Below are 56,598 nucleotides of genomic sequence, written 5' to 3' on the forward strand. Positions count from 1 at the left end.
CGCGGCGAGCCGACCGCGCTGCTGGACGCGGTGGTCGCGCACTTCGGCACGGCCACCCTGGCCGAGGCGGTGGAGCGGCTGCACTTCGGCGAGGTCGAGTTCGACCCGAACGACCTGTGCCCGCTGCTGTTCGAGGTGGCGGCGGCCGGTGACCCGGCGGCGCGGTCGGTGGTGGACCGGCTGGTGGAGGAGGTCGTGCTGCTGGCGCGCGTGTCGCTCGCGCGGCTGGGGCTGTCGGCCGAGCCGGTGGACGTGGTGCTCGGCGGCGGCGTGCTGACCGGCGCCGGCGACGCGGTGGTCGACGCCGTGCGCGCGCGGCTGCCCGTGCCCGCCGACCGGGTGCGGGTGGTGGACGTGCCGCCGGTGGTCGGGGCCGCGCTGCTCGGGCTGGACGCGCTGGGCGCGGAACCGGCGGCCGAGCCGCGGTTGCGCACCGCCTACCGGGAGCCCGCGGCGCTGGTCGCGGGCGGCTGATGACGTCGGCGCGGGGGAGCAACCACGGCGGCGGCCCTCCCCCGCGCCGGCCCTTCACCGGGCCGAACCCCCTGGGCCGCCCTGCCCCTGGACCGCCCTGCCCCTGGACCGCCCTGCCCCTGGACCGCCCTGCCCCGAGGGGCGGCCGTCAGGGCGATCTGCGCCACACCCACGGGTCCCGAACGCGGTGAAACACCCCATGTCGACGGCGGCCGACACCGCTGGGTGACGCCTTCGTGACAGCGTCGCGAACCGACGGTGGCGTAGGTCCGGCGCCGCGTTGCATGCTGTCCTGCGCGGTCACGGGGGCGCCGCGCACAGGGGAGGGAACCATGCCTGGTCCGGACAGCTTCATCGCCTTGGGGGACAGCTTCACCGAGGGCCTGGACGACCCCGCGCCGGACGGCGGCTTCATCGGCTGGGCGGACCGGCTCGCCGCCCTGCTCTCCGCGGACCGGGGCGACTTCCGGTACGCCAACCTGGCGATCCGCGGCAAGGTGCTCCAGGAGATCGTCGACGAGCAGATCCCGCTGGCCGTGGCGCTCAAGCCCAGGCTGGTCTCGCTCTGCGGCGGCGGCAACGACATCCTGGTGCCCGGCAGCGACCCGGACGCCGTCGCCGAGGTGTACGAGATCGCGGTGGCCGACCTGCGCGCGGCGGGCTGCGAGGTGCTGGTCTTCACCGGGTTCGACCCGAAGCACACGCCGCTGCTGCGGTCGTTGCGCGGCAAGATCGCCATCTACAACAACCACCTGTGGTCGGTGGCCGAGCGCTACCACTGCGAGGTGGTCGACCTGTGGTCGATGACCGTGCTGAACGACCGGCGCGCCTGGTCGGAGGACCGGCTGCACCTGTCGGCCGAGGGGCACCGGCGGGTGGCGCTGCGCGCGGCCGAGGTGCTCGGGTGCCGGACGGGCGGCGACTGGAACACGCCGTGGCCGCCGCCGCCCGCGGACGAGGACTGGATGACCCAGCGCCGGCACGACCTGAAGTGGGCGCGGGAGCACGTGGTGCCGTGGATCGGCCGCCAGTTGCGGGGCGAGTCGATGGGTGACGGCCTGGCGCCCAAGCGGCCGGAGCTGCTGCCGGTCTGCTCGGACTGAGCGGGCTGCTCGGGCTGGCCGGCTGCGCGGGTCGAGCCGCCTGCTCGGGCTGCGCGGCGGGCAGCGGGCCGGCCGGGCAGCGGGCCGTCCGGCCGGCGCTCTCCCCCGAACGCCGGCCGGACGGGTTGGGTGGCTTCCCCCCTGGTCCCCCTCCAAGAGCCACCCGGCGCCGACCGCCGTGGAGGCTTGATCAGCGCCCATCAAACTTCCCACGACTTCGCCCGGTCGAGCTAAACGTCGGCTAAATCCCTGAGGTCAACGCTTCAAGGGCCGTTCGGACCAACATCGTCCGAGGTGAGCCGAGGCGTTCGAAGAGCCGCAACGACTCCGCCAGCTCGGCCTGCGCGGCCACCCGCTCGCCCCGTTCCGCCAGCACCTGGCCCAGCACCTGGCGGCCGAACGCCTCCTCGAACTGCATCGATCCGCCGCGGGCCAGTTCGACGCCCTGGCGGGCGTGCTCCTCCGCCTCGGGCAGCAGGCCCAGTTCGGCGTACAGCTCGGCGAGGTTGTTCACGGCCACCGCGTAGGCCCGCTCGTCGCCGATGCGGTGGTAGATCTCCATGGCCCGGTACTGGTGCTGCGCGGCGGTTTCGCGCTGCCCGAGCAGCTGCTCGGTCTGGGCCAGGTTGTTGAGCACGGTGGCCTCGCCGGTCGGGTCCACGTCGTACCGGGCGAGTTCGACGGCCTCGCGGTGGCGGTCCAGGGCCTCCACCGGCCGGCCCTCGGCGACCAGGGTCAGCGCGAGCTTGTCCAGCGTCATCGCCAGGTACCGCGTCTCACCCAGCTCGACGGCGATCCGGTGGGCCTGCTCGGCGCGCTCCAGGGTGCCGCGCAGGGAGCCGGTGCGGTTGTCGATGTCCTGCATGGCGTGCAGCACCAGCACCTCGCCGCGGCGGTCGCCGACCACCCGGGCGGAGGCCAGGCCGAACTCGGCGACGGCCTGCCACTCGCGGCGGACCAGCCTGGTGAGGCAGTAGGTGTGCACGAGCCGCACCAGCTGCCAGGTCTGCCGGTGCAGGCCCGCCTCGGCGGTGGCGTGCACCAGGGCGATGATGTTGGGCCACTCCTTGTCGAACCAGGACAGCGCCTGCTGCGCGGTGGCCGGCCGGGGTGCGGCGGAGTCGCCGGTGAAGTCCAGGCCGTCGGCCACCGGCCGGATGAGGCGCCGCGCGTGGTCGCACGCGACGAGGTAGTGCTCCGTCAGGTGGCGCAAGGCGCGGTCGGACGCGGCGTCGTCCACGACCTCCCGCGCGTACAGCCGCACGAGGTCGTGCAGCACGAACCCGCCGCGCCACTGCTCGACCACCAGGTGCGCGTCGGCGAGGTCGGCGAGCCTGCCCGCGGCCGTGCCGAGGTCGACGTCGCACACCGCGGCCACGGCGTGCGGGCTCACCCAGCGGCCGGGCACCACGCCGGCGGCGCGGAACGTCTCCGCCAGCTCGGGCGGCAGGTTGCGGTAGGACACGGCCAGCGCCCGCGCCACGCCGACGCCCGTGTCGGGCAGGTCCAGGGTGCGCAGCCGGGTGTCGTCGTCGGACAGCTGCGCCACCAGCGCCTCGACCGTCCACTCCGGACTGACCACCAGCTTGGCGGCGGCGATGCGCAGCGCCAGCGGCAGGTTCCCGCACAGCTCGGCCAGCATCCGCACGGCCGCGGGCTCCTGCTCGGACAGCGGTTTGCCGACCACCTCGTCCACCAGCCGGACCGACTCCTCGTCGGTCAGCGTGTCCAGCGTCAGCATCCGGGCGCCGTTGCTGACCACCAGCGACTCCAGGCGCTTGCGGCTGGTCACCAGCACCACCGAGCCCGCGCCGGGCGGCAGCAGCAGCCGCACGTGCCCGGGGTCGTAGGCGTCGTCCAGCACGACCAGCACCCGCCGCTTGGCCAGCACCGAGCGGTACAGGCCGACGCGGTCGTCCAGGTCGCGCGGCAGGCTGTCGGCGGGCACCCCCAGCGCCACCAGGAACCGGGCCAGCACCTCGGCGGGCTCCACCGGGTCCCGGTCGGGCGCGAAGCCGTGCAGCGGGCCGAACAGCAGCCCGTCGGGGAACTGCTCGGCGCGGCGGCGGCCCCAGGTGACGGCCAGCTCGCTCTTGCCGATGCCCGGCGCGCCGTTGACCACGACGATCGTGGTGGCGGTCCGGTCGCGCACGTCGCACAGCCGGTCCAGCCAGCCCAGCTCCTCCTCGCGACCGGTGAACCCGCCGGCCGCCGCGGGCAGCTGGGAGGGCACCACCACCCCGGGCCGGGGCGGCACCGTGACCGCCTCCGCCGGTCCCGCCGAGCTGAGCGCCGGGTCGTCGCGCAGCACCTGCTCGTGCAGCAGCCGCAGGCCGGGACCGGGGTCGATGCCCAGCTCGTCGACCACGCGGCGGTGGAACCGCTGGTAGGCCTCCAGCGCGTCGGCCCGCTGCCCCGACCGGTACAGCGCCCGCATCATCTGCCCGACCAGGCGCTCCCGGAACGGGTGCCCGGTCACCAGCTGCCGCAGCTCGCCGACCAGCTCCAGGTGCCTGCCCAGCTCCAGCTCCGCCTCGATCCGCTCCTCCAGGGCGGCCAGCCGCAGCTCCTCCAGGTCGGTGGTCACCGGGTCGCCGGGCACGTCGCCCAGCACCGGCCCGCGCCACAGCCCCAGCGACTCGCGCAGCAGCTGCGCCCGGGTGGCCGCGGGCTTGCCCCGGGCGGACGACACGAGCTGCCGGGCCCGGTGGAAGTCCAGCCGCCACGGGTCCACCGCGAGCTGGTAGCCGGGCGGGGTGGTCAGTATCCGCGCCGAACCGGCCGGGTCGGCCTGCTCCAGCACCCGGCGCAGCCTCGACACGTAGCCGTGCACGATGGTGCGGGCCGTGGCGGGCGGGTCGTCGCCCCACAGGCAGTCCACGATCTCGTCGATCGGCACCACCCGGTTGGCCTCCAGGACCAGCATGGCGAGCAGGCCGCGCATCCCCTTGCGACCGATCACGAGCTGCCGGCCGTCCGCGATCACCTGCAACGGTCCCAGGACACCGAACTCCAGCCCGCTCCTGCTCCGGTCGGTCATGCCCCTCCCCCCGCCTCGTGCTTCCCGTCCTGGCTCGCACGGTCCCTAGGTCTGCCCGGTCCTGGCCCACGTGGCCCCGGCCGTTCCCCCGCCCCCCCGGCCCGTCCCCTCGCCCCCCGGCGCGGGTGCCCGCGGTGGCGCCGCGCGCCCGTCGGCGTCGCGACGCGGTCACTGGATCAGGTGCGCCGGGTGACCCCCTGGATACCTGTCGGTAGTTGTTGTTTGCTCAACTAGGTGCGCCGACCTGACCGCGCGCCGCCGCGACGGCTAGGGTTTTGCACCCCGGCCGTCCACGTCGGGCTCAGGCGAACCAGGAGGGCGAGTGCCGCGCGAGCCGGTGAACGTGGTCGACCGTGGCGCCGCCTGCCTGCTGGGCGGTGCGCTGGGTGACGCCCTGGGCGCGCCCGTCCAGTACCTGGGGTGGGCGGACATCCAGCGCGACCACGGGCCGGAGGGCGTGCTGGAGCCGCCGCGACCGGCCCTCGTGACCGACGACACCCAGCTGACGCTGTTCACGGCGGACGGCTACCTGCGGGCGTGGGTGCGCGGGCGGACCACCGGCGAGTGGGACCCGGTCGACGTGGTCTGGCGGAGCTACCGGCGGTGGCTGGTGACCCAGCAGGTGGCCGCGCCGGAGGCGGGCGCGACCGGGCTGGTCTCGGACGAGCGGCTGTACTCCAGCCGGTCGCCCGGCCTGACGTGCCTGCGCGCGCTGGCCGCGGACAGCCCGCCCTCACCGGAGGAGCCGCACAACGAGTCGTCCGGCTGCAACGGCGTGACGCGCACCGCGCCCGCCGGGTTCGCGCCGAGCGCGGAGATCGCCTACGACCTGGGCTGCCGGTTCGCCGCGCTGACCCACGGCGGCACCGGGGGCTGGGTGTCCGGCGGGGCGTTCGCGCTGCTGATCCACCTGCTCGCGGTGCGCGGGCGGCCGTTCCGGGAGGCCGTGGACCAGGTCATCGGGCGGGTGCTGCGCAGCGACCCGTACACGGCGAACACGCTCAACCGGGCCGTGGTGTTCGCCGAGGAGCACCGGGCGCAGGGCTTCGAGTCGGTGCGGGTGGACCGGCTGGGCAGCGGGTGGACCGGGCCGGAGGCGCTGGCGATCGCCGTGCACGTGGTGCTGGTGTACCCGAAGCGGTCGCAGTTCGTGGACGCGATGCGGGCGGCGGCGAACCACTCCGGCGGCAGCGACGCCACGGCCGCGCTGACCGGCAACATCCTCGGCGCGCTGCACGGCACCGCGGCGCTGCCGCGCGACTGGCTGGCCGGGCTGGAGCTGGTGGACCTGCTCACGCGGCTGGGCAGCGACCTGGGCCGGTCGGTGACGGGGCAGGAGTTCGACCTCCACCGCTACGCGTGAGGGGTACTGGGCCGGCCTCGGCGCGCACGGTCCCGAATCCGTGCGACCGAGGCCGGCTCTCCACGTGGTCTGCGGCGGGGCACGCCCCGAGCGCGAATCCCGGCTGACCTGCCGTGGAGCGGGAAAACCCGTGCGGGCACGGTAGCAGAGCGCGAATGAGCGCTTACCGGCGGCCCCGCCCCGGCGGGGCGTGCGGCCACCGGACGGGTGGTGCGGCGGGGGAGCGCGGGCGCGCTCGCAGGGGGAACGGCCCGCGTGGCGCCGGACCCGGCGGACGGCTCAGCGCCCACCGGACCCGCCGGACCGCCCGCCGGACCGCTCAGCGCCCGTCGCCCGGTCGCCCGTCGTCCGGTTCGTCGCGTGGTTCGTCGTCCGGTCGTTCCGGGGGCGGGAAGGGCCACGGCTCTTCGGCGCCCAGGTCCGGCACCCCGTAGCGGTACCGGGCCTGGTGCGCGCGGTCGACCTCGTCGTGCCGTTCGAGCAGGTCGGCCAGTTGGCTGCCGAACAGGGCCCGGTCGTCGTCCGGCGCGGGCAGCAGGTCGTCGCACGGGACCGCTCCCCCGTTGGCGCCGGATCCGTTGACGCCCGACCCGTTGACGCCGAACGGGACCGGGGCGAACGGCTTGCCGTCGAGGGCGGTCCCGCCGGGGTGCTCGGGGAACCGCCCCACCTCGCGGTCCCCCGCCGCGGCCGACAACCGGGCGAGGGTGCCGATCAGGTCCACGGTCTCCCTGACCTCGTCGGTGTTGCGCGCCAACCACCACACCACCGCGCTGCCGGTGCTGGTCAGCACCTCCTCCCCGAGGTAGGCGCGGACGGCGCGCTCGGCGGCGACCTCCTGCTCCCACGCGTGCCGCCGCTTGCGCACCTCCGCCTCCCGGCGCAGGTGCTCGCGGTCCTCCGGCGCGACGTCCAGGCGGACGTCGGTGGCCCACGCGAGGACGTGCTGCCCCGGGTCGGCCTCCGGTTCGCCCAGCGCGGCCGCCACGGCGTGCACCGCGCCGTCGTCCTCCGGGTGGCACCGCGCGCTGATCGAACGGGCGCGCCGGATGACGGCGTCGGCGGCGACGGCGTCCGGCGCGGCGTGCCCGAAGCCGTGCGGGCGGGGGCTCCAGCGCACGACGCAGCCGAACGTGAACCGGTAGTCCGGCACCGCGCTGGGCAGGGTGACCGGCGTGATCTCCCACTCCTGCGGCTCGACCTCCGGCGGCGGGGGCGGCGCGGTCACCCGCTCCTCCCCCGGGTCGAGGTGCTCGGCGAGCAGGGCGCGCTGCCCGCGCCGGTACCGGCGCTGCCTGATCACCGCCGCGGTGGTCGCCAGCAGCGCGCACACCACCGCCACGACCACCCACACCGGCCAGCCCGCGGCGACCCCGACCAGCGCCGGCAGCACCAGGCAGGCCGTCGCGGCCGGCAGGACCTCGGTCGTGTCATCGCTCATCGGCCGTCCTCCACGTGCGTGATCCCCAATGCCAGGTCGATGTGCCGCCGCAGCCGCCGGGCGCGGACCACCCAGGACGCGAGGAGCTCCGCGTCCGGGGCGTCGCGCAGGTGCGCCAGCGCGGCCAGGTACAGGTCGTTGAGCAGGCGGACCCGGCCGGCGCAGGCGTCCACCGGCAGCGTGGGGTCCCGGTCGAGCAGGCGGCCCAGGACGTGCCCCGGCACGGCGCCGGCCCCGGCGGCCAGCACCTCGCCCCACACCGCGACCAGGTCGCGGCGGGCACGGCGGGCGCGCGCCACGGCGGGCGGGACGTCGAGGTCGTGGACGATGGCGTGGTCGGCCGGCCGCACCCCGTACTTGACGAGGCGGCGCAGCAGCCGGCGGTGGAGCCCTCGTCGGCGCACCAGGTCCAGCAGCGCCTCGCGGGCCTCGCCGCGCGTCGCGTCGTCGCGGTGCCGGGCGAGGTGGTGCAGCCGGACCAGCGCCTCGGTCGGCCGTTCCGGCGCGATCACGGCGACGCAGGCGGTGATCAGCACCTGGGCGTGCTGGGGCGTCAGGTCGGCGCTCTTCGACCGGCGGTAGACCTCCTCGCGGAAGGCCGCGCCGCACCCCGGGTGCGCCAGGCCCGTGGTGAGGACCTGGAGCGCCAGGTCCGGCCGGTGGCCGCCCCACCGGCGGGCCAGCGCCGTCAGGTGCTCGACGCGCCCGGTGGCCAGCACCTGGTCGGCGAACCTGGCCACGAGGTCCGCCGCGCTCCGGTCGTCCACCTCGCGCAGCCCCACCACGACCTCCACCCAGCCGGGCACCCGGTCGCGCAGCCGGGGGAAGTAGGTCCAGAAGTGGGTGCGGACCGCGGCGTCGAGCGCGAGGGACGTGAAGCCGACCCGGCGGGCGCCGCCGGTGCGCAGGCCGACCCGGGTCATCCGCTCGGCCAGGTAGGGGCCCTCGAACGGGTGGGTGTCGTCCTCGGGGAGCGCGACCAGCCCGCGGAGGTGCGCCTCGGCTCGCGCCAGCGCCTCCAGCGGCGCGCCGGAGAGGAAGGCGGCGGCCACGGCCAGCGCGCGGGTGGCGCCGTCGCGGTGCGCCCGGAACAGGTCGGCGGCCACCTCGTCGCGGCGGGTCTGCGCCTCCACCGCCGCGCGCAGCCACGCCGCGACGCCCGCGTGCGGCTCGGCGTCCCGCGCTTGGAGGGTCAGCCGCGCGAGGTCCGCCGCCTCACCCGGCGTCGCGCCGGACAGGTGCCGGTGGACCTCGTCGGGCGCCTGGAGGTCGTCGAACCCCAGGTGCGCCTTGAGCACGTCGATCGCCGGCGGCGGGTCCAGCCGGACGACCAGCGGGACGAGCGAGTCGCCCAGCAGGTCCTCCTGGTCCCGGCGCGCGACCACGGCGAGCCGCGCCCGCTTGGCGGCGACCGCGGCCCGCACGGCCTCCAGGTCCGGCCGCAGCCGGCCCACCCCCTCCCGGTCGAGCGCCGTGAGGTCGAGCAGCAGCCGGTCGTCCTCGTCGACGTCCTCGGGGTCGAGCGCCGGCTCCTCGGGGTCGTCCGCCCGGTCGGGCAGTTCCTTGAGGGCGGCGAGCCCGGTGGCGCCCATCGCGGTGAGCAGCATGAACGCCGCCGTGCGGCACCCCGTGCCGGGCGGGCCCGTCAGGACGACCGTGCCCGGTTCGGCGAACAGGTCCTCCGGGAACCGGCCGGGTCGGACGAACCGGCCGGCCAGGGACCGGATGTGGTCGTCGGCCACGGGTCGCGCCTCGCGGCGCTTGCGCCGGACGACGTCGTAGAAGTGGTTGATCTGGGTGCCGGGGCCGCTGTTGACGTTGTTGTCGCCGTGCGCGGTGTAGGTCGTGCGGTCGCCGTAGTGGTGGTCGCGGCTCTGCACGACGTCGCCGTGCACGTCCCGGACGCCGTTCGGGTGCGTCATGGCCGCTGTCGGCCGTAGTAGCGGACCCCGTCGCCGGTGAACTGGGTGCCGGAGCCGCTGTTGACGTTGTTGTCGCCGTGCGCGGTGTAGGTGGAGCGGTCGCCGTAGTGGTGGTCGCGGCTCTGCACGACGTCGCCGTGGACCACGCCGCTCACGTGGTTGCTCCAGGTGTCGCGGTCCGCGGGGGCGGGCGCGGGCGCGTCCACCGCGGCCGACGGCTCGAAGCCGCTGCGCAGCAGGTCGCCCGTCGGCAGCGGCACCCTCAGGTAGACGGTGCCGTCGAAGGACTTCACGCGCACGGGGACGCCGACGTACCGGTCCTCGCCGACGCCCGCGTACCCCGAGACCACGGCGTCCTCGAAGGCCCTGCTGGAGATCGCGGCCGCGACCCGGGTGGCCGGGCCGGACCGGGCGAGCAGGTCCTTGACCACGTCGGCGTCGAGGAGCCGGTGGTTCTCCACGCGGGCGTGGCCGCTGCCGGTGCTCACCCCGTCCGGGTTGGGGTCGGTGATCGGGCCGACCGCGACGCTCATCCGCATCCGCAGCCCGGGCAGGCCGTCGACCTGGGCGCGGAACTCCAGCTCCTCCTGCAACGCCCGCGGCAGCGGGTCGACCAGCAGCGGGAGCACGGCCGAGTCGAACGCGGCCGAGAGGCCGTCGCCGGTGCTCTGCGCGAAGCGGCGCCTCGCCCACTCGTCCACGGCGCCGACGCGCTCGAACGCCCCGTAGAGGATGTCCGGGATCGCGTCGGTCACCGCGGCGTGGTCGCGGCCGGGCAGGCCGCTGAAGTCCTTGACGTCCACCACCAGCAGCGAGCGGTACGGCGGCAGCGGCACCCACTTGCGCTCCACGCTTCCTCCTCGTCCCGGGTCTGGTGAGGAGGGTCGCGGCTCCGCGCCGGCGGGGTTGTCCGCCGACGGACAGAACGGAGGTGACGCGGATCACATGCCGGCGTGGCCCCGGAGCTTCTCCAGGTCCGCGACCACGAGGCGCGGTCCCGGCCGGAGCGCGCCGCTCTCCCGCAGCCGCTGGAGGTTCAGCGCCACCGTGCTGCGCGCGAGCCCCAGCCCGTCGGCGACCTCCTGCTGCGAGAACGGCACCCGCGGGCTGCCGTCGTCGGCCAGGGTCACCACCTCCAGCAGCAGGCGGGCGATCTTGCGCTCGGGCGTGAAGTGCACCAGCCGCACCTGGTACGGCACGGCCTGCGACAGCTTCGCGAAGCCGTAGTCGGTCAGCTGCCTGCGCGCCCGGCGCTCCTCCAGGAAGGCGTCGAACGCCGCCGCGACCACGACCCTCGCGACGCACCGGTCGATCGCGCGCACGGTGGCCGTCCGCGGCACCGACGACTGGACGGCGATCTCGCCCAGCAGGTCGCCCGGACCGCGCAGGGCGACCAGCAGCTGACCGCCTTCGGGCTCGGACCGGAGCACCTTCACCCGCCCCGAGACCAGCGCCAGCACCACCGTGCCGGGTTCGCCCTGCCGCAGCAGCGGTTCACCCCGCCGGTACTCGCGGGCCGCGCCCCGCTCCAGCAGCGCCCGCCACGTGCCCTCGTCGACCAGCGCCCGGAAGCCCCGCGGGGGTCGGGTTGTCGGCCCGCTCACCCCCCACTGTCTACCGCACCGGCGACCGGCAGGCCGGGGGTGCGGTGGACCCGCCCGGCCGCGTCGACGGCGTGGACCTCGCAGCCCGGCCGCGAGGCGGCCCACCCCACCCCGGCCGCGCCGAGGGCGAACGCCGCGGTGGCGGTGGCGTCGGCCTCGGTGAGCGTCGGCGCCACCACGGTCAGGCTCAGCAGTCCGGTGACCGGCGCGCCGGTGCGGGCGTCGACGACGTGGTCGCCGCGCTCGTACCGCCCGGAGGTGGCCACGGCCCGGTCGGTGACCTCCAGGACCGCGCAGAGCCGGTCGGGCCGCCCGGGGTGCCGGACACCCACCCGCCACGGGCCGCCCGCGGTGGCCACGTCGCCGCCCGCGTTGACCACGAGGCGGGTGGCGCCCGCCTCGACCAGCAGGTCGGCCGCCCGCTGCACGGCCCAGCCCTTGACCACCGCGCACGGGTCCAGGCCGCGACCCGGCACGCGGGCGCTGAACGCGCCCCCGGTGGCCCGCTCGTAGTGCGCGCACAGCTCCAGCACGTGCGCCAGGTCCGGGCTCACCCCCTCGCGTCCAGCGCGGCCTGGAGCGACTCGACGTACGCCTCGCTGGTCGTGGTCGCGCCCGACACCGCGTCCACGTCGGCGCTCTGCGCCACCAGGGCCTCCTCGACGAGCACGGGCAACGCCCGCCTGGTCGGCGCGCTGTCCGGCTGCCGCACCACCCGCACCCCGGTGATCCGGTCGCCCTCGAACACCACGGCCACCTGCACGTCGCCGTGGCGGGTGCGGACCAGCGGGCCTTCGACGGTCTCGGCGGTCCGGGGAACCGGCTGCCCGGCGGCCGGCTGCTCGACGGCGGCGGTGACGGTGTCGGCTCGCGGCTCGAACCGCCACAGCGGCACGAGGCCGGCCACGGTCAGCAGCAGGACGGGAACGGCTCTCCTCACCGGGCAGCTCTCCTCACCGGGAGTCCTCCCGGGTGGCAGGGGTCAGCGGGCGAGGCCGAAGCGCTCGGCGTGCACCTGCCGCCGGGGCACGCCCAGTTCGCGCAGGGCCCGGAGCACGGCGGCGGTCATCCCGGGCGGCCCGCACACGAACACGTCCCGGTCGCGCGCGTCCGGCGCCGCGCGGCCGAGCGGCCCCGGCCCCAGCGGGTCGTCGCGCGTCGGGCCGGTCACCACGTGCAGCACGGCGCCGCGCGCGTGCGCCAGCCCGCGCAGCTCGTCCAACAGCACGGCGTCCTGCTCCCGCGTCACCCGGTAGACCAGCACGACGTGCCCGGTCAGCTCCTCCATCAGCGCCCGGACCGGCGTGGCGCCGACCCCGCCCGCCACCAGCAGCGTGTTCGGCCGGGTCCGGTGCAGGGCGGTGAACGCGCCGTAGGGCCCTTCGGCGAACACGCGCGTGCCCACGCGCAGCGACCGCAGCGAGGCGCTGCCGGGCCCCAGGGCCTTCGCGGTCAGCCGCAGCGACCGGCCGTCCGGCGCGGCGGACAGCGAGAACGGGTTGGCCTGCCACCAGCGGTCCCGGGTCAGGGACCGCCACAGGAAGAACTGGCCCGCCCGCGCGGGCAGCCGGTCCAGGTCGCGCCCGGTGACGTGGACGGACACCACGTCGTCCGACTCGGGCACCACCGCCGCGACCCGCAGCCGGTGCCGCAGGTTCCGCCGCAGCGGCAGCACCACCCGCCCGGCGAGCACCGCGCCCGGGGCCAGGCCCCACAGGGTCCACCAGTAGGCGGTGGCGAACGGCGACGAGGTGAACGTGGTGCCGACCGCCACCTGGTGCGAGAACGCCAGCACCACGGCCACGTAGGCGTAGAGGTGGACGAAGTGCCACGTCTCGTAGGCCATCCGCCGCCGGGCGAACCGCGCGGACACCCCGCCGACCACGGCGACCGGCAGCAGCGCCACGACCGCCCGCAGCACGCCCTCGACGGTCGTGGCCGGCGACACCAGCTCGTCCACCGGCGGCAGCGACGCCAGGGAGGCGTAACCGGTCGTGACGAGCACCGCGTGCGCCACCAGCAGCCACAGCAGCGAGAACCCGACCCACCGGTGCCACGAGGTGAGCCGGTCCATGCCCAGCCGCCGGTCCAGCCACGGCAGCCGCGCGACCAGCAGCAGCTGGAACGCCATCAGCAGGGCCCCGAACAGGCCGGTCAGCCTGCCGAGGAGGATCAACGCGTTGGCCGAGGCGCCGGCCCGCGCGAACAGCACCAGCACCACGGCCGCGTTCGCGGCCGGCACGACGGCCAGGCCGGCGCCGGCCACCGCTCTCGGGCGGGCGGACCTCGCGGGCGCGGCGGCCGGCGCAGGCACGGCCGAAGCAGGCACGGCGGTCGCCGCAGGCACGGCAGTCGTCGCGGGCGCGGCCGTTTCGGGCGTGGCGGGGGTCTCGGGCGCGGCGGCCGTCTCGCTGAGGTCCGGTGGGGGCACACCACCGAGCCTGCGCGGAGAAGCTGTGCCCTCCCTGTCCCCCTCCTGTCGAAACCCTGTTGATCCGGAGGGCCCGCCGCGCGGTCGCGCGCGGTGGCGCACCATGGGCACGTGGACAAGGGCAACCCGGTTCGACTGCTCGTGGTGGACGACGAACCGCACATCGCCGACCTGGTCGCGACGGTCGCGCGGTACGAGGGCTGGCAGGCCGCCACCGCGGGCAGCGGGGAGGCGGCGCTGCGGGCCGCCACCGAGTTCCACCCGGACATCGTGGTGCTCGACCTGATGCTGCCGGACCTGGACGGCTTCACCGTGCTCGACCGGCTGCGGTCGTCCGGCGCGATGGTGCCGGTGGTGTTCCTGACCGCCCGCGACGGCACCGCCGACCGGGTCGCGGGCCTGACCCGCGGCGGCGACGACTACCTGGTCAAGCCGTTCTCGGTGGAGGAGCTGATGGCGCGGCTGCGGGCCGTGCTGCGGCGGTCGACCGGGCCGACCTGGAAGCGGTCGGTGCTGAAGGTGTCCGACCTCGCGATGGACGAGGACACCCGCGAGGTCCGCCGGGGCGGCCGGCTGGTCACGCTCACGCCGACCGAGTACGAGCTGCTGCGGTACCTGATGCGCCGGTCGCCGACCGTGCTGACCAAGGCGCAGATCCTCGACCACGTGTGGGAGTACGACTTCGGCGGCCGGTCCAACGTGGTGGAGCTGGTCGTGTCGCACCTGCGGCGCAAGCTGGACGACGGCGGCGAGCCGCTGATCCACACCGTGCGCGGCGTGGGCTACGTGCTGCGCCGGGCCGCGGAGTGAAGCTCCTGTCCCGGTGGGGCCGGATGCCCCTGGGCACGCGCCTGGCCCTCGGGCTCGGCGCGCTGGCGCTGGCCGTGTTCGCCGTGGTCGGCGCCGTGACGGTGAAGTCCATGGAGGACTACCTGGCGCGCCGCATGGACGACCAGATGGCCACCACGCAGGTGTCGCTGAAGAAGGAGTACGACCGCAGCCGGAACCTCAAGAGCTCCGTCTACGGCTGGTACTCCGCGCTCTACGACGTGCGCGACGGCCAACCGCGGCCGTTGGACACCTCGGGCCTGCCCGACGACTCCGCCGACTCGGCCGAGTTCGCCGCCGTGGCGCAGCGGGTGATCGGCGGCGAGGAGCCGGCGTTCCGGACCGGGTACCTGGACGGGCTGGGCGCGTACCGGCTGCGCGGCTGCGAGGTGTCCGACGGCGTGGTGATGGTCAGCGCGGCGCCGATGCGCGACATCACCACCACCATGCGGCAGCTCGTGCTGGTGGAGGTGGCCGCGTTCGCGCTCGCGCTGGTCGCGTTCGTGGTGATCGGGCGGGCGGTGCTGCGGCGCGGGCTCCAGCCGCTGAGCGACATGGCGCGCACCGCGCACGACATCACCTCGCACGACCTGACCGACTCGGCGCAGCTGCCGGTGCGCGCGCACGGCGACGGCGGCGGCGTCGAGGTCGAGGAGTTGCGCACGGCGTTCAACACGATGCTGGAGCACATCGACACGTCGCTGGCCGCCCGCACGGCCGCCGAGCAGCGGTTGCGGCGGTTCATCGCGGACGCCTCGCACGAGCTGCGCACGCCGCTGACCTCGATCCGGGGCTACGCCGACCTGTTCCGGTACGCGGCGGCCAACGCGCCGGAGGAGCGCGCGGCGCACCTGGAGAAGCTGCGGTCGGAGGCGGCGCGGATGACCGTGCTGCTGGACGACCTGCTGCTGCTGGCCCGGCTCGACGCGGCCGAGGTGGAGACGCCGCTGCGCCTCTCCGACGACGACCTCGTCGCGCTGGTGCACGAGGCGGCGGACGCGTTCCGGGCGTCCCGCCCGACGCACCCGCTGAGCGTGACCGCGCCACCGGGCCCGGTGCGGCTGGTGTTCGACCCGGTGCGGCTGCGGCAGGTGGTGGACAACCTGCTGACCAACGCCGCCGTGCACACCCCGGCCGGGACCGCGGTGTCGCTGTCGCTGTCGACGCCGCCGGGGCGGGTGGTGCTGCGGGTGAGCGACTCGGGCCCCGGCATCCCGGCCGCCGACCAGGGCCGGATCTTCGACCGGTTCTACCGGGTCGACGACTCGCGGACGCGGGACCGGGGCGGCAGCGGGCTGGGGCTGGCGGTGGTGCGCTCGCTGGTCGTGGCGCACGGCGGGACGGTCGAGTTGGACAGCGGACCGGGCTCGACTGTGTTCTCCGTTGAATTGCCGCGGCTCCGCCACGGCGGCTCGGCCGCCTGAAGTCGGGAGGTCGAAGCCTCTCCGCCGACGATCGAAGAGCGTGATCGCCGGCGGAGGTGCTTCGACCTCCCGACGCGGCCTCGCGGTTGGTGGTAGTGGCCAGCTGCCGGCAGTGGCTCGCTGCCGGTTGTTGCTCGCTGCCGGTTGTTGCTCGCGGTGGGGCTTCGCGCTAGCCGGCGTTCGACGACTGCGCCCACAGGTCGATGCCCGACTCGACGGCGTGCTCCTCGATGCGCTCCAGCTCGTCGTCGGTGAGCGGCGGGCCGTCGAGCGCGGCGACGTTGTCCTCCAGCTGCGCCACGCTGCTCGCGCCGATCAGCACCGAGGTGACCCGCGGGTCGCGCAGGGCCCAGGTCAGCGCGAGCTGGGCCAGTGACTGGCCGCGGCTCGTCGCGATCTCGGCGAGCGCCCGCACGTGCGCCAGGTTCGCCTCGCCGAGCAGGTCCGTGGACAGCGACTTGCCCTGCGTGGCGCGGGAGCCCTCGGGGATGCCGTCCAGGTACTTGTCGGTGAGCATGCCCTGCGCGAGCGGCGAGAACGCGATGCAGCCGACGCCCAGCTCGCCGAGCGCGTCCAGCAGCTCCCGCTCGATCCACCGGTTGAGCATCGAGTACGAGGGCTGGTGGATCAGCAGCGGCACGCCCGCGGAGCGCAGCAGCTCGGCCGCCTCGCGGGTCTTGGTCGCCGAGTAGGAGGAGATGCCGACGTAGAGGGCCTTGCCCTGCTGGACCGCGCTGACCAGGGCGCCGACCGTCTCCTCCAGCGGCGTGTCCGGGTCGAACCGGTGCGAGTAGAAGATGTCGACGTAGTCCAGGCCCATCCGCCCGAGCGACTGGTCCAGCGAGGCCAGCAGGTGCTTGCGGGAGCCCCACTCGCCGTGCGGGCCGGGCCACATGTCGTAGCCCGCCTTGGTGGAGATGACCAGTTCGTCGCGGTGGCGGCGCAGGTCCTCGGCCAGGACGCGGCCGAAGTTGGACTCGGCGCTGCCGTAGGGCGGGCCGTAGTTGTTGGCCAGGTCGAAGTGCGTGATGCCGAGGTCGAACGCGCGGCGGATGATCGAGCGCCCCAGCTCGCGGGGGCGGTCCTCGCCGAAGTTGTGCCACAGGCCGAGCGACACCGCCGGCAGCTTGAGGCCGCTGCGCCCGCAGCGGCGGTAGGTCATCCGGTCGTACCGCGTTCCGTCGGGTCGGTAGGACATGCCCCCCACCTTCGCACGCGCGGTCCCCACCCGCCGTGCCGGTCGGGGCGGGTCCCGGACGTGCCGGGACCCGCCCCCTCGGTGAGGCGCCTACCGGTTCGCCGACCGCCCACCGAGGACCGGTCGCACGCACCGCTGCTGCGTGCTGATGTCGCCGTCCTGTTCCGTTCCCCTGAACACGATCCCCTCCACAACTTCCCCTCGGGCCTATCTCGTCAAAATATTCGAGAACCGATCGCGGCAAAACCGATTATTCGCAGGATTCGCCGTCGAGGTCGAAGACCGGGCCGCCCGGGGCCACGTCCAAGGCGGCCCGCGAAACCTCCGTGGCGACACCACCGCGCACGACGCGCGCGCCCTCGTAGCGGTCGGCCTCCCGGTAGCGCCACGTGGTGGCGGTGACCGGCGCGCGGTTGTCGTCGGTCCCGCAGCCGAACCGGCCGGGTGCGGCGACCGCGCCACCCTCGGCCGGCGCGAGGGCGGGCACGGGCACGACGGACTCCACAATCAATTCCCCCCTGGAATTGACCACACCACGACGAGCGCGTGGATTTCGCGAAGGACGCCATTTGCGTCAACCGGAAAGACGTGGGAGCCTTATCCGGGTTGCGCATTGTGACCCGGGCCACAAGACCCCGGAATCCCCCTGCTCCGAGAAGACGACCCGCACTCCGGCCGCCGGGCGGCCGGGGCGACCCGGCCACCGCCCCGCCGTCGACGGGGCGGCCGGAACCGCGTGGAGCCGGTGGCGGGACTTGAACCCGCAACCTTTCGCTTACAAGGCGAGCGCTCTGCCAATTGAGCTACACCGGCACGGCCCGGAGGCCGGGAACATCGTAAGCGCCACCGGTGGGCGCCACCTGCGGCGAACGGTCTGCTCAGCGCGTCCCCGCGTTGGTCCGTCCGGAGGGTGGCGGTACCGTCCGGGTGGTGCCACCGGAGCGTAAAACCGCTGGCCGGCGATATCAACAGTATTGAACGGCGAGCGATCTGATCGCCCTGTCCAGGTCCCTCGTCCGAGGGTGGCGCAGGACACAGGCACGACTGCCCGGCGGTCGGGCGTGGCGAGGAGGACCGACCCCGACGAGGAGGCACCGGGTGCGGCTGTGGCGTCGACACCGGCAGGGCGAGCCGGAGCGGCCGGTCGAGGGACCGTCCCTCCCGGACGACTCGACCGTCCACCTCGTGCTCGACCTCGCCCTGCGCGTCGGCGAGGCCCAGTTGGCCGGCGGCGCGGGCGCGGCGGACGTCACCGCCACCATCCTCGCGGTCACCGACGCCTACGGCCTGCCCCACACCGAGGCCGACGTCACCTACACCTCGATCACCGTCTCGTGCCTGCGCGGCACGGAGGCCGCGCCGGTCACGTCCATGCGCGTGGTCCGCACCCGCGGCCTCGACTACACGCGCCTGGCCGCCGTGGAGGACCTGATCCGGCGGATCTCCGCCAACCTCGTCACCGCCGACCAGGCCCACGCCGAGGTCGACCGCGTCACCCGGGCCGACCACCCCTACCCGCGCTGGGTCTCCACGCTCGCCTGGGCGGGCATGGCCGCCGCGGTCGCCTTCCTCGTCGGCGGCGGGCCGCCGCTGGCCCTGACCGCCGCCGCGGTCACCGCGGTCATCGACCGGGTCGGCAGGGTGCTCAACCGCCGCGCGCTCCCGTTCTTCTTCCAGCAGGTCGCCGGCGGCGCCCTGGCCACCGCGGCGGCCCTGGCCATGGTCGCCACGGACCTGCTGCCGGGCGTCCGCCCGTCGCTGCTGGTGGCCACCGGCATCGTGGTGCTGCTGTCCGGCCTGTCGCTGGTCGGCACCGTGCAGGACGCCATCACCGGCTACAACCTCACCGCGGCGGCCCGCACGGTCGAGGTCGCGCTGCTCACCGCGGGCCTCATCGCGGGCGTCGCGCTCACCCTGCGGGCGGGCGTGCAGCTGGGCGTCCAGACGAGGGTCGCCGACCCGCTGCCGCCGCTGATCTCGGACCTGCCCGTGCAGTTCGCCGCGGGCGCGGCCACGTCCGCGTGCTTCGCCCTGGCCAGCTACGCCCAGCCGCGCGCCCTGCTGCTCGCCGCCGCGGCGGGCGCCGTCGGCACGGCCTGCTTCGGCCTGCTCGCCCTCACCGGCACGAACGCCGTCACCGGCTCCGCCGTCGCGGCCACGGTGGTCGGCTTCGGCGGCAAGGTGGTGTCGCGCCGGCTGCGCGTGCCCGCGACCGTCGTGGCGGTCGCCGGGGTGGTGCCGCTGCTGCCCGGCTACACCACCTACCTGGGCCTCTACCAGCTCACCGCGGAGGGCGACCCGGCCGGCCTGTCGACGCTCGTGCTGGCCGCGGGCACCGCGCTCGCGCTCGCCAGCGGCGTCGTTCTGGGTGAACATCTGGGGCGCCCCGTGCGCTCCGGCGTGGGTCGGCTCGTGGCCCGTGTGCGCAGGTAGAGCCTGATCACCCGGTTTCCACGTGACGTCGCCCACCTGACGTGCTTTCGTCAAGTCAACCCAGTGTGACAGGACCGACGGCAGGGCATCCAACCTGCGCGTTCCCACTAACCTCGACGTGGGCGAGACGAATCCCTGAGGAGGCGCTACCCGGTGAGCAGCATTGGCGAGAACGGCGCGGACTTCCTGGTCGTGGCCAACCGCCTCCCGGTTGACCTGGAGCGCCTGGAGGACGGCACCCAGCGGTGGAAGCACAGCCCCGGTGGCCTGGTCAGCGCCCTGGAGCCGTTCCTGCGGACGCACAGCGGCGCGTGGGTCGGCTGGCCCGGCATCGCCGACGCCGAGGTGGAGGCGTTCGAGGAGGACGGCCTCCAGTTGCACCCCGTGTCACTGAGCGCCACCGAGGTCGCGGACTACTACGAGGGCTTCTCCAACGGCACCCTGTGGCCGCTCTACCACGACGTGGTGGCGCCGCCCGCGTTCCACCGGCGGTGGTGGAACGCCTACGTGCGGGTGAACCAGCGGTTCGCCGACGTGACCGCGAAGGTCGCCGCCCAGGGCGCGACCGTGTGGGTGCAGGACTACCAGCTCCAGCTGGTGCCCGCGATGCTGCGCGAGCTGCGCCCCGACCTGCGCATCGGCTTCTTCCTGCACATCCCGTTCCCGCCGGTCGAGCTGTTCATGCAGCTGCCGTGGCGCACCGAGATCATCCGCGGCCTGCTCGGCGCGGACCTGGTCGGCTTCCACCGGCCCGGCGGCGCGCAGAACTTCCTGTGGCTGGCGCGGCGCCTGGTCGGCCTGGAGCCGAGCCGCGGCGCGGTCGGCGTGCGCACCCGGCCCGGCGTCGTGCAGGTCGGCGACCGCACGGTGCGCGTGGGCGCGTTCCCGATCTCCATCGACTCGGCCGGCCTCGACGCGCTCGCCCGCGACAAGGAGGTGCAGAAGCACGCCCGCAAAATTCGGGCAGACCTCGGGAACCCGAAGAAGATTTTCCTGGGCGTCGACCGGCTGGATTACACCAAGGGCATCGACGTGCGGCTGCGCGCGCTCTACGAGCTGCTCGCCGACGGCCGCGTCGACCCCACCGAGGTGACCATGGTGCAGCTGGCCACCCCGAGCCGCGAGCGCGTCGAGCACTACAAGCAGATGCGCAGCGAGATCGAGCAGATCGTCGGCCGGATCAACGGCGAGTTCTCCACCGTCGGCCACCCGATCGTCCACTACCTGCACCAATCGGTCGACCGCCGCGAGCTGACCGCGTTCATGTCCGCCGCGGACGTCATGGTGGTGACCCCGGTGCGTGACGGCATGAACCTCGTCTGCAAGGAGTACGTCGCCACCCGGTACGACCTCGGCGGGGCCCTGGTGCTCTCCGAGTTCGCGGGCGCGGCCGCCGAGCTGACGAGCGCGTTCCTCGTCAACCCCCACGACCTCGACGGCGTGAAGAACGCGTTGGAATCCGCCCTCACACTCGATCCGGCCGAAGGCCGCCGTAGGATGCGCGCGCTGCGACGCCAAGTCCTCACGCACGACGTAGACCGCTGGGCGCGATCGTTCCTTGACGCACTGGGCACGCAGACCGCGATCTGAATCTCCATTCAGTTCAGACCACCCCTTACCTGTCCCACCGAGCATTTGAGGAGGGGCGTTGACCGCCGAGGCCCTCCCCGCCGAGCTTCGCCGTGCGATCGTGCAGCTGGCCCGCACCCCGCGCCTGCTGGTCGCCTGCGACTACGACGGGACACTGGCTCCGATCGTGGCCAACCCCGAGGACGCCCGTCCGCTGCCCGAGTCGGTGGGCGCGCTGCGCTCGCTGGCCGGTCTGCACGAGACGACGACCGCGGTGATCTCCGGGCGCGCGCTGCGCGACCTGGCGACCCTGTCACGCCTGCCGTCCGAGGTTCACCTGGTCGGCTCGCACGGATCCGAGTTCGACGTCGGTTTCGTGCACGCCCTCGACGCGGACGCGCGAGCGCTGCACCGCCGCCTGGAGACAGCCCTGGAAGAGGTCGTCGCCGGCCGCGAGGGCATCGGCCTGGAGGTGAAGCCCGCGAGCATCGCGGTGCACGTCCGCCGCGCCGACCAGGCGGTGGGCGAGCAGGTGCTCGACGCCGTCCGCACCGGTCCGGCCACCTGGGACGGCGTGCAGGTCACCGAGGGCAAGGCCGTGATCGAGCTGGCCGTGGTCCAGACCGACAAGGGCCACGCCCTGGACGTGCTGCGGCACCGCGCGTCCGCGACCGCGGCCGTCTTCGTCGGCGACGACGTGACCGACGAGAAAGCGTTTGCCCGCCTGACCGGGCCCGACGTGGGCATCAAGGTCGGCGAGGGCGAGTCGCTGGCCGAGTACTCCGTCTCCGACACGCTGGACGTGGCCACGGTGCTGGCGTTCCTGCTGGAGGAGCGGCGCGCGTGGCTGCACGGCGACCAGGCCGTGCCGATCGAGCGCATGACCATGCTGTCCAACGAGCGGTCCGTGGCGCTGCTGACGCCGGACGCCCGGGTGAACTGGCTGTGCCACCCGGAGCCGGACTCGGCGGCGGTGTTCGCCGACCTGCTCGGCGGGCCGTCCGCGGGCCACTTCTCGATCAAGCCGGAGCACGGGTCGCTGCCGCTGGGCCAGCGGTACGTGCCGGGCACGATGATCGTGGAGACCCGCTGGTCGCGCCTGCTGGTCACCGACTACCTCGACCACGACGTGCCCGCGCACCGCACCGACCTGGTGCGGCGCATCTCGGGCTCGACCAACGCGGTGATCACCTTCGCGCCGCGGCCGGAGTTCGGGCAGGTGCCGGTGAGGCTGCTGCGCGAGCGCGAGGGCCTGCGCGTGGTGGGCACCTCGGAGCCGATGGTGCTGCGCTCGCCCGGCGTGGACTGGCAGATCACCTCCGACGGGCAGCAGGAGACCGCCACCGCGGTCGTCCGGCCGCGCGAGGGCGCGCCGATCCTGCTGGAGCTGCGCTGCGGCACCGACGACCTGTCCGAGTCCACCCTGGGCGAGCCGGAGCGGCGCGCCCGCGCGGGCGCGCACTGGTCGGACTGGGCCGCGACGCTGAAGCTGCCCACCGTCGAACCGGACCTGGTGCTGCGCTCGGCCCTGACCCTCAAGGGCCTGGTCCACCACGACACCGGCGCGATCATGGCCGCCGCCACCACCTCGCTGCCCGAGGAGCTGGGCGGCATCCGCAACTGGGACTACCGGTACTGCTGGCTGCGCGACGCCGCCCTGACCGCCCAGGCGCTGGTGTCGGTCGGGTCCCTGGGCGAGGCCGAGGCGTACCTCCAGTGGCTGCACCGCGTCCTGGAGACCCTGCCCGGCCCGGAGCGCCTGCACCCGCTGTACACGCTCCAGGGCACCATGCTGGGCGCCGAGGCCGTCATCGACACGCTGCCCGGGTACGCCGGGTCGCGGCCGGTGCGCGTCGGCAACCTGGCCAACCAGCAGGTGCAGCTGGACGTGTTCGGGCCCGTGGTCGACCTGGTGGCGCAGCTGGCCGCCGCGCGCGGCTCGCTGACCGACCAGGACTGGCGCATGGTGCAGGCCATGGCCGAGGCGGTCGCCCGCCGCTGGCACGAGCCCGACCACGGCATCTGGGAGGAGCGGCACGCGCCGCGCCACCACGTGTACTCCAAGGTCATGTGCTGGGTGACCCTGGACCGGGCCGTGAAGCTGGCCGAGGTCTACGGCCGCGAGGTCGACCCGTCGTGGCCGGTGCTGCGCGACACCATCGCCGGCGACGTGCTCAAGCAGGGGTGGAGCGAGGACGCGCAGTCCTTCACCACCGCCTACGACGGTGACGACCTCGACGCCGCCTCGCTGCACGTCGGCCTGACCGGCCTGGTCGACCCGGCGGACGACCGCTTCCAGGCCACCGTCACCGCCATCGAGGCCGAGCTGCGCTCCGGCTCCACCGTCTACCGCTACCGGCGCGACGACGGCCTGCCCGGCGACGAGGGCGGCTTCCACCTGTGCGCGGCGTGGATGATCGAGGCGTACCTGCTCACCGGCCGCCGCACCGAGGCCGAGGAGCTGTTCGCGCAGATGGTCGACGCGGCCGGTCCCACCGGCCTGCTGCCCGAGGAGTACGACCCCATCGCGGAGCGCTCCCTGGGCAACCACCCGCAGGCCTACAGCCACCTGGGCCTGATCCGCTGCGCCCAGCTGCTGGCGGCGAAGTAGCGGTTCCCCGTCGGACGCGCCCGGTGCCCCGCACCGGGCGCGTCCGTCATTTCTTGAGCTTGAGCAGCTGGAGCGCCTCGAACAGGTCGTGCGCGACGAGCGCCCGCGTGTCACCCGGCAGCGGCCCGGCGTCCGGCGGCACGAGGGCCTTGGTGTAGCCGAGGCGGGCGGCCTCGGTGAGCCTGCGGCCCACGCCGTTGACGCGGCGGAGCTCACCCGAGAGGCCGACCTCGCCGACGACCACGAGGTCGTGCGGCAGCGGCGTGTCCGTGGCGGCCGAGGCGATCGCCAGCGCCACCGCGAGGTCCACCGCGGGCTCGGTGAGCCGCATCCCGCCGACCGTGGCGGTGAACACGTCCTTGTTGTGCATGGCCATCCGCCCGCGCTTCTCCAGCACCGCCAGCGCCATCGCGACGCGTGCCGAGTCGAGCCCGCTCACCGCCCGCCTGGGTGACGGCAGGTTCGTCGGGGTGACCAGGGCCTGCACCTCGCCCAGCAGCGGGCGCTTGCCCTCCACCACCACGGTGACCGCCGTCCCGGTGACGTCCTGGTCGCGGCGGTTGAGGAACAGGCCGGAGGGGTCGGGCACGCCGACGATGCCGTCGTCGCGCAGCTCGAAGCAGCCGACCTCGTCGGCCGCGCCGAAGCGGTTCTTGATGCCGCGGACCAGGCGGAGGCTGGAGTGGCGGTCGCCCTCGAACTGGAGGACCACGTCCACCAGGTGCTCCAGCACCCGGGGCCCGGCCACCGAGCCGTCCTTGGTGACGTGGCCCACGAGCACGATCGGCAGCGCCCGCTCCTTGGCCACGGCGACCAGCGTCGCGGTGACCGAGCGGACCTGCGTGACGCCGCCGGGCGTGCCGTCCACCTCGGGCGAGGACATGGTCTGCACGGAGTCCACGATCAGCACACCGGGGTCGACCGCCTCGATCTGGCCGAGGACCGCGCCCAGGTCGCTCTCCGCGGCCAGGTACATGGAGCCGTGGATGTTCCCGGTCCGCTCGGCGCGCAACCGCACCTGACCGGCCGATTCCTCGCCGGTGATGTAGAGCGAGCGCGTGCCGGAGTTGGCGGCCCACTGGTAGGCGACCTCCAGCAGCAGGGTCGACTTGCCGACACCCGGCTCACCGGCCAGCAGCACCACCGCGCCCGGCACGAAGCCGCCGCCGAGGACGCGGTCCAGCTCGTCGACGCCCGTGCGCTTGGCGCGGGCGGACTCGACGTCGACCTCGCCGATGGGGCGGGCGGGCGCGCTGGGCGCGCCGGCCACCACCCGGGCGGCCCGGCTGACGCCCCGCTCCTCGACCGTGCCCCAGGCCTGGCACTCCGGGCAGCGGCCCACCCACTTGGCCACCTCGTGCCCGCACTCGGCGCACCGGTACGTCGGTTTGGCCACGCGTGCTGTTCTCGCCACGGTGCCCGAGGCTATCCGGCGCCCCCGACAGTTCCGGGCCGGGCTCGGCGGGCCGGCCCGCTCAGCGCGCCGGCCCGCCCGGGGAGGACGACCCGGGCCGGAGCCCGGACCCGCTCAGTGACCGCCGCCGGACTCGGCGGCCGGGCGCGGCTCCGAGGTGGCGCCGATCGGCACCTCCAGCGTCAGCTCGCCGGCCTTCTCGAACAGGAACGTCACCAGGATCGTCTGGCCGGGGCGCAGCTGCTTGGTCAGGCCCTTCAGCACGATCTTGGCCAGGCCGGGCTCGGTCGGGTCGACCGACGAGGGGATCTTCGTCGCCGTCGTCGGCATGTTGTTCGACTGCGAGGCGGTGTCGGCCTCCGTGGTCGTGGTGGCGCTGCTGCCCGAGGTCGGCGTCGACGTGCCGGTGACCGACGACGAGGAGGAACCGGACGAGGGGGTGGTCGTCGTCACGGACGGCGAGGACGAGCCGGTCCGGCCGGACGGGGCGGTGGTGCCGGAGTGGCTGCCCAGGTCGGCTTCGTCGGCCTCGACCAGGATCGACGAGCCGGGCTCCAGCTGCGCGTCGCCGGTGACCTCGGCGGGCTCCGAGGAGTCGCTGGTCACGGCCAGCAGCTTGTCGACCTCGCCGCCGTTGTTGGCGATCAGCAGGGCCATGGGCGCGCCCTCGCCCTCCTCGTACAGGCCGTGCTCGGCCGGGAACAGCAGCTGGGCGTCGCGGACCGAGATGAAGCCCACGTCACCGCTCGCGCCGTTCACCGCCGCGACCTGCGTGTCGGTCTGCGTGATCTGACCTGCGCTGCAACCTGCGGCGACCAAGCCGAGGCCCGCCGCCAGCGCGGCCACGACGGCCAGACGACGAGGCGCTGGGGACTTCTGGTGTGCGCGACCCACGGCTGCTCGGATCCTTCCCGGTCTGCTGACGAGGCGGGTCGCACCCGGTAGGGCACGGCGCGACCACCAGTGAGGGAGCCTAACGGGACGGCGCGGAGTCGGCGGCACGTGGTGCCCCGCAGGGGTGACCACCCGTCCACTGTGGAGCAAGATCGACCTCGGGCGTTGCATGCGACCGGGTGATTTGTCAACCCCCCGCGCGGCCCTGACCAGCGCGAACCGATCTCCGGACGCCGAAGAGGGGATTGCTCGGCGTGTTAGTATGGGGTTAGCGAAAGGGGCAGAGGACACATGGTTTTCAAGGTCGGAGAGACCGTCGTCTACCCGCACCACGGTGCCGCCCTCATCGAAGCAATCGAGACCCGCGTGATCAAGGGCGAGGAGAAGAAGTACCTCGTCCTCAAGGTTGCCCAGGGCGACCTCACGGTCCGCGTACCCGCCGACAACGCCGAGATCGTGGGCGTGCGCGACGTCGTCGGCCAGGAGGGTCTCGACAAGGTCTTCGAGGTCTTGCGTGCTCCCCACACGGAGGAGCCGACCAACTGGTCCCGGCGGTACAAGGCCAACCTCGAGAAGCTCGCCTCCGGCGACGTGAACAAGGTGGCCGAAGTGGTGCGCGACCTCTGGCGGCGCGAGAAGGATCGCGGTCTGTCCGCTGGTGAGAAGCGGATGCTGGCGAAGGCTCGACAGATACTGGTCAGTGAACTGGCGCTGGCCGAGGGCACCGACGAGGACAAGGCGGAGGTCCTCCTCGACGAGGTCCTCGCCACCGCGTCCTGATCGTTCGAGGGACAATTCGGGAAGCCGCGAATCATGGGTGTGGTCGCGCTCGTGCCCGCGGCGGGCCGGGGTGAGCGGTTGGGCTACGGCATGCCCAAGGCCCTGGTCCCGGTCGACGGCGTTCCGCTGCTGGCACGTGCGGTGCGCGGACTGCTGGCGTCCGGCCGCGTGCAGCACGTGGTGATCGCCGCGCCCCCATCCGATGTGGACACCGTCAGCACCGTCACCGCCCCGTTGGCCCAGGCCGGCGGGGCGGTGCACGTGGTGGCGGGCGGCGCCGAGCGGTCCGACTCGGTCCGGCTGGCGCTGGAGCACGCGTTGCGTGAGATACCCGACACCTCGATCGTCCTGGTCCACGACGCGGCCAGGGCCTTCACCCCGCCCGAGGTGGTGCGGGCGGTGGTCGACGCGGTCGCCGCGGGTCACCCGGCGGTGATCCCGGTGCTGCCGGTGGCGGACACGGTGAAGCAGGTCGACGCGAACGGCGTGGTGGTGGCCACACCCGATCGGGCGGTGTTGCGGGTGGTGCAGACGCCCCAGGGCTTCGACGCGCGCGTGCTGCTGCGGGCGCACGAGTCGGGCCTGCACGCGACCGACGACGCGGGCCTGGTGGAGCGGCTGGGCGTGCCGGTCGTCACGGTGCCGGGCCACCAGGACGCCATGAAGATCACCACGAGGTTCGACCTGGCGGTCGCCGAGGCGCTGCTGGCCCGGCCGGGCGGAGGAGCCCGGTGACCGGCCCGGCGTTCCCCCGGGTGGGCATCGGCACGGACGTGCACCAGGTCGAGGCGGGCCGCGAGTGCTGGCTGGTCGGGCTGCGCTGGGAGGGCGTGGACGGCTGCGCCGGGCACTCGGACGGCGACGTGGCCGCGCACGCGCTGTGCGACGCGCTGCTGTCGGCGGCCGGCCTGGGCGACCTGGGCGCGGTGTTCGGCACGAGCGACCCGCGGTGGTCCGGGCGGCACGGCGTGGACTTCCTGGCCGAGGTGCGCCGGCTGCTGACCGACGCCGGTTACCGGGTGGGCAACGCGGCGGTGCAGGTCATCGGCAACGCGCCCAAGGTCGGCAAGCGCCGCCAGGAGGCGCAGGAGGTGCTGTCGGCGGCGGTCGGCGGGCCGGTGTCGGTGAGCGGCACGACGACGGACGGCCTGGGCCTCACCGGGCGCGGCGAGGGCATCGCCGCCGTGGCGACCGCGCTGCTGGTCCCGCTGGACGCCTGACGCGCGGCTCCCGGGCACCTCGACGCGCGGTCCCCGCCCAGTACTGTGATCGACATGGCGGTCACCCTCAGCCCGGTCACGCGCGACCTCGTCGACGCGCCCAACTTCGCCGTGCTGGCGACGACGAACCCGGACGGCAGTCCGCAGACCTCGGTCGTGTGGGTCACCCGCGACGGTGACGACCTGCTGTTCTCCACGCTGCGCGACCGGGCGAAGGCGCTGAACCTCAGCCGCGACCCGCGGGCCAGCGCGAGCATCCTGAGCGGCGCCGACCCGCAGGTGTACGCCGAGGTCCGCGGCACGGTGACGATCACCGAGGACGTCGGCCGCCGGCTGGCCAACGACCTGTCGCACAAGTACGACGGCCGGGACTTCCCGGAGGACCGGCCGGGCCAGCAACGCGTGGTGCTGCGGCTGACGCCGACGAGGGTCACCGGCAGCGCGGCCTAGCGCCGACGCGCGGTCCAACGCCGGCGCGGTCCAGCGCCCACGTGGCCCAGCGCCGGCGCGGTCCAGCACCGACGCGGTCCAACGCCCGCACGATCGAGCGCCCGCACGATCGAGCGCAGGCGCGGCCGGCGCCGGCGCGGTCGGTGAGCCTGGTCTCGGTTGTCCCCACCTGTGGTCCAGACCTCGTAACGTGACCGGGTGACCATCCGTGCCGTCCTCTTCGACTTCTCCGGCACCCTGTTCCGGCTGGAGCACGACTCCCTCGCCGGGCACGACGAGCTGATGCGCGCGCTCACCGCGCCGGTCGGCGTGGCCGACGGGCTCGACGTCGACGAGGCGGAGTGGGAGCGCCGCGACCTCGACCCCGTCGCGCACCGCGACCTGCACCTCGCGGTGCTCGCCAAGGCGGGCGCGACCGACCCGGCCGGGTTCTACGAGAACCTGCTCAGCCCGGCGTTCTGGCAGCCCTACCCCGACACGGCGCACGCGCTCGGCGGCGAGCTGCCCACCGCCGTGGTGAGCAACATCGCGTGGGACATCCGCACCGTCTTCGCACGTCACGGCGTCGAGCACCGGGTGGACGAGTACGTGCTGTCCTACCAGGAGGGGTTCGCCAAGCCCGACCCGAAGCTGTTCCGGATCGCCTGCGACCGGCTCGGCGTGCACCCGAGCGAGGCGCTGATGGTCGGCGACAGCCCGGAGGCCGACGGCGGCGCGGCGGCGATCGGGTGCGCGGTGGAGATCGTGGACCCGCTGCCGACCGCCGCTCGTCCGGACGCGCTGCTGCGGGTGCTCCGCAAGCACACCTGACCGGCCGATTCAATACCCCCTGGCCAACGCCCGTACCATTCGCGTGTGAGCCTCCACCTCTTCGACACCGCGACCCGGTCCATGCGGGAATTCGTCCCGCAGGTCAGCGGAACGGCGTCGATCTACGTCTGTGGGGCCACCGTGCAGGGCGTTCCGCACATCGGCCACGTGCGCAGCGGCCTGAACTTCGACGTGCTGCGCCGCTGGCTGGGCCGTGACGGCTCGACCGTCCACCTGGTGCGCAACGTCACCGACATCGACGACAAGATCCTGGCCAAGGCCGGGGAGCACGGCGCCGCCTGGTGGGACTGGGCGTACCGGCACGAGCGGGCGTTCGAGGCCGCCTACGACGCGCTGGGCTGCCTGCCCCCGTCGTACGCGCCGCGCGCCACCGGGCACGTGACGCAGATGGTCGAGCTGATGGAGCGGCTGATCGAGAAGGGCCACGCGTACGCCGCGGAGGGCGACGTGTACTTCTCGGTGACGTCGTTCCCCGAGTACGGCGCGCTGTCCGGGCAGAAGCTCGACGAGGTGTCGCAGGGCGAGTCGGGGAACACCTGCAAGCGCGACCCGCGCGACTTCACGCTGTGGAAGGCCGCCAAGCCGGGCGAGCCGTCGTGGCCGACGCCGTGGGGTCCCGGGCGGCCGGGCTGGCACCTGGAGTGCTCGGCGATGGCGACCGCGTACCTGGGCGGCACCTTCGACGTCCACGGCGGCGGCATCGACCTGATCTTCCCGCACCACGAGAACGAGCAGGCGCAGTCGCGCGCGGCCGGCGACGGGTTCGCCCGCTACTGGATGCACAACGCGTGGGTGACGCTCAGCGGCGAGAAGATGTCGAAGTCGCTGGGCAACACGGTGGCCATCCCGGTGATGCTGGAGAAGGTGCGCGCGCCCGAGCTGCGCTACTACCTCGTGGGCCCGCACTACCGGTCGCACATCGAGTACTCGCCGGAGGCGCTGGACGAGTCGGTCTCGGCGTACCGGCGGATCGAGTCGTTCCTGCGGCGCGTGGTCGAGCGGACCGGGGCCGTGGAGGTCACGGGCGAGCTGTCGGAGCCGTTCGTGACCGCGATGGACGACGACATCAGCACGCCGGGCGCGCTGGCCGCCATCCACCGGCGGGTGCGCGAGGGCAACACGGCGCTGGAGTCGGGCGACGACCGGGGCGCGCGTGCGGCGGCCGGGTCGGTGCGGGCGATGACCGAGGTGCTCGGCCTGGACCCGCTGTCGCCGCTGTGGCACGACGCGTCGTCCTCCGCGGACGGCGCCGCCGGTCAGGCGCTGGGCGTGCTGGTGGACCGGCTGCTGGAGGAACGGCAGCGGGCCCGCGGTGAGCGGGACTTCGCGCGGGCGGACGCGTTGCGCGACCACCTGCTCCTGGCCGGGATCGCCGTCGAGGACACCCCCGACGGTCCAAAGTGGACGTTGAAGGACGACTGAGCTCGTGGCTGGTAATTCCAAGCGCAAGGGCGCGATGCGCAAGCCCGGTTCCAAGAAGGGCGCGGTCGTCGGTTCCGGCGGGCAGAGGTCCAAGGGGCTCCAGGGCAAGGGGCCCACGCCCAAGGCGGCGGACCGCCCCAACCACCCGGCGCACCGGCGGGCCAACGCGGCGGCGAAGGCCGAGCAGCAGCGGACGCAGCGGCGCAGGGCCGCCGAGAGCGGGCCGGAGATCGTGGCCGGGCGCAACCCGGTGGTCGAGTGCCTGCGGGCGGAGATCCCGGCGACGGCGCTGTACGTGGCGCTGGGCGTCGAGGCGGACGACCGGGTCACCGAGGCGGTGCAGATCGCGGCGTCGCGCGGCATCTCCGTGCTGGAGGTGCAGCGCGGCGAGCTGGACCGCATCACCGGCGGCGCGATGCACCAGGGCCTCGGGCTCCAGGTGCCGCCGTACGAGTACGCCGACCCGCGCGACCTGCTGGAGGCCGCCCGCCAGTCGGGCAACCCGCCGCTGCTGGTGGCGCTGGACGGCGTGACCGACCCGCGCAACCTCGGCGCCGTGGTGCGGTCGGCGGCGGCGTTCGGCGCGCACGGGGTCGTGCTGCCGCAGCGCCGGTCGGCGAGCATCACGGCGGTGGCGTGGCGGACCAGCGCGGGCACGGCGGCGCGGCTGCCGATCGCGATCGCCACGAACCTGACCCGCCAGCTCAAGGAGTGGGCCGACGCGGGCCTGATGGTCGTGGGCCTGGACGCGGACGGCACGGTCGACGTGGACGGCCTCGACCTGGCGACCAGCCCGCTGGTCGTCGTGGTCGGCTCCGAGGGGCGCGGCCTGTCCCGCCTGGTGCGCGAGACGTGCGACCAGACGGTGTCCATCCCGATGGCGCCGGGCGTGGAGTCGCTGAACGCCTCCGTGGCCGCCGGCGTGGTCCTGGCCGAGGTGGCCCGCCGCCGCCGCCAAACCCCCCGCGCCTGACCTCACCGCGCGTGTCCTCCACTCGGGCATCGCGTGTCCTCCGGTCCGGCATCGCGTGTCCTCCGGTCCGGCACCGTGAACCGGCCGGTCGGAATGGACGGCTCGCGGTGTCCGGGCGGAGGACACGCAGTGCCTGAGTGGAGGACACGCCGGGTTTTGGCGGTGGTGTGAGGGGTTTGTCGGGAGAACTGCTCCGGGCGGGCGGGGCGGCCGTTAGAGTTTGCGGCGATGTCCTTCGCCACGCCCCTCTTCCTGTGGTTCTTCCTGCCGGTCGTGCTCGCGGCAGTCCTCGTCGCACCCAGGAACCGGCGCAACGGCGTGGTCGCCGTGGCGAGCCTGCTGTTCTACGTGTCCGGCGCGGGCGGCACGACGCTGCTGCTGCTCGGGTGCATGGTGGTCAACTACCTGGCCGGCCTGCGGCTGGAGCCCGGCAGCCGCGGTGACCGGAGGCTGGTGCTGGTCGGCACGGTCGTGGTCGACCTGGCGGTGCTGCTGGTCTGGAAGTACGCGGGGTTCGCCACGCAGCAGCTGCACGACATCGCCTCGGTCGTGGGCGCCGACCTGCCGGTGGTGGAGCTGGCGCTGCCGATCGGCATCTCCTTCTACACGTTCCACCACATCTCGTACGTCGTGGACGTCTACCGCGGCGAACGCCCGGCCCTGCGCGATCCGGTCGCGTTCATCACCTACATCGCGATGTTCCCCCAGCTGGTCGCCGGCCCGATCGTGCGGTTCCGGGAGATCGCCGACCAGCTGCCGCAGCCCCGCACGCACCGCCTGGACGACATCGCCGCGGGCTTCCCCCGGTTCGCCCTGGGCCTGTGCAAGAAGGTGATCATCGCCGACTCGCTGGCGCCGGTGGTGGACGCCTGCTTCGCCACCCCGGCCGACCAGATGACCACGGCGGTCGCGTGGCTGGGCGCGATCGGCTACACGCTCCAGCTGTACTTCGACTTCTCCGGCTACTCGGACATGGCGATCGGGCTGGGCCGGATGCTGGGCTTCCGCCTGCCGGAGAACTTCGCGCGGCCGTACTCGTCGGTGACGGTCACGGAGTTCTGGCGGCGGTGGCACATGTCGCTGTCCCGCTGGTTCCGCGACTACGTCTACATCCCGCTGGGCGGCAACCGCGGCGGGGCGCTCCAGACCTACCGGAACCTGTCGGTCGTTTTCGTGCTCACCGGTTTCTGGCACGGCGCGAACTGGACGTTCCTGGTTTGGGGCGTGTTCCACGGCGCGCTGCTGGTCGTGGAGCGCCGATTCGGGTGGGAATCCGCGCCCGAAGCGAAGTTGGCTCGAATTGCCCGCAGGGTCTTGACAACCGCGCTGGTGGTTATCGGCTGGGTCTTCTTCCGATCGGCGGACCTCGGTACGGCGTTCACAATGATCGGCCACCTCCTGTTGCCGGATTTCGAAGGCCTGACCGAAGCCGTGAGCGCGGCGGCGACCAATCAGCGCATTGTTCTGCTCCTGGTGGCACTGGTGGTCCTCGTTATGCCGAGCGAACCCGTGACCGGTCCTTACCTGGAGTCCTCTCGCGCGAAGATCGCCAAAGCCGCTAGGGTGTCGCTGATGACGGTCGGTGTGGCCTACGCGGCGATCCTGGTCGCGAGCGGCACCTTCAGCCCGTTCCTGTACTACCAGTTCTGAAGATCGACTAGACCGGGGCTCGCCGAACAATTGCCCGCCGGCGGCGCCGAACCGGACCGGCGCGCGGCGGGAAGGCGCTGGACCGGTCGGCCCAGCGGTGACCGACCCAATGGAGGCGCGCCTCAACGCACCGTAGGCGAGCATTGCCCGAACAGGTCACCTACGGTCAACTGTCAAGAATAAGTGCCCGGTTTTTCGCCATTGTAACTACTTTATGTAACCGACCTGCTCCGTTCGGGTACACACTGTGGTAGGACAGAGATTGCAGATCCGCCAGCTTCTACCGTGCTGACCGAGGGAATTGTTACTTCGGGTGGGGGTAACGTGACTCACTCATCGAGGCCGACCGACCTGGAGCACTCGTGACTTCCGGGGGAACCATCCGCGCGCTCGTGGGCAACCGCGAGTTCCGCGGCATGTGGATCGGCTCGACGGTGTCCACCGTGGGCGACCAGCTCGCGGCCGTGGCGTTGTCCTTCCTGGTGTTCGAACGAACCCAGTCGGCCGCCTGGACGGCCCTCACCTGGTCGTTGACGCTGTTCCCGCCGCTGCTCTCCGGTCCGCTGCTGGGGTGGGTCGCCGACCGGTTCCCCCGCCGCACCGTGATGGTGACCTGCGCGTGGCTCCAGGCCGTCCTGATGGCGCTCATGGCGGTGCCCGGCGTGCCGCTGTGGCTCATGGTCGTGCTGCTGTTCGTGGTCCTGATGATCTCGACGCCGTTCCTGGCCGCCCAGGAGGCGAGCCTGCCGACCGTGCTGCCGGAGAAGCGCTACGACGACGGCGTGGCGCTGTTCGGCACGTCGGTGGACGTGGCGCAGATGGTGGGCCTGGCCGCGGCGGGCTTCCTGGTGACCACCACCGACCCGCGGCTGGCGCTGGCGATCAACGCGGCGTCGTTCGTGTGGGTGGCGATCCTGGTGCAGCTGTCCGTGCGGCACCGGCCGGCCGCCGACCCGCTCGGCTCGCAGCGGGACCCCGAAGGTCCCAAGGGCGCGTTCACGCTGCTGGTGACCGAGCCCCGGCTCCGGAGCCTGATGGGAATGCGCCTGCTCGCCGGGCTCGCCATGGTCCCCGAGGGGCTCGCGGTGCCCCTGGCGGCCAGCCTGGACGCGGTGTGGGCCGTCGGCCTGATCCTGGCCATCGAGCCCGCGGCCAACGTCCTGGGCGTGGCGGTCCTCTTCCGGCTGGTGCGGGACCCCGCGAAGCGCGAGCGGCTGATCGGTCCGCTCGCCGTGCTGTCCCTGGCCCCGCTGACCCTGTTCGCGCTCAACCCGAACCTGACCTGGACCATCGTCCTGCTGGTCATCGCCGGCATGGCCGGGGCGTACCACACGCCGGCGCGAGCGGCGTGGATGCGCATCCTGCCCGACGCCTACCGCGGCAGGGCGTACGGCATCGGCCGGGCCGCGCTGCGGTCGTCGCAGGGCGGCGGCATGGCCGTGGCCGGCGTCGTGGCGCACTCGCTCGGGTCGGTGACCGCGACCATCGCGGGCGCGGGGGGCATCGGGCTGCTGCTGGCGACCCAGGCGACCGTAGCCTGGCGTCGGGCGCGCAACCGGCACGACCCGAAGACGGTGGCGATCTGAAACGGAGTCATCACATATCGCGATTGTCAAACATGAAGGGCCCCTCGGCTGCGGCCCGCTAGGCAGCGGGCACGTACGGTGAACGTTCGGTCCGGTGAGAGGGAAGGTGGATCACATGTCGCGGTTGCGCATGGCGGACACCTCCTCGAAACACGTCCCGGGCACCGGCGCACGGCTGCGAACGGCGTTCGCCACGTGGCGCCGCGCAGAGGGTAGGGGGTCGTGGTGAAGAACAGTTTGACTGACCGGAAGGCCTCTGGGGCAGTCGGCTGGACCTCGATTCGGAACTGGGACCTGTGGTCGTTGCGACCCGCCGCACTGGCCTACTTCCTGGTCGTCGAATCGGCCGTAGCCGCTGCCGCCATTTGGCTGCTGACCACGCTCAATGCGGTTCAGGACGCCGATTGGCTGCGGTTCGCCGCCGTGATGTTCGCCATCACCGTCCACCTGATGGTCGTGTGGCGCGCCGAGGAATCGCGGCGCGACGAATCGGCGGGCCCGCACATCGACCTCACGTCCGTGTGGACGTTCGCCGCCGCCATAGCGCTGCCCGGCGCGCTGGCCGTGCTCGCCACGATCTGGATGCGCATCCTGATCCAGCCGATCGCGCGGCGACAACCGCACCGGTTCATGTTCTCCTCGGCGAGCATCCTCGGCGGCACCATGCTGGCGTGGGCCGTGGTGCACATGTCCGGCGTGTCGCTCGGCTCGACCGGCCGGGTGGTGCCCGACCTCGGCCTCGTGCTGGTGCTGATCGCCGCGGCGGTGGTCAACTGGGGCGCGCAGGGCATGAACATCGCGATCGCGCTGAAGATCGTCACCCCGCACACCCGGATCCAGGAGTTCCTGGGCTCGCGGGCGGACAACATGCTGGAGCTGTCCACGCTCGGCGCGGGCGTCATGCTCGGGATGCTGATGACCACGCACTGGGTGGGCCCGCTGCTGCTGGTGTTCCCGGTGATCCTGGTCAACTCGCTGCTCTACCACGCCGCCGAGCGGCGGGCGCACCTGGAGCGGCTGCTGCGCGAGCAGCAGCAGCTGCACGCCCGGCTCACCGAGGACGCGCACACCGACTACCGGACCGGCCTGCTCAACACCAACGGCCTGGCCGAGTACGCCACCCGGCTCACCGAGCGCTGCCGGCACGACGGGAAGCCGGTGACCGTGCTGGCCATCGACCTGGACCACTTCAAGCGGATCAACGACACGTGGGGCCACCCGGCGGGCAACGCCGTGCTGGCCGAGGTCGGCCGGATCCTGCGGGAGAAGCTGCGGCCGGGCGACGTGGCCGGGCGCGACGGCGGCGAGGAGTTCGTCGTGGTGCTCGCCGACACCGGCCTCGCCCAGGGCACGGCCATCGCGGAACGGGTGCGCGAGGCGATCGGCGAGATGTCCGTGATGACCACCGACAAGCACCGCAACACGGTGACCCTGCGGGGCCGGAACCTGCCGCTGATGAGCGGCGACCAGGACGTCCGGGCCATCTCCGCGTCCATCGGCGTCGCCGTGCTGCCCGAGCACGGCGAGCACCTCGTCGACGCCCAGCACTGCGCCGACGCCGCGCTCTACACGGCCAAGGAGAACGGCCGGAACCAGGTGCGCGTGGCCGCGGGCGAGGTCCGGCTGCTGCCCACGCCCCGGCTGGACCAGCCGGTGGGCGAGGCGCAGGCCGAGGTCACCCGCTCGGCCTGACCGGGTCCGCGCCCGGACAGGCCCCGGGGCGCGGTCAGCGGCCCTTCCGGGGGGCCCGCCGCGCGTACGCCCGCACGTCAACGTCGAGGTCATGGAGCGCTCGTTCCGGCGCTGTCACCATCTCGGGCCTGGCGGCCCAGTCGTGGGGTACCCACTTCTCGGCTCTTCTAACGCGAAAACTCCTGATTTTTCCGAGAAGGAGGATCGAGCCCCTACCGGGCGCGCACCCGCTTGCGGCCCGCGACCCGGCAGACCAGGTAGATCAGGAACGACACCGTGGTCACGAACACGCTGACCGGCACCCCCGGCGCGAGCGACAGCAGCATCCCGCCCAGCACGGACACCTCGGCGAACACCACGGCCAGCACGGTCGCCTTCACCGGGCTCGCGGTGACCCGGACCGCGGCCGCCGCCGGCGTGATCATCAGCGACAGCACCAGCAGCGCGCCGACGACCTGCACGCTCAACGCCGTGGCCACGCCGACCAGCACCGCGAACACCACGGTCAGCGCGTGCACCGGCACGCCGCGCGCCACCGCCACCGCCGGGTCGACGCTGGCGAAGTGCAGCGGGCGGTAGATGACCGCCAGCACCGCGAGCACCGCCAGCGACGAGCCGATCAGCAGCCACAGGTCGGTCGAGCCGACGCTGACGACCTGACCGGTGAGCAGGCCGAACTTGTTGGCCGCCCGGCCGCTGTAGAGGGCCTGGAACAGCACGCCCAGGCCCAGGCCGAACGCCAGGATCGCGCCGATCACCGAGTCGCGGTCGGCGTCGCGCACGCTCAGCAGCCCCAGCAGCAGCGCGGCGACCACGGAGCCCGCCAGGGCCCCGTACCCGACGCCGACGCCCAGCAGCAGGGCCGCCGCGCCGCCCGTGAACGCCAGCTCGCTCGTGCCGTGCACGGCGAAGGCCATCCGGCGCGTCACCACCAGCGGGCCGAGCAGCCCGGCGACGAGGCCCAGCACGGCGCCCGCGAGGAGCATGTCGCGCACGAAGTCGTAGCCGAGCAGCTGGACGGTCAGCCGCCAGTCGAAGAAGTTCTCCATCAGCCCTCATCCGCCACGTGGTGCGGCTCGTCCTCGCACACGTGCTGCGCGCCGACCACGTGGACCTGGCCGCGCACGCGGACCACCTCGACGTTCGTGCGGTACAGCTCGGTGAGCACCCGGGAGTTCATCACCTCGTCGGGCGTGCCGACCCGGAACCGGCCCTCCACCAGGTACAGCACCCGGTCCACCAGCGGCAGCACCGGGTTGATCTCGTGGGTCACGAACAGCACGGCCGTGCCCGCGGCCCGGCGGCGCGCGTCGATCAGGTCGCTGACCACGCGCTGGTTGGCGAGGTCGAGCGAGAGCAGCGGCTCGTCGCACAGCAGCACCTCGGGGTCGCCGACCAGGGCCTGCGCCACCCGCAGCCGCTGCTGCTCGCCGCCGGAGAGCAGGCCGACCGGGTCGTCGCCGTACCTGGTCGCGCCCACGGCGGCCAGCGCCGCGTCCACCTTCTCCCGCCGCTCCCGCCTGCCGCGCAGGCCGAGGCCCCAGCCGTGGCCGTCGAGGCCGAAGCCGACCAGGTCGCGGCCGCGCAGCGTGAGCGTGGTGTCGACGGCCCGCTGCTGCGGGACGTAGCCGATGCGCCGGTTGCCGCCGGCCACCCGCACGGTGCCCGCGGACAGCGGCTGGAGGCCCAGCAGCACCCGGATGAGGCTGGTCTTGCCCGAGCCGTTGGGCCCGAGCACGGCCACGAACTCACCGGGCGCCACGTCGAGGTCCAGCCCGTCCCACAGCACGCGGTCGCCGTAGGCCAGCCGCGCGCCGCGCAGCGCCACGGCCGCCCGCGCGCCGGCCGCCAGATCCGCCTCGCCCCGATCCGCCTCGCCCCGATCAGCCTCGCCCCGAACGGTCATGCGCCGAGCGCACCCACGAGGGCGTCAACCTGCTTGGTCATCCAGTCAAGGTAGCCGGTCGCGCCCTCGGGCAGCGTCTCGGTCACCTCCACGACGGGGACCCCGGCGGACCGGGCCGCGTCGACCACCTGCCCGGTGGCGGCGTTCTCCGTCTGCACGTTGTTGACCAGGGCCGACACCCGCTTGCCGTTGACCAGGTCGAGCACCTGCGCGAGCGCGGCGGCGGGCACGTCGGTCTCCTCCTCCACGGCGTCGCTGAACGACTCGGGGGTGGCGTCCCCGACGCCCGCCGCGTCGAGCAGGTAGTGGGCGACCGGCTCGGTCTGGAGGACCTCCTTGCCCGCGCCCTTGCCGTCGAGCCGCGCGGTCAGCTCGTCGAGCTTCGCGCCGAGGTCCGCCGCGTTGGCCTCGAACTCGGCCTTGCGGTCCGGGGCGATCGCGCCCAGGTCGGCGGCGGCCTGCTCGGCGACCTTGTGGACGGTCTCGAAGTCGTACCAGACGTGCTCGTTGACCGCGTGGTCGTGGCCGTGCCCGTCCTCGGCGCCCTGGTCGGCGGGCTCCTCGTGACCGGGCTCCTCGTGACCGGGCTCCTCGTGACCGGGCTCCTCGTGACCGGGCTCCTCGTGGCCGGGCTCCTCGTTGCCGGAGCCCTTGCCGGAGATCGGGAACGCCTCGATCTTCTTCGCGCCCTCGGTCTCGGGGCCGAGCAGGCCGGCGAAGAAGTCGTCGTAGCCGCCGCCGTTGAAGACGACCAGCCGGGCGTCGCGCACCGCGGCCACGTCGGCGGGCTTGCTCTCGTAGGAGTGCGGGTCGCCGGACGGGTCGTCGATGATCGAGGTGACCTCGACCGCGTCGCCGCCGACCGCCTCGACCACGCTGCCCCACACGTTCGTGGAGGCGACGACCTTGATCCGGTCGGCGCCGTCGGCGGCGGGCGCGTCCTGGCCGCCGCCGCCGCAGGCGGTGAGGGCGACGGCGGTCACGGCGGCCACCGCTCCGAGCATCGTGTTGCGGACCGTCATCAGCGCACTCCTCGACTGGTGGAACCACAGGCAATGGAAACCGTTGTCGAGTTCAGTTTAGAACTCCCCGCGACCGCGGAAGGCGCCGACCGAGTGATGGTGGGGACCGAGTGGCCCAGGACACGCCGGAGGGCCGCCCCCGCACGCGGGAACGGCCCTCCGGGAACACCGGTGTCAGTCGGTCAGGCGCAGACCGTTCTCCGGGTGGAACAGGTGGACCTCGCCGGCGTCGCGGACGGACACCTTCACCGTCTGGCCCAGGGTCGGCGGCGTGCGGCCGTCGACGCGGACCACGAACCGCTCGGGGGTGCCGTTGATGCGGACCGAGCCGTGCAGCAACGCGTCCGCGCCCAGCTCCTCGACCAGCTCGACGACCATCTCCATGCCGTGCTCGGCGGAGGAGACCAGGCCCAGCGACTCGGGCCGCACGCCGAAGGTGACCTCGGACAGGCCCTCGGCCGCGGCCCGGTCCAGCGCGCGCCGCTCCAGCGGCACCACGACGCCGTCGAGCTTCGCGCCCTCGCCGGTCAGCGGCACGGTCTTGAGGTTCATGGCGGGCGAGCCCATGAAGCCCGCGACGAACGCGTTGGCCGGCTTGTCGTACAGGTTGCGCGGGGTGTCGCACTGCTGGAGCAGGCCGTCCTTGAGCACCGCCACGCGGTGGCCCATGGTCATGGCCTCGACCTGGTCGTGCGTGACGTAGATCGTGGTGGTGCCGAGCCGCGCCTGGAGGGCGGCGATGTTCGCGCGGGTCTCCACGCGCAGCTTCGCGTCCAGGTTGGACAGCGGCTCGTCCATGAGGAACACGGAGGGCTCGCGCACGATCGCGCGGCCCATCGCGACGCGCTGGCGCTGACCGCCGGACAGGGCCTTCGGCTTGCGGTCCAGGTACTTGGTCAGGTCGAGCATCTTGGCCGCCTCGGCGACCTTCTCCTTGATCTCGGCCTTGTTCACGCCGCGCAGCTTGAGCGCGAAGCCCATGTTCTCCGCGACGGTCATGTGCGGGTAGAGCGCGTAGGACTGGAACACCATGGCGATGTCGCGGCCCTTCGGCGGGACGTTGGTGACGTCCTTGCCGCCGATGTGGATGGCGCCCTCGTCGACGTCCTCCAGGCCCGCGAGCATGCGCAGCGCGGTGGACTTGCCCGAGCCGGACGGACCGACCAGGACGAGGAACTCGCCGTCGGCGACATCCAGGGACAACTCGTCGACCGCGCGGACCGGCGGGTTGCCGGGGAAGATCCGCGACGCCTTGACGTAGGCGACCTCTGCCATGTGACGCACCTTTCACTACCAAGCTTTGCCGCAACGTTAGGGATCGCAAGCGCTTACGGGAACGGGTGGATTGGTCTAGTTTTCGACGCTTCGGCGACGACGACCCCCGGGAGCGCCGCCATCGCGAACTTCGAGCCGCTGCCCTTCGACGGGAGGGAGGCCATCGCCTCGTCGAACGACCTGCCCCCTACACCCGCGACGCGGAGGACTTCGCGGGCCTGGAACCCGTGGTCGAGGTCATCGCGGTCCGAACCGGGCCGGTATGCCTGGTGCGTGCCGACCGACCTGGTCCTGGTCCGCCACGCCCGCTCCGTGATCCCCACCCCGGCCGACCCCTGACCACGCCCGCCACCACGCCCGCAGCTGGGCCGACCCGGAGGGTGGCGAGAGCTCGAACGCGCTCACCGACCGGGGGCTGGAAGCGCTCGACGCCGTCGCCCGCGAGCACGAAGGCGGCGTCGTGCTCATCGGCACGCACGGCACGTTCGCCGCCCGCGCGCTGCTCGCCGCCGGTCACGCGGTGGACTGGCCGTTCCTGGTGGGCGTGCCCATGCCGGCGGTCTGCCGGCTGCGGTGGGACGGCGGGCCCACCGCAGCCTCGGGCCTACCCCTTGACCGCGCCTGACGACAGGCCGGTCACCAGGAACCGCTGGACCAGGTAGAACACCACGATCGCCGGGATCGCCACCAGGATCGACGCCGCCGCCAGGTGGCCCCACTCGGTCCGGTTCTGCTGCACGAACACCTGCAACCCGACCGCCAGCGTCTTCGACTCGTCCGCCGCCGACAGGAACGCCGACGCGAACGCCACCTCGCCCCACGCCGTGAGGAACGCGTAGAACGCGGTCACCGCCAGGCCCGGCCGGGCCAGCGGCAGCACCAGCCGCCAGAAGACGCCGAACGGGGACAGGCCGTCCACGCGGCCCGCCTCGTCGATGTCGCCGGGGATGGTGTCGAAGTAGCCCTTCAGCATGTAGGTGCAGAACGGCACCGCGGTGGTGCAGTACACGAGCACCAGGCCGAACGACGTGCCCTGCAACCCCAGTTCGAGCAGGATGTTGTACAGCGGCACGATCAGCACCGCGAACGGGAACATCTGCACGACCAGGAACGACAGCATCAGCGACCGCTTGCCGGGGAAGCGGAACCGCGAGGCCGCGTAGCCCGTGGTCGCCGACAGGAACACCGCGAGCACCGTGGTCATCAGGGCGATCAGCACCGAGTTGCCGAACCAGGCCAGGAAGTCGCCCTTCTCCCCGGACAGGATGCGCGCGTAGTTGTCCAGGCTCGACTCGTTGACCAGCTTCGGCGTGGTCTCCACGGCCCGCGCGTCCGGCTTGAACGACGTCACCAGCACCCAGAACACCGGGAACACCGCGATCAGCGACGCGACGACCAGCGCGGCGTGCAGGCCGACGCTGGCCAACCTCGACCGCTCGGAGCGCTTGGGCGCCCGGACCGGCTGGGCCGCCGTGAAGGAAGCCGCCTCGACCGACATCACCACACCTCGCCTTGCTTGCGCAGCGCGCGCCGGTACACGCCCGCGAACACGAGCAGCACGGACAGGATCAGCACGCCGTAGGTGGACGCCACCGCGTAGTCGCGGGACGCGCCGGAGAAGAACCGCTCGAACGCGTAGGTCACGAGGATCCGCGTGTTGGGGTTCGGCCCGGTGATCAGGTAGATGATCGCGAACATGTTGAACGTCCAGATGATGCCCAGCAGCACCACCGTGCTGGACACCGCCTGCAACCCGGGCAGCGTCACGTGCCGGAACCGCTGCCACGCCGAGGCGCCGTCCACCTCGGCCGCCTCGTAGAGGTCGCCCGGGATGGACTGGAGGCCGCCCAGCAGCGCCACCATCATGAACGGCACGCCGAGCCAGGTGTTGACGACCATGACCGCGACCAGCGCCCAGTCCGACTGGCCCAGCCACACCGGGTCGGGCAGGCCGACGGCCCGCAGGGCCTGGTTGATGATCCCGTACTGCGCGTTGAACATGTACTTCCACGCGAACGCGCTGATGAACGCGGGCACCGCCCACGGCAGGATCAGCAGCACCCGGTACACCGCCCGCCCGCGCACCTGCCGGTTGAGCAGCAGGGCGAGGCCGAGGCCGATGGTGTAGTGGCAGAACACGCACCCGAACGTCCAGATCAGCGTGCGGACCAGCGTGCCCCAGAAGGAGCCGAAGCTGGTGTCGCCGGACAGGACGTTGAGGTAGTTGCCCAGCCCCACCCAGTCGTAGCTCGCCGGCCGGTCGAGGACCGGGTTGGCGATGTTGCCCTCGTTGATGTCGGTGAAGGTGAAGTACACGCCCTGGGCGAGCGGGAACAGCACCAGCACCGCGATGACCACCACGACCGGCAGCACCATCGCGTACGCGTACCAGTGCCGGTCCAGGAACCTGCGCACCGAAGTCTCCCTTCCGCGTGCCCGTGGGGGCTCCCCCGGGCGGGGAAGCCCTCACGGGGCCGTGTCAGCCGACGGTGTACTCGGGGACGACGGTGTCCTTGTAGGCCTTGGCGACCTCGTCCAGCGCGGTCTTGGCGTCCTTCTTGCCGGCCAGGAAGTCGGCGTAGGCGATCTTCAGCGGGTCGAACAGCTGGCCGCCCTCGGGGATCCAGGCGCGCGCGTGCGCGGACGTGACGACCGGCTCGAACGCGGAGACGACCTCGTTGGCCTTGACGTCGGCGTTCTCGTAGGCGGACTTGCGGGTGGGCAGCAGGCCCAGCTCCTTGGCGACGGCCACCTGCGACTCGACGCTGCTCATGCAGGCGATGAACTTGACCGAGGAGTCCTTGGCCTTGGTGCCCTGGCGGATCACGTAGTTGTGGCCGCCGACCGGCGCGGAGCCCTCGCCGGCGGTCTCGCCGGGCACGGGCGCGATGCCGAGGTTGGCGGCGTCGGTGAACGCGGCGCCCTTGAGGTAGTCGGCGACCGACCACGGGCCGTTGACCACCATGGCGACCTCGCCGGAGGTGAACGCGGCCTGCATGTTGTTGTAGGAGTTGGCCGGGTCGAGCGCGGTGGTCGCGGCCTTGGCGTCCAGCAGGCCCTTGGCGGTCTCCAGCGCCTTCACGTTCTCGGCGGAGTTGACCACGATCTCCTTCGCGTCGGCGTCGACCAGGTCGCCGCCCGCGCCGTAGATGAACGGCAGCGCGTAGTAGGCGTCGTTGTTGATGAAGATGGTCTTCTCGCCGCCGAGCTTGGCGGCGGCGGCCTGGACCTCGGCCCAGGTCTTCGGCGGCTCGACGCCCGCGTCGGCCAGCAGCTTCTTGTTGTAGAACAGCGCCAGGGAGTCGGTGACCTGGGGCACGCCGTAGGACTTGCCCTCGAACTTCGTGGAGCCCAGCGGGGTCTCCAGGAAGTCGGAGGTGTCGCCCGCCAGCTCGGTGCCGGTCAGGTCGACGACGTAGCCCAGCTTGGCCAGCTGCGGCACCCAGGCGACCTCGGCGCGGAACACGTCGGGGCCCTGGCCGCCCTGCGCGGCGGTCCGGTAGTTGTTGAGCGCCTGGTCGAAGGCGACGGTCTCGGCCTTGACCTTGTAGCCGCCCTTGGTGGCGCAGTCCTGAGCCAGCTTGGTGAACACCGGGCTCTCGTTGGGGCCGCTGGTGTCCCAGAAGGTGACCTCGCCGGAATCGCCGGCGTCCGATCCGCCGTCACCACCGCCGCACGCGGTGAGGACGAGGGCGCTTGCTGCCGCCACTGCGGTCACGAGGGTGGTACGTCGCATCGTTGCTGTCGTCCCTCCTGCTGGACCTTCATCGCGATGAAGGCTCTTGCAAGAACTTGCGAAATTGTTGACGCGGATTTCATCCCGCCGACCTGGGCCGGGTCAAGGCCAGGACGGTAACCAAGCCGTAACGGCCCGGCGATCCCGGGCGAAACCGTGATGGGCGTTGCAAAAATTTGCCGCTGGCGGCAGGCTGCACGTCACCCACAACCCAAGCGAGGAGGCATGGTGTCCGGTCTGTCCGAGATCGCCAGGGCAGCCGGGGTGAGCATCTCGACGGTCAGCCGGGTGCTCAACCGCCGGGCGGGTGTCAACGACGAAACGCGCCAGCGCGTGCTCGCCGTGCTCGCCGAGATGCCCTACACGCCTCGCGGGTTGGGGGCGCTCCAGCGGACGGGCGTGATCGGGCTGCTGGTGCCCGAGCTGTCGAACCCGGTGTTCCCGGCGTTCGCCGAGGCGCTGGAGGTCCGCGCGGCGCGCCTGGGCTACTCGTCGCTGCTGTGCAACACGCGCGCCACCGGCGCGGCCGCCATGGGCGAGGAGGAGTACGTGCGGATGCTCCTCGCGCGCGGCGTCGAGGGCATGGTGTTCGTGTCGCCGGAGATCACCAACACGGAGGTGCCGCTCGGGCAGGCGCCGCGGCCGTCGTACTACGCGAAGCTGCTGGGCGACGGCGTGCACATGGTGTTCGTCAACGGGGCCACGCCGTCGCTGGACGTGCCGGACGTGACCGTGGACGAGCAGCACGCCGGGTACGCGGCGACGCGGCACCTGGTGGAGCTGGGTCACCGGCGGATCGGGTTCGTCTCCGGGCCGGCGCGGTCGCTGCCGTCGCGGCTCAAGCGCGCCGGGTGGGCGGCGGCGCTGGAGGAGGACGGGCTGCCCGCGTCGTCGGACTTCGTGGCGCACGGGCCGTTCGGGCCGGAGGGCGGCGCGACGGCCGTGGCCGCGCTGCTGGACACGGTGCGGCCGACCGCGGTGATCTGCTCGTCCGACCACATGGCGATCGGCGTGCTGCGGGAGGCGCACCGCCGCGGGCTGCGGGTGCCGGGCGACCTGGCCGTGGTCGGCTTCGACGACATCCCGCTGGCGTCGTACTGCTCGCCGTCGTTGACCACCCTGGCGCAGCCGATCGAGGAAATGGCGGCGGCCGCGGTGGACGAGCTGGTGCACCGGCTCGACCCCGATCGGCGGCGTCGGCCGGCGGGCAATTACACGCGCGTGTTCCGCCCCAAGCTGGTGGTGCGCGAGTCGTCCGCGCCACCCTCATTGGTTTAGACCAAAGTACTGTTAAGTAACCTGCAATCACCTGCGCTGATGGTGAATTTGAGGGACGCCCGTCACCCCCACTTCTGTAATTGGTTCTGAACCGTTACGGTCACTTCATGGCGCGGTCGATGCATGTGCGACGCCCGGCGACGCTCGCCTCACTGGCGGCGGAGCTGGGTGTTTCCCGGACAACGGTGTCCAACGCGTACAACCGTCCCGACCAGCTCTCGCCGGAGCTGCGACGCCGGGTGTTGGAGACAGCGAGAAGACTCGGCTACCCGGGCCCCGACCCGGTGGCCCGTTCACTGCGCACGCGCAAGGCCGGTGCGGTGGGCCTGCTGCTCACCGAGAACCTGTCCTACGCGTTCCGCGACCCGGCGGCGATCGGGTTCCTGGAGGGCCTGGCGCTCGCGTGCGAGGACGCCGGGCAGGGGCTGCTGCTCGTGCCCGCGAACCCCGAGCGCGAGGACGTGGCGGCGGTGCACCGGGCGGGGGTGGACGGCTTCGTCGTCTACTCGGTGCCCGACGACGACCCGCACCTCGCCGCCGTGCTGGAGCGGCCGGTGCCGACCGTCGTGTGCGACCAGCCCGACATCGACGACGTCGACCGCGTCGGCATCGACGACCAGGCCGCGATGAACTCCCTGGCGCAGCACCTGATCTCGCTGGGGCACCGGCGGGTCGGCGTGGTGTGCATGCGGCTGGCCCGCGACCGCAACGACGGCTTCGTCACGGCGGAGCGGCAGGCGGCGGCGCACTTCCACGTGCAGCGGGCGCGCCTGGCGGGCCTCGCGCAGGCCTTCGGCTCGGTGGGCGTCGACTGGAACGCGATCCCCGTGGTCGAGCGCTTCGACCACACCACCGCCTCGGGCGCCTCGGCCGCCGCCCAGGTGCTGGACCGCGACCCGCAGATCACGGCGCTGGTCTGCACCTCGGACATCCTGGCGCTGGGCGCGCTCGGCGAGGCGCAGCGGCGCGGGCTGCGCGTGCCGCAGGACCTGACCGTCACCGGCTTCGACGGCATCCGGGAGGCCGAGCAGGCCGGCCTGACCACCGTCCGGCAGCCGGTGCTGGAGAAGGGCCGCGCGGCGGGCAAGCTGCTGCTGGACTCGGCGGAGCGCACCCGGCCCCGCTCGGTCACCCTGGCCACGGAGCTGATCCACGGCGTCACCGCCGCGCCACCGCGCGGCACGGCCGAGGAGCGCTGGTTCGGGCCCTGACCCGCCCGGGCACCGCACGCATGACCGCCGCACGGGGGGTCCTCGCCCGGGGACCCCTGTTCCGCCGTGCCGCAACCCGGCGCGCCGGGCCCCGCACGCCGCCGGGTGGACGTTCCACCACGTGGACCCCCGGCCGCGCGGGACGACAATCGGGACCATGCCGCTCCCCTCGCAGCCGCTCCGCCGCCTCGGCTTCCTGACCATCGGCCTGTTCGACGAGGCCGACCCCCGCCGCGGCCACGAGTCGACGCTGGACGTCATCCGGCTGGGCGAGGACCTGGGCCTCGACAGCGCCTGGGTGCGGCACCGGCACCTCCAGTTCGGCATCTCCTCGCCCGTCGCCGTGCTGGCCGCGGCGTCCCAGCGCACCTCGCGCATCGAGCTGGGCACCGCCGTCACCCCGCTGGGCTGGGAGAACCCGGTCCGCCTCGCCGAGGACCTGGCAACGGTCGACGTGCTGTCCGGCGGTCGGCTCAACCCCGGCGTCAGCGTCGGCCCGCCGATCCACTACGAGCAGGTGAAGCACGCCCTCTACCCGGACACCGCCGACGTCGAGGACTTCGGCCACCGGCGCGTCCGGCGCCTGCTCGACGCGCTGGCCGGCGAGCCCGTCAGCGACTTCGAGGGCGCCGAGGGCATCGAGGTGTTCTCCCGGCGCGTCCAACCGCACTCCCCCGGCCTGCGCGACCGCGCCTGGTACGGCGGCGGCAGCCTGGCCTCGGCCCGCTGGGCGGGCGAGAACCGGATGAACTTCATGGTCAGCAACGTGGTCAAGGGCGAGGGCCGCCCGGAGGGGTTCGCCGACATCCAGCGCTCCCACGTGGAGGCGTTCCGGGCCGCGCACCCCGGCGCGGGCCGCGTCTCGCAGGGGCTGGTCGTCATCCCCACCGACAGCGCGACCGCCGAGCAGCGCGCGAAGTACGAGGGCTACGCGGCCGGGCGCCTGCCGCGCACCAGCAGCCCGCAGGGGCCGAACGCCCTGTGGTTCGCGCCGGACCTCGTGGGCCCCGCGGAGGGGATCGCCGAGCGCCTGTACGCCGACGCCGCCTTCCGGGAGGTGGACGAGGCGGTCTTCGCCCTGCCGTTCACCTTCGGGCCCGAGGACTACGCGCAGCTCCTGACCGACATCGCCACGAAGCTCGGCCCGGCGCTGGGGTGGGAGCCGAACCGGGCCGGGTGATCAGGTCAGCCGGAACACCACCGGGTCGCTCGCCTTGCCCGCCACCTTCGCGACCAGCAGGTAGTCGCCGGGCCCGAGCCGCCGGTGGCCGCCGCAGCCCGGTTCCGACGTGGTGCCCGACCAGCGCAGGCCGTAGGTGAACCGCTCGCCCGGCCGCAGCACGCGCACCTCGGAGCCACCGGTGGCGAAGCAGTCGTTGCTCGACCACAGCCGGGTCCCGCCGTCGACCGCGGTGACCACGAGCTCGCGCACGTGCCGCCCGATGTCCTTCGCGCACGGCAGCTGCCCCGCGTTGGAGACCGCGATGGCCAGACCCACCCCCTCGCCCGCCGCGACCGCGGGCTCGTCCAGCTCGGCGACCACGTGGAGCTGGGCGTCCTCGCACGGCGGCGGCGGTCCGGGCGGTGGGGTGGGCGCCGTCGTGCCCGGGGCGGTGGAGGGCGCGGCGGCCGGCGTCACCGGTGGTGCGGCCGGGGTCGGGTCGACCGGCCGCGGCGCGGCGGGGTCGGGGTCGCCGGACAGGACGGCGACCAGCCAGGCCAGGCCGACCAGCGCGATCGTCGCCACCGCGACCGCCAGGGCCCGCCGCCGCCGGTACACCGACGGCGGGAGAGGGCCCGTTGGCTCGGTCACCCGACGAAAATATCCTTGCGACCTGGAATGGACCGCTCAGCGGCGGTCCCCCGATGTGGTGAACGTGATCTCGGCCCGATCCGCTTGCCGGCATGCGGGAGCCGGGTTCCAATCCCAGGGAGACATGGAGGTGCGCGATGACCGCGATCGACGAACTGCTCCGCCGCAACGCCGAGATCGGCAACATCGTCCCCGGTGACCGCTCGTCGCCGCGGCCGTCGATGAAGATCGCCATCCTGACCTGCATGGACTCGCGGATCCGGGTGTTCGAGATCTTCGGCCTCAAGCAGGGCGAGGCGCACGTGCTGCGCAACGCGGGCGGCGTCGTCACCGACGACATGATCCGCTCGCTCGCGCTCAGCCAGCGCAAGCTGGGCACCGAGGAGGTCCTCCTGGTGCACCACACCAACTGCGGCCTGGAGATGGTCACCGAGGACGCGTTCAAGGACGAGCTGGAGCAGGACTCCGGCCTGCGGCCCACCTGGTCGGTCGAGGCGTTCCGCGAGGTCAAGGACAGCGTCCGGGGCTCGGTGAACCGCGTCCGGCACAGCCCGTTCCTGATCCACAAGGACAAGGTCCGCGGCTTCGTCTACGACGTGCACACCGGTGAGCTGGTCGAGGTCGCCTGACCCGTTCGTGGAACACTGGTCGGCGTTATGAGCCTGGACGCCGACCTCCTCCTCGACTGGTTCGCCGACACCGCCCGCGACCTGCCCTGGCGACGGCCGGAGTGCACCGCGTGGGGCGTGCTGGTCAGCGAGATCATGCTCCAGCAGACGCCGGTCGCCCGCGTCGAGCCGATCTGGCGCGAGTGGCTGGCCCGCTGGCCGACGCCGTCCGCCATGGCCGCCGCCACGCAGGGCGAGGTGCTGCGCGCCTGGGGCAAGCTCGGCTACCCCCGGCGCGCCCTCCGGCTGCACGCCGCCGCCGGCGCCATCGCCGAGCAGCACGACGACGTGGTCCCGGACGACGTGGACACGCTGCTCGCGCTGCCCGGCATCGGCGCCTACACGGCCCGCGCCGTGGCCGCGTTCGCCTACGGGAAGAAGTGCCCCGTGGTCGACACGAACGTGCGACGCGTGGTCGCCCGAGCGGTGCACGGCGCGGGCGACGCGGGCCCGCCGTCGACCACGAAGGACCTGCGCGACGTCGACGCCCTGCTGCCCGACGAGCGGGCCGCGACCTACTCGGCCGCGCTCATGGAGCTGGGCGCCCTGGTCTGCACGGCCCGCGCGCCCAAGTGCGCCGTCTGCCCCGTCCTCGCCACCTGCGCCTGGCAGCTCAACGGCCGCCCCGCCTACGACGGCCCGGCCAAGGCGGTGCAGAAGTTCGCGGGCACCGACCGGCAGGTGCGCGGCCTGCTGCTGGACGTGCTGCGCGGCACCACCGGACCGGTCGCCAAGACCGGGCTCGACGTGGTGTGGTCCGACGCGGGCCAGCGGGACCGGTGCCTGCACTCGCTGCTGGTCGACGGCCTGGTCGAGCAGACCGCCGACGGCCTGTTCGCGCTGCCCGGGGAGCACTAGGTGCACCTGCTCGTGGTCTTCTTCGACGACGGGGCCGACCGGGCCGTGCGGGAGCTGTGGCGGCGCATCGGCGTCGCGCCGGACCTGCCGCCCCACCTGACGTGCGCGTCCGCCGCCGTCATCGGCCCCAAGGTTCGCGCGGAGCTGCGCGAGGACCTGTCCCGCCTCTGGGTGCCCGACCTGTGGCTGCACGCGCTCAGCGCCACCGACGACGCCCTGGTGCTCGGCGCCGTGGTCGACGCCGAGCTGCTGGCCGTGCACTCGGCGATCCACGACGTGCTGGCGGGCCGCGTGAAGCACCCGACCGCCCGGCACCTGCCCGGCAGCTGGACCCCGCACTGCACCCTGCTCACCGGCGACGACGACGCGGTCAAGGCCGCGTTCGCCGAGCTGCACCCGGTCGCCCCGATCCGCGCCAAGGCCCGCCAGGTGGCCGTCGTGGACACTCAGACCGGCGGGATCGACCCGCTCAGGAACGCCTCCACCGCGCCCCGGTAGACCTCCGGGGCCTCGTCGTGCACCACGTGCCCCGACTCGGGCACCACCACGTGGTGCGCGGTGAGCCCCCGGGCCGCGCACCGCCGGACCACCTCGGCCATCTGCCCCGCGGGCAGCGCGCCCCGCCCGGCCTCGACCACCAGCAGCGGGCACCGGATCGCGTCCACGAAGTCCCAGTAGGACCGCTCGCCCCACTCCGCGGCGATCTCGTACAGGTCGTCCAGCTCGGCGATCAGGTGCCACCCGTCGGCCCGCTCCTCGAACAGCTCCTCCACCCGCGGCACGTCCACCACCGTCCGCACGTGCGCCAACGACCGGAACGGCGCCGGCCACGCCTCGAAGTACCAGCGCCACTCGTCGACCGAGCGGCCCCGGTTGTCCGGCACGACGTCCTCCGCGACGACCCCGCGCACCAGGTCGGGCCGCAGCGCGGCGAGCGCCCACGCGTGCAGGCCGCCCATGGAGTGCCCGACCACCACCGCCGGCCCCAGGTCCAGCCGCTCGATCGCCGACGCCGCGTCGGCGACGAAGTCCTCGGTCCGGAAGGGACCGCGCCGGGGGTTCCGCCCGTGCCCGCGCGCGTCGAGGCCGACGACCCGGCCGTGAGGCTTGAGCCACTGCGCGACCGTCCACCACGTGCTCGCCCGGCTCATGAGGCCGTGCAGCAGCAGGATGCCGGGCCCCGAGCCGCCGAACTCCACCACGCTCATGCGTGCATCATGTCGCCATGGCCATCAGCTCCAAGGCGCGCCCGTACCTGCTCGTCCTCTGCCTGGTGCTGGTGGTCGCCGGCGTCCTCGTGGCCAGGCTGCCGCACGACCGGCAGGCGGGCCCGACGACCACCGGCCCGACCACGCCGACCGTGGTCGGCGCCGAGGGCGGCGACGGCGCGGGCGACGCGTACTACCCGCAGGACGGCAACACCGGCTACGACGTCGGCGGCTACGACGTCAGCGTCACCTACGACCCGGCCACCGGACGGCTGGACGGCGTGACGGAGGTCACCGCCACGGCCACCGCCGCCCTCACCCGGTTCAACCTGGACCTGTACCGGCTGGAGGTCACCGAGGTGCTGGTGCGCGGGGTGCCCGCGACCTTCCACCAGGAGGGCGAGCACGAGCTGGTGATCACCCCGGGGACGCCGCTGGCCGACGGCGAGGGGTTCACCACGACCGTGCGGTACGGCGGCGAGCCCACCGTCTTCAAGGACCGGGCCCTGGGCAGCAGCGGCTGGCAGGTCTCGCGGGGCGGCGGCGCGTTCGCGGCCGGCGAGCCCCACTCGGCGACGACCTGGTTCCCCGCCAACGACACCCCGCGCGACAAGGCGACGTTCGCCGTCACCGCCCGCGTCCCCGAGGGCTGGTCGGTCGTCTCCAACGGGACCGAGCGGGAGGAGCCCGTCACCGCCGACGGCTGGACGTCGTTCCGCTGGGCGGCCGAGGAGCCGATGGCCACCTACCTGACCACCATCGCCGTCGAGCGGTGGACGTTCGAGCGCTCCACCCTCGCCGACGGCACCCCGGTGGTCGACGCCTACGCGCCCGGCGCCGAGGCCGCCCGCCAACACCAGCGCAGGCTCCCGGAGGTCCTCGACTTCCTCTCCGAGAAGTTCGGCCCCTACCCCTTCGGCAGCGCCGGCGGCATCTTCCTGGCCGATGACATCGGGTTCTCCCTGGAGACCCAGACCAGGCCCGTCTACGCGGGCTGGGCGAGCCTGGACACCGTGGTGCACGAGAACGCCCACCAGTGGTTCGGCGACCTGGTGTCCGTGGAGAGCTGGTCCGACATCTGCCTGAACGAGTGCATCGCCAGCTACGCGGAGTGGCTGTGGGACGAGGCCCGGAACGGCGCCGACCTCGACGCCCTCTACCGCGGCACGATCGACGAGGTCGCCGACCGCGACGCCTACTGGGGGCGCAAGCTCTACGACATGGGCCGCGGCAACGAGTTCCGCGGCGTCTACGACAAGGGGCGGCTCGCCGTGCACGCCCTGCGCCGCCAGATCGGCGACGAGGACTTCGACCGGGTGCTCAAGGGGTGGATCGCCGAGCACCGGGGCGGCAACGCGTCCTGGCCCGAGTTCGAGGCCCACGTCGAGCGGGTGTCCGGCCAGGACCTCGACGCCTTCTTCGCGGCCTGGTTCCGCGGCGACGAGATCCCGGCCGACGAGCACCTGTACCCGGGTTCGCTACGCCGCTAGCGGGCTCTGCTGGTGGAGCGCCACCAGCCACCCGTCGCCCTCGCGGGCGTACACGGTCGTCGCCAGCGCCGAGAACCCCACCTCGCGCTCGCCGACGAGGGCCACCACGTCCACCCGGTAGGTGACCGCCGCGCCGCCGTCGCCGACCCCGACCACGCGGACGTCGGACAGCGCGGTCTTCAGGTACGGGTTGCGGTTCGCCCCGATGGTCGCCACGGCGTCGGCCTTGGTCATCACGCCGTACTGGCTCACCGCCACCGCGTCGTCCCGCAGGGACCGCTCGTAGAACGCGCCGTCGCCCTCGCGGTTCGCGCGCCACAGCTCTTCTTCCAACCCGATCAGCTCGTCCATCACGGCGCCCATGTAACCAGGTAAGCCGGTAGAGGGAAACCGCCTACAGTGGTTACATGCCGACCTGGGCCAGGACCCTCACCGGGCACGACGGCCGGCGCTACCGCTTCGACCCCGGTTCCTTCAGCCTCGAACTGCTGGTCACCGGCGGTCCGGGCGAGTACCGCCGGTACGAGGTCCTGCACGCGCCGGAGGACCTCGCCACCTGGCTGCGCGACTGCCGCCTCACCACCACCGCCCCGATCACCGACGTCCACGTCACCCACGAGGACCTCGAACGCGTCAAGGCCCTCCGCGACGCGTTCCTGCGCGTGGCGCGGGCCCTGGCCCACGGCGCCGCGCCCGACCCCGCGCACGTCGAAGCCCTCAACGCCGCCACCGCCGAGACGCCGCGCCCCCGCCTCGACCCGGGGACCCTCGCCCTCGCCTGGGCGGCCCCGGTGACCGGCGCCCAGGTCCTCGGCGCGGCGGCCCGCGACGCCGTGCGCACCATCGCCACCGGCGCCATCCGCGAGTGCTCGGCCGACGACTGCCGGCTGCTCTTCCTCGACACCTCCCGCTCCGGCAGCCGGCGGTGGTGCTCCATGGAGCGCTGCGGCAACCGCCACAAGGTCCGCACCCACCGCGTCCGCCGCGAGGCCGAACCCCTGTAACGTCGGACCCATGGCGGTTGTGAAGATCAACGCGATCCACGTGCCCGACGGCTCGGGCCCGGAGCTGGAGAAGCGGTTCGCCGCGCGCCTGGGCGCCGTCGACTCCGAGCCCGGCTTCCTCGGCTTCCAGCTGCTCAGGCCGGTCAAGGGCGACACCCGGTACTTCGTGGTGACCCAGTGGGAGACCGAGGAGGACTTCCGGAACTGGCTGGGCGGCAGCGCCAAGGAGGCCCACGCGGGCGAGCGCGCCAAGCCCGTCGGCACCGGCTCCGACCTGCTGGAGTTCGAGGTCGTCCTCAGCTCCACCCCCCGACCCCGGGGGTGAGCGAGGCCCTCGACCGGGCCGCGGACCTCATCACGAACGCCGACGCGATCCTCGTGTGCGCCGGCGCGGGCATGGGCGTGGACTCCGGCCTGCCGGACTTCCGGGGCACCACCGGCTTCTGGCAGGCGTACCCGCCCTACGCCCGCCTCGGCCTGCGCTTCGAGGAACTGGCGGATCCGGTCCACTTCGCCGAGGACCCGGCGCTCGCCTGGGGCTTCTACGGCCACCGCCTGGCCCTCTACCGCGCCACGGCGCCCCACGAGGGCTTCCACGTCCTCAAGAGCTGGAACGCCCGCGTCTTCACCTCCAACGTCGACGGCCAGTTCCAGCGGGCCGGCTTCACCGACGTGGCCGAGGTCCACGGCTCGATCCACCACCTCCAGTGCACCGGGCCGTGCACGGACGACACCTGGCCCAACGACCGGGGCGTCACCGTCGACCCGGACACCATGCGGGCCGAGGGCCCACTCCCCACCTGCCCGAACTGCGGCGGCCTGGCCAGGCCGAACATCCTCATGTTCGGCGACCGGTCCTGGGTGCCCCACCGCTCCCGGGAAGCCCTGGACGCCCTCGCCACCTGGCGCCGCGGGAAGAGGGGCGTCACCGTCATCGAGATCGGCGCGGGCACCGCCGTCCCCACCGTCCGCCGCCAGGCGGAGCTGGCCGCCGCCGCCACGGGCAACCTGATCCGCATCAACCCCCGCGAGCCGGGCATCAGGCACGACCGGGGCGTCTCCCTGCCCCTGGGCGCCCGCGAAGCCCTCACCGAGCTGGCACGACGAACCGGCTGACCACCGCCCGGTGATCGGTCCCCGGCACGTCCACCACCTCGAAGGAGTCCACCGGGCACCGCCCGTCCACCAGCACGTGGTCGATCACCACCGGCGGCGGCCACAGCGCCCCGGAAGGCCAGGTGGGCGTCAACCCCGCCCCGACCTGGTCCGCCGCGTCCACGTACCCGCTGTTCAGCAGCCGCCGCAACCCCACGTGGTCCAGCGTGGCGTTGAAGTCGCCCGCCAGCACCCGCACCGGCCCGTCCAGCTCCCGCTCCGGCAGCCCGGCCAGGTCCCGCTGCCACGTCTCGGGCCCGGCCTCGACCACCGGCGGCAACGGGTGCACCGACACCACTTCGAGGTCGTCGCCGGGCAGGTCCACCAGCGCCCCGGCCTGCCGCAACGAACTCGGCGCGGTCAGCTCCCGGGCCGTCAGCGGGTACCGCGACGCGATCCCCGACCCGGACCCGCCGGGCTCGTCCAGCAGGTGCCGGTGGGGCAGCACGGACCCCAACCCGGCCCGGTCGAGGTCACCGACCATCGCCGGCGTCAACTCCTGCATCGCCAGCACGTCGACCCGGTGCCGCCGGACGAGGTCCACCACGACCTCGGCATCGGCCTTCCCCACCAGGAAGTTCGACGCCATCACGGTCACGTCCCGCCCCACGCCCACCGGCCGGGAATCCGGGAAGGCCCGGGGGGCGACCGCCGCCACCAGCACCGCCGCCAGCGACAGCACCACCACCGCGACACCCCACCGGCGCAGCAGCAACGCCACCACCCCCAGCACCGCGCCACCCACCGTGAAGTAGGGCGTCAACGCCGTGGCGGCCACCATGTGACGAGTGCCATCCACGCCCAGCAGCCGCACGAACCCGGCCACCAGGAACACCACCGAGGCCATGACCAGCAAGAACGTCGTCCCGCCACGCCTGGTCCGGCGTCCCTCCAGTTCGACCACGACATCTAGTCTGCCCGAATGGAGGTATTGCTGACGGGCTTCGAACCCTTCGACGGCCAGCGCACCAACCCGTCGTGGGACGCGGCGAACGCCGTCCGGCCGTCCGGGTACGACCTGACCACCCTGCGACTGCCCTGCGTGTTCGACGAGTCCCTGAGGGTCCTCGAAGACGCCCTCACCACCCGCCGCTACGACGTGGTGGTCTCAGTGGGCCAAGCGGGGGGCCGCCCGCACATCACCCCGGAACGCGTGGCCGTCAACCTCAACGACGCCCGCATCCCCGACAACGCCGGCAACCAACCGGTGGACACCAGGGTGGTCCCCGACGCCCCGACCGCCTACTTCAGCACCCTCCCGGTCAAGGCCTGCACAGCCGCCCTCACCGCCGCGGGCATCCCCGCCGCCGTCTCCCACACCGCGGGCACCTTCGTCTGCAACCACGTCTTCTACGGCCTCATGCACCTGGCCGCGACGAAGCACCCCCACCTCAAAGCGGGCTTCGTCCACGTCCCCTACACCCCGGACCAGACCACCACAGCCCCCAGCCTCCCCCTGGTCACCACGGCACAGGCCCTGGACCTGATCATCCGCACCACCCTCACCACCCCCCAGGACCTCCACACCCCCACCAGCGGCACCCTCCACTAGCAGCACGAACCCCAAGCCGCTCGTGTCCTCCCCGGAGGCCTGCCCAGCGGCGAGCGCCGCTTTATCTTT

Annotated in this window: 53 protein-coding genes, 1 tRNA gene and 1 pseudogene (1 of these 55 cut by a window edge); 30 read left to right on the top strand and 25 right to left on the bottom strand. The window is 73.4% G+C overall.

Annotated features, from left to right (window positions below):
• Positions 1-474, top strand: partial view of an N-acetylglucosamine kinase gene (locus ABD223_RS01865; protein ID WP_344034035.1) — the 3' portion only. The gene continues 519 nt to the left of window position 1, outside the view; 474 of the gene's 993 nt are visible here — the last part of the coding sequence; its start codon lies beyond the left edge, outside the window; the stop codon is at positions 472-474.
• Positions 475-806: 332 nt separating this feature from the next.
• Entirely contained in the window at positions 807-1,577 is a 771-nt protein-coding gene (locus ABD223_RS01870) for an SGNH/GDSL hydrolase family protein (RefSeq protein ID WP_344034036.1), read from the top strand.
• A 241-nt stretch (positions 1,578-1,818) separates the two neighbouring features.
• On the opposite strand, the gene ABD223_RS01875 is transcribed toward ABD223_RS01870, so the two are convergent.
• Positions 1,819-4,617: an AfsR/SARP family transcriptional regulator gene (locus tag ABD223_RS01875; protein WP_344034037.1), complete on the bottom strand. Its 2,799-nt coding sequence runs from the start codon at positions 4,615-4,617 to the stop codon at positions 1,819-1,821.
• A gap of 322 nt (positions 4,618-4,939) precedes the next feature.
• Here ABD223_RS01875 and ABD223_RS01880 point away from each other — a divergent pair, with 322 nt between their 5' ends.
• Positions 4,940-5,980 (top strand): ADP-ribosylglycohydrolase family protein, encoded by a 1,041-nt coding sequence (locus ABD223_RS01880; RefSeq protein WP_344034038.1) that lies wholly within the window; start codon positions 4,940-4,942, stop codon positions 5,978-5,980.
• Between the two features lie 319 nt (positions 5,981-6,299).
• Here the strand turns inward: ABD223_RS01880 and ABD223_RS01885 are convergent, their stop codons facing one another.
• The 7 genes from ABD223_RS01885 to ABD223_RS01915 all read right to left on the bottom strand — a co-directional run bounded on the left by ABD223_RS01885 (position 6,300) and on the right by ABD223_RS01915 (position 13,261).
• Entirely contained in the window at positions 6,300-7,421 is a 1,122-nt protein-coding gene (locus ABD223_RS01885) for a hypothetical protein (protein WP_344034039.1), read from the bottom strand.
• Positions 7,418-9,343 carry a hypothetical protein gene (locus ABD223_RS01890; RefSeq protein ID WP_344034040.1) on the bottom strand — a complete coding sequence of 642 codons (1,926 nt, stop codon included), beginning with the start codon at positions 9,341-9,343 and terminating at the stop codon, positions 7,418-7,420. The genes ABD223_RS01885 and ABD223_RS01890 overlap by 4 nt, the downstream gene beginning before the upstream one ends.
• A complete protein-coding gene (locus tag ABD223_RS01895) occupies positions 9,340-10,194 on the bottom strand; it encodes a hypothetical protein (protein WP_344034041.1) in 855 nt (284 codons plus the stop codon). The genes ABD223_RS01890 and ABD223_RS01895 overlap by 4 nt, the downstream gene beginning before the upstream one ends.
• A gap of 90 nt (positions 10,195-10,284) precedes the next feature.
• On the bottom strand, positions 10,285-10,947 hold the full coding sequence (locus ABD223_RS01900) for a Crp/Fnr family transcriptional regulator (RefSeq protein ID WP_344034042.1): 663 nt from the start codon (positions 10,945-10,947) through the stop codon (positions 10,285-10,287).
• Entirely contained in the window at positions 10,944-11,501 is a 558-nt protein-coding gene (locus ABD223_RS01905; RefSeq protein WP_344034043.1) for an FAD:protein FMN transferase, read from the bottom strand. Before ABD223_RS01905 ends, ABD223_RS01900 begins: the two co-directional genes overlap by 4 nt.
• On the bottom strand, positions 11,498-11,887 hold the full coding sequence (locus ABD223_RS01910; RefSeq protein WP_344034045.1) for an FMN-binding protein: 390 nt from the start codon (positions 11,885-11,887) through the stop codon (positions 11,498-11,500). The genes ABD223_RS01905 and ABD223_RS01910 overlap by 4 nt, the downstream gene beginning before the upstream one ends.
• Before the next feature lie 42 nt (positions 11,888-11,929).
• A complete protein-coding gene (locus tag ABD223_RS01915) occupies positions 11,930-13,261 on the bottom strand; it encodes a ferredoxin reductase family protein (protein WP_344034713.1) in 1,332 nt (443 codons plus the stop codon).
• Between the two features lie 228 nt (positions 13,262-13,489).
• Here ABD223_RS01915 and ABD223_RS01920 point away from each other — a divergent pair, with 228 nt between their 5' ends.
• Together ABD223_RS01920 and ABD223_RS01925 are read left to right on the top strand one after the other, a co-directional pair.
• The gene (locus tag ABD223_RS01920) at positions 13,490-14,188 is read left to right on the top strand and encodes a response regulator transcription factor (RefSeq protein ID WP_344034046.1); all 699 of its coding nucleotides are present in this window, start codon (positions 13,490-13,492) and stop codon (positions 14,186-14,188) included.
• A 23-nt stretch (positions 14,189-14,211) separates the two neighbouring features.
• Positions 14,212-15,630 (top strand): sensor histidine kinase, encoded by a 1,419-nt coding sequence (locus ABD223_RS01925; protein ID WP_344034047.1) that lies wholly within the window; start codon positions 14,212-14,214, stop codon positions 15,628-15,630.
• 169 nt (positions 15,631-15,799) lie between these two features.
• On the opposite strand, the gene mgrA is transcribed toward ABD223_RS01925, so the two are convergent.
• From mgrA to ABD223_RS01940, 3 genes are all read right to left on the bottom strand, one after another.
• The gene (mgrA, locus tag ABD223_RS01930) at positions 15,800-16,828 is read right to left on the bottom strand and encodes an L-glyceraldehyde 3-phosphate reductase (protein ID WP_344034048.1); all 1,029 of its coding nucleotides are present in this window, start codon (positions 16,826-16,828) and stop codon (positions 15,800-15,802) included.
• Positions 16,829-17,078: 250 nt separating this feature from the next.
• Positions 17,079-17,321, bottom strand: coding sequence for a hypothetical protein (locus ABD223_RS01935; protein ID WP_344034049.1), 243 nt, complete (start codon positions 17,319-17,321; stop codon positions 17,079-17,081).
• 244 nt (positions 17,322-17,565) lie between these two features.
• Positions 17,566-17,641, bottom strand: a tRNA-Thr gene (locus ABD223_RS01940).
• 285 nt (positions 17,642-17,926) lie between these two features.
• On the opposite strand from ABD223_RS01940, the gene ABD223_RS01945 reads away from it, so the two are divergent.
• From ABD223_RS01945 to otsB, 3 genes are all read left to right on the top strand, one after another.
• Positions 17,927-19,261: a threonine/serine exporter family protein gene (locus tag ABD223_RS01945; protein ID WP_344034050.1), complete on the top strand. Its 1,335-nt coding sequence runs from the start codon at positions 17,927-17,929 to the stop codon at positions 19,259-19,261.
• 153 nt (positions 19,262-19,414) lie between these two features.
• Positions 19,415-20,851, top strand: coding sequence for an alpha,alpha-trehalose-phosphate synthase (UDP-forming) (locus ABD223_RS01950; RefSeq protein WP_344034052.1), 1,437 nt, complete (start codon positions 19,415-19,417; stop codon positions 20,849-20,851).
• Between the two features lie 58 nt (positions 20,852-20,909).
• Positions 20,910-23,441 (top strand): trehalose-phosphatase, encoded by a 2,532-nt coding sequence (otsB, locus tag ABD223_RS01955; protein WP_344034053.1) that lies wholly within the window; start codon positions 20,910-20,912, stop codon positions 23,439-23,441.
• Positions 23,442-23,487: 46 nt separating this feature from the next.
• On the opposite strand, the gene radA is transcribed toward otsB, so the two are convergent.
• Positions 23,488-24,855, bottom strand: coding sequence for a DNA repair protein RadA (radA, locus tag ABD223_RS01960; RefSeq protein ID WP_344034055.1), 1,368 nt, complete (start codon positions 24,853-24,855; stop codon positions 23,488-23,490).
• Positions 24,856-24,969: 114 nt separating this feature from the next.
• Positions 24,970-25,701 (bottom strand): copper chaperone PCu(A)C domain-containing protein, encoded by a 732-nt coding sequence (locus ABD223_RS01965; RefSeq protein ID WP_344034056.1) that lies wholly within the window; start codon positions 25,699-25,701, stop codon positions 24,970-24,972.
• 339 nt (positions 25,702-26,040) lie between these two features.
• On the opposite strand from ABD223_RS01965, the gene ABD223_RS01970 reads away from it, so the two are divergent.
• The 10 genes from ABD223_RS01970 to ABD223_RS02015 all read left to right on the top strand — a co-directional run bounded on the left by ABD223_RS01970 (position 26,041) and on the right by ABD223_RS02015 (position 36,353).
• Positions 26,041-26,529, top strand: a complete 489-nt coding sequence (locus ABD223_RS01970; RefSeq protein ID WP_012782996.1) for a CarD family transcriptional regulator — start codon at positions 26,041-26,043, stop codon at positions 26,527-26,529.
• Between the two features lie 33 nt (positions 26,530-26,562).
• Positions 26,563-27,264 carry a 2-C-methyl-D-erythritol 4-phosphate cytidylyltransferase gene (gene ispD, locus ABD223_RS01975; protein ID WP_344034060.1) on the top strand — a complete coding sequence of 234 codons (702 nt, stop codon included), beginning with the start codon at positions 26,563-26,565 and terminating at the stop codon, positions 27,262-27,264.
• The gene (gene ispF, locus ABD223_RS01980; protein WP_344034061.1) at positions 27,261-27,749 is read left to right on the top strand and encodes a 2-C-methyl-D-erythritol 2,4-cyclodiphosphate synthase; all 489 of its coding nucleotides are present in this window, start codon (positions 27,261-27,263) and stop codon (positions 27,747-27,749) included. Before ispD ends, ispF begins: the two co-directional genes overlap by 4 nt.
• Before the next feature lie 54 nt (positions 27,750-27,803).
• Positions 27,804-28,199 (top strand): PPOX class F420-dependent oxidoreductase, encoded by a 396-nt coding sequence (locus tag ABD223_RS01985; protein WP_344034062.1) that lies wholly within the window; start codon positions 27,804-27,806, stop codon positions 28,197-28,199.
• Between the two features lie 198 nt (positions 28,200-28,397).
• Positions 28,398-29,009, top strand: a complete 612-nt coding sequence (locus tag ABD223_RS01990; protein ID WP_344034063.1) for an HAD family hydrolase — start codon at positions 28,398-28,400, stop codon at positions 29,007-29,009.
• Between the two features lie 45 nt (positions 29,010-29,054).
• Positions 29,055-30,452: a cysteine--tRNA ligase gene (gene cysS / locus ABD223_RS01995; RefSeq protein ID WP_344034064.1), complete on the top strand. Its 1,398-nt coding sequence runs from the start codon at positions 29,055-29,057 to the stop codon at positions 30,450-30,452.
• A gap of 4 nt (positions 30,453-30,456) precedes the next feature.
• Positions 30,457-31,425, top strand: a complete 969-nt coding sequence (rlmB, locus tag ABD223_RS02000; RefSeq protein WP_344034065.1) for a 23S rRNA (guanosine(2251)-2'-O)-methyltransferase RlmB — start codon at positions 30,457-30,459, stop codon at positions 31,423-31,425.
• Positions 31,426-31,653: 228 nt separating this feature from the next.
• Positions 31,654-33,075: an MBOAT family O-acyltransferase gene (locus tag ABD223_RS02005; RefSeq protein WP_344034066.1), complete on the top strand. Its 1,422-nt coding sequence runs from the start codon at positions 31,654-31,656 to the stop codon at positions 33,073-33,075.
• Between the two features lie 362 nt (positions 33,076-33,437).
• Positions 33,438-34,661 (top strand): MFS transporter, encoded by a 1,224-nt coding sequence (locus ABD223_RS02010; protein ID WP_344034067.1) that lies wholly within the window; start codon positions 33,438-33,440, stop codon positions 34,659-34,661.
• Between the two features lie 303 nt (positions 34,662-34,964).
• Positions 34,965-36,353, top strand: a complete 1,389-nt coding sequence (locus ABD223_RS02015; protein WP_344034068.1) for a GGDEF domain-containing protein — start codon at positions 34,965-34,967, stop codon at positions 36,351-36,353.
• A 212-nt stretch (positions 36,354-36,565) separates the two neighbouring features.
• Here the strand turns inward: ABD223_RS02015 and ABD223_RS02020 are convergent, their stop codons facing one another.
• The 5 genes from ABD223_RS02020 to ABD223_RS02040 all read right to left on the bottom strand — a co-directional run bounded on the left by ABD223_RS02020 (position 36,566) and on the right by ABD223_RS02040 (position 40,879).
• Positions 36,566-37,402 carry a metal ABC transporter permease gene (locus ABD223_RS02020; RefSeq protein ID WP_344034069.1) on the bottom strand — a complete coding sequence of 279 codons (837 nt, stop codon included), beginning with the start codon at positions 37,400-37,402 and terminating at the stop codon, positions 36,566-36,568.
• Positions 37,402-38,259, bottom strand: a complete 858-nt coding sequence (locus ABD223_RS02025; protein WP_344034070.1) for a metal ABC transporter ATP-binding protein — start codon at positions 38,257-38,259, stop codon at positions 37,402-37,404. Before ABD223_RS02025 ends, ABD223_RS02020 begins: the two co-directional genes overlap by 1 nt.
• On the bottom strand, positions 38,256-39,281 hold the full coding sequence (locus ABD223_RS02030; protein ID WP_344034071.1) for a metal ABC transporter solute-binding protein, Zn/Mn family: 1,026 nt from the start codon (positions 39,279-39,281) through the stop codon (positions 38,256-38,258). The genes ABD223_RS02025 and ABD223_RS02030 overlap by 4 nt, the downstream gene beginning before the upstream one ends.
• Positions 39,282-39,455: 174 nt before the next feature.
• The gene (locus ABD223_RS02035; protein ID WP_344034072.1) at positions 39,456-40,556 is read right to left on the bottom strand and encodes an ABC transporter ATP-binding protein; all 1,101 of its coding nucleotides are present in this window, start codon (positions 40,554-40,556) and stop codon (positions 39,456-39,458) included.
• Positions 40,557-40,609: 53 nt separating this feature from the next.
• Positions 40,610-40,879 (bottom strand): hypothetical protein, encoded by a 270-nt coding sequence (locus ABD223_RS02040; protein ID WP_344034073.1) that lies wholly within the window; start codon positions 40,877-40,879, stop codon positions 40,610-40,612.
• Between the two features lie 32 nt (positions 40,880-40,911).
• Here ABD223_RS02040 and ABD223_RS02045 point away from each other — a divergent pair.
• Positions 40,912-41,181 (top strand): annotated as a pseudogene (locus tag ABD223_RS02045) (histidine phosphatase family protein); the annotation flags it as partial.
• Here the strand turns inward: ABD223_RS02045 and ABD223_RS02050 are convergent.
• From ABD223_RS02050 to ABD223_RS02060, 3 genes are all read right to left on the bottom strand, one after another.
• Positions 41,161-42,054 carry a sugar ABC transporter permease gene (locus tag ABD223_RS02050; RefSeq protein WP_344034074.1) on the bottom strand — a complete coding sequence of 298 codons (894 nt, stop codon included), beginning with the start codon at positions 42,052-42,054 and terminating at the stop codon, positions 41,161-41,163. The pseudogene ABD223_RS02045 and the gene ABD223_RS02050 sit on opposite strands and share 21 nt — an antisense overlap.
• Entirely contained in the window at positions 42,054-42,971 is a 918-nt protein-coding gene (locus ABD223_RS02055; protein ID WP_344034075.1) for a carbohydrate ABC transporter permease, read from the bottom strand. Before ABD223_RS02055 ends, ABD223_RS02050 begins: the two co-directional genes overlap by 1 nt.
• A 64-nt stretch (positions 42,972-43,035) precedes the next feature.
• The gene (locus ABD223_RS02060) at positions 43,036-44,292 is read right to left on the bottom strand and encodes an extracellular solute-binding protein (protein WP_344034076.1); all 1,257 of its coding nucleotides are present in this window, start codon (positions 44,290-44,292) and stop codon (positions 43,036-43,038) included.
• A 228-nt stretch (positions 44,293-44,520) separates the two neighbouring features.
• Here ABD223_RS02060 and ABD223_RS02065 point away from each other — a divergent pair, with 228 nt between their 5' ends.
• The 3 genes from ABD223_RS02065 (at position 44,521) to ABD223_RS02075 (ending at position 47,961) form a co-directional block, all read left to right on the top strand.
• Positions 44,521-45,570, top strand: a complete 1,050-nt coding sequence (locus tag ABD223_RS02065) for a LacI family DNA-binding transcriptional regulator (protein WP_344034077.1) — start codon at positions 44,521-44,523, stop codon at positions 45,568-45,570.
• 107 nt (positions 45,571-45,677) lie between these two features.
• Entirely contained in the window at positions 45,678-46,781 is a 1,104-nt protein-coding gene (locus tag ABD223_RS02070; protein ID WP_344034079.1) for a LacI family DNA-binding transcriptional regulator, read from the top strand.
• A 157-nt stretch (positions 46,782-46,938) separates the two neighbouring features.
• A complete protein-coding gene (locus tag ABD223_RS02075; RefSeq protein WP_344034080.1) occupies positions 46,939-47,961 on the top strand; it encodes an LLM class flavin-dependent oxidoreductase in 1,023 nt (340 codons plus the stop codon).
• Here ABD223_RS02075 and ABD223_RS02080 read toward each other — a convergent pair whose 3' ends face one another.
• On the bottom strand, positions 47,962-48,594 hold the full coding sequence (locus tag ABD223_RS02080; RefSeq protein WP_344034081.1) for a hypothetical protein: 633 nt from the start codon (positions 48,592-48,594) through the stop codon (positions 47,962-47,964).
• Positions 48,595-48,731: 137 nt separating this feature from the next.
• On the opposite strand from ABD223_RS02080, the gene ABD223_RS02085 reads away from it, so the two are divergent.
• Genes ABD223_RS02085 through ABD223_RS02095 form a run of 3 tightly spaced genes read left to right on the top strand, consistent with a single transcriptional unit; the run spans position 48,732 to position 50,618 of the window.
• The gene (locus ABD223_RS02085; RefSeq protein ID WP_344034082.1) at positions 48,732-49,223 is read left to right on the top strand and encodes a beta-class carbonic anhydrase; all 492 of its coding nucleotides are present in this window, start codon (positions 48,732-48,734) and stop codon (positions 49,221-49,223) included.
• A gap of 27 nt (positions 49,224-49,250) precedes the next feature.
• Positions 49,251-50,120, top strand: coding sequence for an HhH-GPD family protein (locus tag ABD223_RS02090; RefSeq protein WP_344034083.1), 870 nt, complete (start codon positions 49,251-49,253; stop codon positions 50,118-50,120).
• The gene (locus ABD223_RS02095) at positions 50,121-50,618 is read left to right on the top strand and encodes a 2'-5' RNA ligase family protein (protein ID WP_344034084.1); all 498 of its coding nucleotides are present in this window, start codon (positions 50,121-50,123) and stop codon (positions 50,616-50,618) included.
• Here the strand turns inward: ABD223_RS02095 and ABD223_RS02100 are convergent.
• Entirely contained in the window at positions 50,567-51,328 is a 762-nt protein-coding gene (locus ABD223_RS02100) for an alpha/beta fold hydrolase (protein ID WP_344034085.1), read from the bottom strand. The genes ABD223_RS02095 and ABD223_RS02100 overlap by 52 nt on opposite strands.
• 17 nt (positions 51,329-51,345) lie before the next feature.
• Here ABD223_RS02100 and ABD223_RS02105 point away from each other — a divergent pair, with 17 nt between their 5' ends.
• Positions 51,346-52,818, top strand: coding sequence for a M1 family metallopeptidase (locus tag ABD223_RS02105; protein ID WP_344034086.1), 1,473 nt, complete (start codon positions 51,346-51,348; stop codon positions 52,816-52,818).
• Here ABD223_RS02105 and ABD223_RS02110 read toward each other — a convergent pair.
• On the bottom strand, positions 52,807-53,181 hold the full coding sequence (locus ABD223_RS02110) for a nuclear transport factor 2 family protein (RefSeq protein ID WP_344034088.1): 375 nt from the start codon (positions 53,179-53,181) through the stop codon (positions 52,807-52,809). The genes ABD223_RS02105 and ABD223_RS02110 overlap by 12 nt on opposite strands.
• A gap of 44 nt (positions 53,182-53,225) precedes the next feature.
• On the opposite strand from ABD223_RS02110, the gene ABD223_RS02115 reads away from it, so the two are divergent.
• The 3 genes from ABD223_RS02115 to ABD223_RS02125 are packed head-to-tail and all read left to right on the top strand — an operon-like array spanning position 53,226 to position 54,938.
• On the top strand, positions 53,226-53,822 hold the full coding sequence (locus tag ABD223_RS02115) for a CGNR zinc finger domain-containing protein (protein WP_344034089.1): 597 nt from the start codon (positions 53,226-53,228) through the stop codon (positions 53,820-53,822).
• Positions 53,823-53,832: 10 nt separating this feature from the next.
• Entirely contained in the window at positions 53,833-54,147 is a 315-nt protein-coding gene (locus ABD223_RS02120; protein WP_344034090.1) for an antibiotic biosynthesis monooxygenase family protein, read from the top strand.
• Positions 54,144-54,938 carry an SIR2 family NAD-dependent protein deacylase gene (locus ABD223_RS02125; protein WP_344034091.1) on the top strand — a complete coding sequence of 265 codons (795 nt, stop codon included), beginning with the start codon at positions 54,144-54,146 and terminating at the stop codon, positions 54,936-54,938. Before ABD223_RS02120 ends, ABD223_RS02125 begins: the two co-directional genes overlap by 4 nt.
• Here ABD223_RS02125 and ABD223_RS02130 read toward each other — a convergent pair.
• Positions 54,910-55,881 (bottom strand): endonuclease/exonuclease/phosphatase family protein, encoded by a 972-nt coding sequence (locus tag ABD223_RS02130; protein WP_344034092.1) that lies wholly within the window; start codon positions 55,879-55,881, stop codon positions 54,910-54,912. The two genes, ABD223_RS02125 and ABD223_RS02130, sit on opposite strands and share 29 nt — an antisense overlap.
• An 18-nt stretch (positions 55,882-55,899) precedes the next feature.
• Between ABD223_RS02130 and pcp the strand changes: the two genes are divergently transcribed.
• Positions 55,900-56,529: a pyroglutamyl-peptidase I gene (gene pcp / locus ABD223_RS02135; protein ID WP_344034093.1), complete on the top strand. Its 630-nt coding sequence runs from the start codon at positions 55,900-55,902 to the stop codon at positions 56,527-56,529.
• Positions 56,530-56,598 lie beyond the last annotated feature (69 nt).

The organism is Saccharothrix xinjiangensis (genome assembly GCF_039527585.1).
Taxonomy (GTDB): Bacteria; Actinomycetota; Actinomycetes; order Mycobacteriales; family Pseudonocardiaceae; genus Actinosynnema; species Actinosynnema xinjiangensis.

Excerpts from the sequence above, each read along its gene's own strand:
- ABD223_RS01870 (WP_344034036.1), top strand. The coding sequence starts at position 807 with ATGCCTGGTCCGGACAGCTTCATCGCCTTGGGGGACAGCTTCACCGAG.
- ABD223_RS01875 (WP_344034037.1), bottom strand. The coding sequence starts at position 4,617 with ATGACCGACCGGAGCAGGAGCGGGCTGGAGTTCGGTGTCCTGGGACCG.
- ABD223_RS01885 (WP_344034039.1), bottom strand. The coding sequence starts at position 7,421 with ATGAGCGATGACACGACCGAGGTCCTGCCGGCCGCGACGGCCTGCCTG.
- ABD223_RS01890 (WP_344034040.1), bottom strand. The coding sequence starts at position 9,343 with ATGACGCACCCGAACGGCGTCCGGGACGTGCACGGCGACGTCGTGCAG.
- ABD223_RS01925 (WP_344034047.1), top strand. The coding sequence starts at position 14,212 with ATGCCCCTGGGCACGCGCCTGGCCCTCGGGCTCGGCGCGCTGGCGCTG.
- mgrA (WP_344034048.1), bottom strand. The coding sequence starts at position 16,828 with ATGTCCTACCGACCCGACGGAACGCGGTACGACCGGATGACCTACCGC.
- ABD223_RS01970 (WP_012782996.1), top strand. The coding sequence starts at position 26,041 with ATGGTTTTCAAGGTCGGAGAGACCGTCGTCTACCCGCACCACGGTGCC.
- ispD (WP_344034060.1), top strand. The coding sequence starts at position 26,563 with ATGGGTGTGGTCGCGCTCGTGCCCGCGGCGGGCCGGGGTGAGCGGTTG.
- ABD223_RS01985 (WP_344034062.1), top strand. The coding sequence starts at position 27,804 with ATGGCGGTCACCCTCAGCCCGGTCACGCGCGACCTCGTCGACGCGCCC.
- ABD223_RS02005 (WP_344034066.1), top strand. The coding sequence starts at position 31,654 with ATGTCCTTCGCCACGCCCCTCTTCCTGTGGTTCTTCCTGCCGGTCGTG.
- ABD223_RS02020 (WP_344034069.1), bottom strand. The coding sequence starts at position 37,402 with ATGGAGAACTTCTTCGACTGGCGGCTGACCGTCCAGCTGCTCGGCTAC.
- ABD223_RS02025 (WP_344034070.1), bottom strand. The coding sequence starts at position 38,259 with ATGACCGTTCGGGGCGAGGCTGATCGGGGCGAGGCGGATCGGGGCGAG.
- ABD223_RS02030 (WP_344034071.1), bottom strand. The coding sequence starts at position 39,281 with ATGACGGTCCGCAACACGATGCTCGGAGCGGTGGCCGCCGTGACCGCC.
- ABD223_RS02035 (WP_344034072.1), bottom strand. The coding sequence starts at position 40,556 with ATGGCAGAGGTCGCCTACGTCAAGGCGTCGCGGATCTTCCCCGGCAAC.
- ABD223_RS02050 (WP_344034074.1), bottom strand. The coding sequence starts at position 42,054 with ATGTCGGTCGAGGCGGCTTCCTTCACGGCGGCCCAGCCGGTCCGGGCG.
- ABD223_RS02060 (WP_344034076.1), bottom strand. The coding sequence starts at position 44,292 with ATGCGACGTACCACCCTCGTGACCGCAGTGGCGGCAGCAAGCGCCCTC.
- ABD223_RS02070 (WP_344034079.1), top strand. The coding sequence starts at position 45,678 with ATGGCGCGGTCGATGCATGTGCGACGCCCGGCGACGCTCGCCTCACTG.
- ABD223_RS02075 (WP_344034080.1), top strand. The coding sequence starts at position 46,939 with ATGCCGCTCCCCTCGCAGCCGCTCCGCCGCCTCGGCTTCCTGACCATC.
- ABD223_RS02085 (WP_344034082.1), top strand. The coding sequence starts at position 48,732 with ATGACCGCGATCGACGAACTGCTCCGCCGCAACGCCGAGATCGGCAAC.
- ABD223_RS02090 (WP_344034083.1), top strand. The coding sequence starts at position 49,251 with ATGAGCCTGGACGCCGACCTCCTCCTCGACTGGTTCGCCGACACCGCC.
- ABD223_RS02100 (WP_344034085.1), bottom strand. The coding sequence starts at position 51,328 with ATGAGCGTGGTGGAGTTCGGCGGCTCGGGGCCCGGCATCCTGCTGCTG.
- ABD223_RS02105 (WP_344034086.1), top strand. The coding sequence starts at position 51,346 with ATGGCCATCAGCTCCAAGGCGCGCCCGTACCTGCTCGTCCTCTGCCTG.
- ABD223_RS02110 (WP_344034088.1), bottom strand. The coding sequence starts at position 53,181 with ATGGGCGCCGTGATGGACGAGCTGATCGGGTTGGAAGAAGAGCTGTGG.
- ABD223_RS02115 (WP_344034089.1), top strand. The coding sequence starts at position 53,226 with ATGCCGACCTGGGCCAGGACCCTCACCGGGCACGACGGCCGGCGCTAC.
- ABD223_RS02120 (WP_344034090.1), top strand. The coding sequence starts at position 53,833 with ATGGCGGTTGTGAAGATCAACGCGATCCACGTGCCCGACGGCTCGGGC.
- pcp (WP_344034093.1), top strand. The coding sequence starts at position 55,900 with ATGGAGGTATTGCTGACGGGCTTCGAACCCTTCGACGGCCAGCGCACC.